This is a genomic window from Lysinibacillus sp. IITD104, from assembly GCF_036698265.2.
GTDB lineage: Bacteria > Bacillota > Bacilli > Bacillales_A > Planococcaceae > Lysinibacillus > Lysinibacillus boronitolerans.
Window position 1 is genome coordinate 2,193,203 of sequence record NZ_JBAHYH020000001.1, and the last position, 57,671, is coordinate 2,250,873.

Annotated in this window: 57 protein-coding genes, 2 pseudogenes and 1 riboswitch (2 of these 60 running past the window's edge); of the genes and pseudogenes, 39 read left to right on the forward strand and 20 right to left on the reverse strand. The window is 36.6% G+C overall.

Annotated elements, in window-relative coordinates; translation table 11 throughout:
• The 3 genes from V1L66_RS11135 to plsY all read right to left on the reverse strand — a co-directional run.
• Positions 1–361 carry the 5' end (the start) of a spore germination protein gene (locus tag V1L66_RS11135; protein ID WP_016993905.1) on the reverse strand. Its footprint begins 1,178 nt before the window's first position, so only the first 361 of its 1,539 coding nucleotides appear in the window; the start codon lies at positions 359–361; its stop codon lies off the left edge, out of view.
• A gap of 173 nt (positions 362–534) precedes the next feature.
• Complete coding sequence (locus V1L66_RS11140; protein ID WP_016993904.1) at positions 535–825, reverse strand: HesB/YadR/YfhF family protein; 291 nt, start codon at positions 823–825, stop codon at positions 535–537.
• A gap of 19 nt (positions 826–844) precedes the next feature.
• Positions 845–1,447, reverse strand: coding sequence for a glycerol-3-phosphate 1-O-acyltransferase PlsY (gene plsY / locus V1L66_RS11145; protein ID WP_016993903.1), 603 nt, complete (start codon positions 1,445–1,447; stop codon positions 845–847).
• 564 nt (positions 1,448–2,011) lie between these two features.
• Between plsY and parE the strand changes: the two genes are divergently transcribed.
• The 7 genes from parE to V1L66_RS11180 all read left to right on the forward strand — a co-directional run bounded on the left by parE (position 2,012) and on the right by V1L66_RS11180 (position 10,320).
• A complete protein-coding gene (parE, locus tag V1L66_RS11150; RefSeq protein ID WP_016993902.1) occupies positions 2,012–3,988 on the forward strand; it encodes a DNA topoisomerase IV subunit B in 1,977 nt (658 codons plus the stop codon).
• Complete coding sequence (gene parC / locus V1L66_RS11155) at positions 3,985–6,423, forward strand: DNA topoisomerase IV subunit A (RefSeq protein ID WP_036079287.1); 2,439 nt, start codon at positions 3,985–3,987, stop codon at positions 6,421–6,423. Before parE ends, parC begins: the two co-directional genes overlap by 4 nt.
• A 108-nt stretch (positions 6,424–6,531) precedes the next feature.
• Positions 6,532–6,642, forward strand: a riboswitch (TPP riboswitch).
• Between the two features lie 154 nt (positions 6,643–6,796).
• Entirely contained in the window at positions 6,797–7,792 is a 996-nt protein-coding gene (locus tag V1L66_RS11160) for an ABC transporter substrate-binding protein (protein WP_333004324.1), read from the forward strand.
• 1 nt (position 7,793) lies between these two features.
• Positions 7,794–8,084: a thiamine-binding protein gene (locus V1L66_RS11165; protein WP_036079281.1), complete on the forward strand. Its 291-nt coding sequence runs from the start codon at positions 7,794–7,796 to the stop codon at positions 8,082–8,084.
• Positions 8,084–8,857, forward strand: coding sequence for an ABC transporter permease (locus V1L66_RS11170; RefSeq protein ID WP_016993899.1), 774 nt, complete (start codon positions 8,084–8,086; stop codon positions 8,855–8,857). Before V1L66_RS11165 ends, V1L66_RS11170 begins: the two co-directional genes overlap by 1 nt.
• Positions 8,832–9,581 (forward strand): ABC transporter ATP-binding protein, encoded by a 750-nt coding sequence (locus V1L66_RS11175; RefSeq protein ID WP_333004327.1) that lies wholly within the window; start codon positions 8,832–8,834, stop codon positions 9,579–9,581. Before V1L66_RS11170 ends, V1L66_RS11175 begins: the two co-directional genes overlap by 26 nt.
• Positions 9,571–10,320: a TatD family hydrolase gene (locus V1L66_RS11180; RefSeq protein WP_333004387.1), complete on the forward strand. Its 750-nt coding sequence runs from the start codon at positions 9,571–9,573 to the stop codon at positions 10,318–10,320. The genes V1L66_RS11175 and V1L66_RS11180 overlap by 11 nt, the downstream gene beginning before the upstream one ends.
• A gap of 26 nt (positions 10,321–10,346) precedes the next feature.
• On the opposite strand, the gene V1L66_RS11185 is transcribed toward V1L66_RS11180, so the two are convergent.
• From V1L66_RS11185 to V1L66_RS11205, 5 genes are all read right to left on the reverse strand, one after another.
• Complete coding sequence (locus V1L66_RS11185) at positions 10,347–10,523, reverse strand: hypothetical protein (RefSeq protein ID WP_004227938.1); 177 nt, start codon at positions 10,521–10,523, stop codon at positions 10,347–10,349.
• A gap of 97 nt (positions 10,524–10,620) precedes the next feature.
• Complete coding sequence (locus V1L66_RS11190) at positions 10,621–12,165, reverse strand: sodium:solute symporter family transporter (protein ID WP_333004388.1); 1,545 nt, start codon at positions 12,163–12,165, stop codon at positions 10,621–10,623.
• An 8-nt stretch (positions 12,166–12,173) separates the two neighbouring features.
• Positions 12,174–12,512, reverse strand: a complete 339-nt coding sequence (locus V1L66_RS11195; RefSeq protein WP_036079262.1) for a DUF485 domain-containing protein — start codon at positions 12,510–12,512, stop codon at positions 12,174–12,176.
• 481 nt (positions 12,513–12,993) lie between these two features.
• Entirely contained in the window at positions 12,994–14,547 is a 1,554-nt protein-coding gene (locus V1L66_RS11200; protein ID WP_016993894.1) for a cation acetate symporter, read from the reverse strand.
• Entirely contained in the window at positions 14,548–14,883 is a 336-nt protein-coding gene (locus V1L66_RS11205) for a DUF485 domain-containing protein (RefSeq protein WP_004227946.1), read from the reverse strand.
• Between the two features lie 584 nt (positions 14,884–15,467).
• Here V1L66_RS11205 and V1L66_RS11210 point away from each other — a divergent pair.
• From V1L66_RS11210 to V1L66_RS11230, 5 genes are all read left to right on the forward strand, one after another.
• Positions 15,468–16,064, forward strand: coding sequence for an SCO family protein (locus V1L66_RS11210; protein WP_115673656.1), 597 nt, complete (start codon positions 15,468–15,470; stop codon positions 16,062–16,064).
• A 189-nt stretch (positions 16,065–16,253) separates the two neighbouring features.
• Positions 16,254–16,589 carry a helix-turn-helix transcriptional regulator gene (locus tag V1L66_RS11215; RefSeq protein WP_258859660.1) on the forward strand — a complete coding sequence of 112 codons (336 nt, stop codon included), beginning with the start codon at positions 16,254–16,256 and terminating at the stop codon, positions 16,587–16,589.
• Positions 16,590–16,620: 31 nt separating this feature from the next.
• Entirely contained in the window at positions 16,621–17,619 is a 999-nt protein-coding gene (locus V1L66_RS11220; protein WP_333004333.1) for an NADP-dependent oxidoreductase, read from the forward strand.
• A gap of 324 nt (positions 17,620–17,943) precedes the next feature.
• Positions 17,944–18,486, forward strand: a complete 543-nt coding sequence (locus V1L66_RS11225) for a pyridoxamine 5'-phosphate oxidase family protein (protein WP_004227952.1) — start codon at positions 17,944–17,946, stop codon at positions 18,484–18,486.
• A gap of 473 nt (positions 18,487–18,959) precedes the next feature.
• Positions 18,960–19,622 (forward strand): hypothetical protein, encoded by a 663-nt coding sequence (locus V1L66_RS11230; protein WP_333004337.1) that lies wholly within the window; start codon positions 18,960–18,962, stop codon positions 19,620–19,622.
• Positions 19,623–19,974: 352 nt separating this feature from the next.
• On the opposite strand, the gene V1L66_RS11235 is transcribed toward V1L66_RS11230, so the two are convergent.
• Positions 19,975–20,442, reverse strand: coding sequence for a GNAT family N-acetyltransferase (locus V1L66_RS11235; RefSeq protein WP_016995423.1), 468 nt, complete (start codon positions 20,440–20,442; stop codon positions 19,975–19,977).
• A 395-nt stretch (positions 20,443–20,837) separates the two neighbouring features.
• On the opposite strand from V1L66_RS11235, the gene V1L66_RS11240 reads away from it, so the two are divergent.
• Both V1L66_RS11240 and V1L66_RS11245 read left to right on the forward strand, forming a co-directional pair.
• A complete protein-coding gene (locus V1L66_RS11240) occupies positions 20,838–21,374 on the forward strand; it encodes an RNA polymerase sigma factor (protein WP_016995422.1) in 537 nt (178 codons plus the stop codon).
• 1 nt (position 21,375) lies between these two features.
• Positions 21,376–22,977 carry a DUF4179 domain-containing protein gene (locus V1L66_RS11245; RefSeq protein WP_244905032.1) on the forward strand — a complete coding sequence of 534 codons (1,602 nt, stop codon included), beginning with the start codon at positions 21,376–21,378 and terminating at the stop codon, positions 22,975–22,977.
• 1,165 nt (positions 22,978–24,142) lie between these two features.
• Here V1L66_RS11245 and V1L66_RS11250 read toward each other — a convergent pair.
• Together V1L66_RS11250 and V1L66_RS11255 are read right to left on the reverse strand one after the other, a co-directional pair.
• On the reverse strand, positions 24,143–24,799 hold the full coding sequence (locus V1L66_RS11250) for a DUF2268 domain-containing putative Zn-dependent protease (protein ID WP_333004339.1): 657 nt from the start codon (positions 24,797–24,799) through the stop codon (positions 24,143–24,145).
• Positions 24,800–24,850: 51 nt separating this feature from the next.
• Complete coding sequence (locus V1L66_RS11255; RefSeq protein ID WP_333004340.1) at positions 24,851–25,102, reverse strand: hypothetical protein; 252 nt, start codon at positions 25,100–25,102, stop codon at positions 24,851–24,853.
• Between the two features lie 1,192 nt (positions 25,103–26,294).
• On the opposite strand from V1L66_RS11255, the gene V1L66_RS11260 reads away from it, so the two are divergent.
• From V1L66_RS11260 to V1L66_RS11300, 9 genes are all read left to right on the forward strand, one after another.
• A complete protein-coding gene (locus tag V1L66_RS11260; RefSeq protein WP_026023435.1) occupies positions 26,295–27,521 on the forward strand; it encodes a benzoate/H(+) symporter BenE family transporter in 1,227 nt (408 codons plus the stop codon).
• Positions 27,522–27,547: 26 nt separating this feature from the next.
• On the forward strand, positions 27,548–28,840 hold the full coding sequence (gene hemL, locus V1L66_RS11265; protein ID WP_333004390.1) for a glutamate-1-semialdehyde 2,1-aminomutase: 1,293 nt from the start codon (positions 27,548–27,550) through the stop codon (positions 28,838–28,840).
• Between the two features lie 133 nt (positions 28,841–28,973).
• Complete coding sequence (locus V1L66_RS11270; protein WP_016993458.1) at positions 28,974–30,413, forward strand: PLP-dependent aminotransferase family protein; 1,440 nt, start codon at positions 28,974–28,976, stop codon at positions 30,411–30,413.
• A 40-nt stretch (positions 30,414–30,453) separates the two neighbouring features.
• The gene (locus tag V1L66_RS11275) at positions 30,454–30,816 is read left to right on the forward strand and encodes a hypothetical protein (RefSeq protein ID WP_016993457.1); all 363 of its coding nucleotides are present in this window, start codon (positions 30,454–30,456) and stop codon (positions 30,814–30,816) included.
• A gap of 163 nt (positions 30,817–30,979) precedes the next feature.
• Positions 30,980–31,480: a sigma-70 family RNA polymerase sigma factor gene (locus V1L66_RS11280; protein WP_016993456.1), complete on the forward strand. Its 501-nt coding sequence runs from the start codon at positions 30,980–30,982 to the stop codon at positions 31,478–31,480.
• On the forward strand, positions 31,477–32,733 hold the full coding sequence (locus V1L66_RS11285; RefSeq protein ID WP_333004343.1) for a DUF4179 domain-containing protein: 1,257 nt from the start codon (positions 31,477–31,479) through the stop codon (positions 32,731–32,733). Before V1L66_RS11280 ends, V1L66_RS11285 begins: the two co-directional genes overlap by 4 nt.
• A 267-nt stretch (positions 32,734–33,000) precedes the next feature.
• A complete protein-coding gene (locus tag V1L66_RS11290) occupies positions 33,001–33,516 on the forward strand; it encodes a hypothetical protein (protein ID WP_333004344.1) in 516 nt (171 codons plus the stop codon).
• Positions 33,517–33,574: 58 nt separating this feature from the next.
• Positions 33,575–33,871, forward strand: a complete 297-nt coding sequence (locus tag V1L66_RS11295) for a hypothetical protein (RefSeq protein WP_048393027.1) — start codon at positions 33,575–33,577, stop codon at positions 33,869–33,871.
• A 71-nt stretch (positions 33,872–33,942) separates the two neighbouring features.
• On the forward strand, positions 33,943–34,695 hold the full coding sequence (locus tag V1L66_RS11300) for an SDR family NAD(P)-dependent oxidoreductase (protein ID WP_016992941.1): 753 nt from the start codon (positions 33,943–33,945) through the stop codon (positions 34,693–34,695).
• Between the two features lie 145 nt (positions 34,696–34,840).
• On the opposite strand, the gene V1L66_RS11305 is transcribed toward V1L66_RS11300, so the two are convergent.
• On the reverse strand, positions 34,841–35,608 hold the full coding sequence (locus V1L66_RS11305) for a sulfite exporter TauE/SafE family protein (RefSeq protein ID WP_333004348.1): 768 nt from the start codon (positions 35,606–35,608) through the stop codon (positions 34,841–34,843).
• Positions 35,609–35,712: 104 nt separating this feature from the next.
• Here V1L66_RS11305 and V1L66_RS11310 point away from each other — a divergent pair, with 104 nt between their 5' ends.
• Positions 35,713–35,952: a LysR family transcriptional regulator gene (locus tag V1L66_RS11310; RefSeq protein ID WP_238542805.1), complete on the forward strand. Its 240-nt coding sequence runs from the start codon at positions 35,713–35,715 to the stop codon at positions 35,950–35,952.
• Positions 35,918–36,598, forward strand: coding sequence for a LysR substrate-binding domain-containing protein (locus V1L66_RS11315; RefSeq protein ID WP_238542806.1), 681 nt, complete (start codon positions 35,918–35,920; stop codon positions 36,596–36,598). The genes V1L66_RS11310 and V1L66_RS11315 overlap by 35 nt, the downstream gene beginning before the upstream one ends.
• 103 nt (positions 36,599–36,701) lie before the next feature.
• On the opposite strand, the gene V1L66_RS11320 is transcribed toward V1L66_RS11315, so the two are convergent.
• Positions 36,702–37,601 carry a PhzF family phenazine biosynthesis protein gene (locus V1L66_RS11320; protein ID WP_016992942.1) on the reverse strand — a complete coding sequence of 300 codons (900 nt, stop codon included), beginning with the start codon at positions 37,599–37,601 and terminating at the stop codon, positions 36,702–36,704.
• A gap of 124 nt (positions 37,602–37,725) precedes the next feature.
• Here V1L66_RS11320 and V1L66_RS11325 point away from each other — a divergent pair, with 124 nt between their 5' ends.
• Positions 37,726–38,607 (forward strand): LysR family transcriptional regulator, encoded by an 882-nt coding sequence (locus V1L66_RS11325; protein WP_016992943.1) that lies wholly within the window; start codon positions 37,726–37,728, stop codon positions 38,605–38,607.
• 93 nt (positions 38,608–38,700) lie between these two features.
• Here the strand turns inward: V1L66_RS11325 and V1L66_RS11330 are convergent, their stop codons facing one another.
• Entirely contained in the window at positions 38,701–39,612 is a 912-nt protein-coding gene (locus V1L66_RS11330) for a DNA-3-methyladenine glycosylase (RefSeq protein ID WP_333004353.1), read from the reverse strand.
• A gap of 162 nt (positions 39,613–39,774) precedes the next feature.
• On the opposite strand from V1L66_RS11330, the gene V1L66_RS11335 reads away from it, so the two are divergent.
• From V1L66_RS11335 to V1L66_RS11350, 4 genes are all read left to right on the forward strand, one after another.
• Entirely contained in the window at positions 39,775–40,488 is a 714-nt protein-coding gene (locus tag V1L66_RS11335; protein ID WP_026023410.1) for a 2OG-Fe(II) oxygenase, read from the forward strand.
• Between the two features lie 85 nt (positions 40,489–40,573).
• Entirely contained in the window at positions 40,574–41,194 is a 621-nt protein-coding gene (locus V1L66_RS11340; RefSeq protein WP_016992945.1) for a bifunctional transcriptional activator/DNA repair enzyme AdaA, read from the forward strand.
• Complete coding sequence (locus V1L66_RS11345; protein ID WP_016992946.1) at positions 41,178–41,711, forward strand: methylated-DNA--[protein]-cysteine S-methyltransferase; 534 nt, start codon at positions 41,178–41,180, stop codon at positions 41,709–41,711. The genes V1L66_RS11340 and V1L66_RS11345 overlap by 17 nt, the downstream gene beginning before the upstream one ends.
• Positions 41,712–41,741: 30 nt before the next feature.
• Positions 41,742–42,560, forward strand: a complete 819-nt coding sequence (locus tag V1L66_RS11350; protein WP_016992947.1) for a radical SAM protein — start codon at positions 41,742–41,744, stop codon at positions 42,558–42,560.
• A gap of 87 nt (positions 42,561–42,647) precedes the next feature.
• Here the strand turns inward: V1L66_RS11350 and V1L66_RS11355 are convergent, their stop codons facing one another.
• Positions 42,648–42,797, reverse strand: coding sequence for a hypothetical protein (locus V1L66_RS11355; RefSeq protein ID WP_016992948.1), 150 nt, complete (start codon positions 42,795–42,797; stop codon positions 42,648–42,650).
• A 261-nt stretch (positions 42,798–43,058) separates the two neighbouring features.
• Between V1L66_RS11355 and V1L66_RS11360 the strand changes: the two genes are divergently transcribed.
• Together V1L66_RS11360 and V1L66_RS11365 are read left to right on the forward strand one after the other, a co-directional pair.
• Positions 43,059–43,508: a GNAT family N-acetyltransferase gene (locus V1L66_RS11360; protein WP_333004359.1), complete on the forward strand. Its 450-nt coding sequence runs from the start codon at positions 43,059–43,061 to the stop codon at positions 43,506–43,508.
• 214 nt (positions 43,509–43,722) lie between these two features.
• Entirely contained in the window at positions 43,723–45,879 is a 2,157-nt protein-coding gene (locus V1L66_RS11365) for an ATP-dependent helicase (RefSeq protein WP_333004361.1), read from the forward strand.
• Positions 45,880–45,943: 64 nt separating this feature from the next.
• On the opposite strand, the gene V1L66_RS11370 is transcribed toward V1L66_RS11365, so the two are convergent.
• Positions 45,944–46,813 carry a LysR family transcriptional regulator gene (locus tag V1L66_RS11370; protein ID WP_016995447.1) on the reverse strand — a complete coding sequence of 290 codons (870 nt, stop codon included), beginning with the start codon at positions 46,811–46,813 and terminating at the stop codon, positions 45,944–45,946.
• Between the two features lie 182 nt (positions 46,814–46,995).
• Between V1L66_RS11370 and V1L66_RS11375 the strand changes: the two genes are divergently transcribed.
• Complete coding sequence (locus V1L66_RS11375) at positions 46,996–47,889, forward strand: DMT family transporter (protein WP_333004364.1); 894 nt, start codon at positions 46,996–46,998, stop codon at positions 47,887–47,889.
• Between the two features lie 160 nt (positions 47,890–48,049).
• Here the strand turns inward: V1L66_RS11375 and V1L66_RS11380 are convergent, their stop codons facing one another.
• Positions 48,050–48,493, reverse strand: coding sequence for a methyltransferase domain-containing protein (locus V1L66_RS11380; RefSeq protein WP_333004366.1), 444 nt, complete (start codon positions 48,491–48,493; stop codon positions 48,050–48,052).
• Between the two features lie 406 nt (positions 48,494–48,899).
• Positions 48,900–49,175: a YqhV family protein gene (locus V1L66_RS11385; protein WP_026023565.1), complete on the reverse strand. Its 276-nt coding sequence runs from the start codon at positions 49,173–49,175 to the stop codon at positions 48,900–48,902.
• Positions 49,176–49,528: 353 nt separating this feature from the next.
• On the opposite strand from V1L66_RS11385, the gene V1L66_RS11390 reads away from it, so the two are divergent.
• The 4 genes and pseudogenes from V1L66_RS11390 (at position 49,529) to V1L66_RS11405 (ending at position 53,525) form a co-directional block, all read left to right on the forward strand.
• The gene (locus V1L66_RS11390; protein WP_333004371.1) at positions 49,529–50,239 is read left to right on the forward strand and encodes a cytochrome c biogenesis protein CcdA; all 711 of its coding nucleotides are present in this window, start codon (positions 49,529–49,531) and stop codon (positions 50,237–50,239) included.
• A gap of 67 nt (positions 50,240–50,306) precedes the next feature.
• Positions 50,307–50,820: pseudogene (gene resA, locus V1L66_RS11395) on the forward strand (thiol-disulfide oxidoreductase ResA).
• Positions 50,821–51,324: 504 nt separating this feature from the next.
• Positions 51,325–51,864 (forward strand): VTT domain-containing protein, encoded by a 540-nt coding sequence (locus V1L66_RS11400; RefSeq protein WP_333004375.1) that lies wholly within the window; start codon positions 51,325–51,327, stop codon positions 51,862–51,864.
• Positions 51,865–51,989: 125 nt separating this feature from the next.
• Positions 51,990–53,525 (forward strand): multicopper oxidase domain-containing protein, encoded by a 1,536-nt coding sequence (locus tag V1L66_RS11405; protein ID WP_333004378.1) that lies wholly within the window; start codon positions 51,990–51,992, stop codon positions 53,523–53,525.
• A 452-nt stretch (positions 53,526–53,977) separates the two neighbouring features.
• On the opposite strand, the gene V1L66_RS11410 is transcribed toward V1L66_RS11405, so the two are convergent.
• Positions 53,978–55,405: a serine hydrolase domain-containing protein gene (locus tag V1L66_RS11410; protein WP_333004379.1), complete on the reverse strand. Its 1,428-nt coding sequence runs from the start codon at positions 55,403–55,405 to the stop codon at positions 53,978–53,980.
• Positions 55,406–55,964: 559 nt separating this feature from the next.
• Here V1L66_RS11410 and V1L66_RS11415 point away from each other — a divergent pair.
• A complete protein-coding gene (locus tag V1L66_RS11415) occupies positions 55,965–56,459 on the forward strand; it encodes an NUDIX domain-containing protein (RefSeq protein WP_333004381.1) in 495 nt (164 codons plus the stop codon).
• 464 nt (positions 56,460–56,923) lie between these two features.
• Here V1L66_RS11415 and V1L66_RS11420 read toward each other — a convergent pair whose 3' ends face one another.
• The gene (locus V1L66_RS11420; RefSeq protein WP_081011020.1) at positions 56,924–57,070 is read right to left on the reverse strand and encodes a YrzI family small protein; all 147 of its coding nucleotides are present in this window, start codon (positions 57,068–57,070) and stop codon (positions 56,924–56,926) included.
• A 599-nt stretch (positions 57,071–57,669) separates the two neighbouring features.
• On the opposite strand from V1L66_RS11420, the pseudogene V1L66_RS11425 reads away from it, so the two are divergent.
• Positions 57,670–57,671: pseudogene (locus V1L66_RS11425) on the forward strand (NUDIX pyrophosphatase) (it continues 342 nt past the right edge of the window).

The following is a 57,671-nucleotide window of genomic DNA, read 5'->3' on the forward strand; positions in this document are numbered from 1 at the left end:
CACCATTGAGAATGGCACTGTAGAGTGTTGTGAAATGCTCAATATTCGTCACATCGCCTACCGTTAAATAGGAATTCCGAACATATTGGTTAATTGTCGTTATTTCAATATCTTGTTCTTCTTCAATATTTGCCATCAGTTTATCGATAACAGAATCAGAAATAGTCGTTTTATCCGATAAGCCATCAATGGAAATAATGGCAAGACTATGTGGTTCAGCTTCTCCAATCCTAATTTCACGTATAATAATATCATTACTATGCCCTAGTGACTGTTGAATGATTTTGATATTTTTAGATAGGGAAGTATACAATAAATCGTTCTGGGATGGGGAGGTCTCGGCATTGTTATACATGGACATGTGTGTTTTCCTCCTCAAATGGTCGTTCATTACCTATAGAGTGGACAATTTATTGGAGAGATAAACGAAAAGGTAATGAAAAATCTAGCTATTTGTGGCAAAATTACATCCCTTTTGTTTTGGAATAAATAAAAAACAGTCTGTCCTTTCAATACTTGAAAGGACAGACTGCTTTATGTACGATAGTCGTATTGTAATTCATCTTTACTTGTATCAACATCAACATGTAAATTGTGATCGTTAAAGAACCAAAGATCTTTCTCATCAATGTAATAGATGACACCATCAATTTCTGTCTGCACACCAATGGCAATGGGTTCCTCACGTGTCATTCCCAGCGAAAAGCCTTCATGAAACGGACTAGAGCCTCCATAACGTGCATAAAAACGAATTGTATCACCCGGTTCAACTTCCATTTCCTGTTTGAACCATTGTAGGGCTTCATCTGTCAATGCAATATTCATTTCAAATGCTCCTCTCTTCCTACAGCCATTTTACCTTTGGTTCGGTGCCGTTTTTAATACGTGCAATATTGGCACGGTGACGATAAATAATAAAGGTAAATAAAAAGGCTACCAAGATGCCTAATGCAAAGTCACCTGTAATAAAATAATAAACGATTGCATAGATAAGCGCTACTAAAGCGGCTATCATCGATGTTAAGCTGACGATTTTTGTGATTTTTAATGTCACAATAAAGGTAATAAATAGTAGGACAAAGAGTGGCCAAGAATAGCCTAATAATACACCCGCTGATGTTGCCACAGCTTTCCCACCACGGAAGTTGGCGAAGATCGGGAACATATGACCGATTACGGCGACAAGCCCCAGTAATAAAGAATGGAGTGTAGTATCAGAGAAAACGGGAAGTGTCACGAGTAAGACAGCGGCAGTCCCTTTTAAGACATCCATCACCGTAACAACAATACCTGCCTTTTTCCCTAACGTTCGAAAAGTATTGGTCGCACCAAGATTACCGCTTCCGTGTTCACGAATATCGGTGTTATAAAAAATTTTGCCTATCCATAATCCAGAAGGTATAGAGCCGATTAGATAAGCACATAAAATAATAAGTCCATTGATCATAGCTGGACTCCTTTCATTCATAGTCCATCACTTGGTACTAATAGTTTGTATCAAGTATTTTACACTTTTTCTTGCTAATCTACAATGTTATGAAGGAGATTTCATTCGAAGTCTTGAATTCAATACAAAAGAGAATCTATTAGCGAGGACTAGGCTTTTAGACATAAATTTGTAGGAAGCGATAAAACCTTTTTAAAAATATAGGCAAAATGGCAATTTTGTCAATCGCTCATTCCTTTGGTAGAATAGAAGTCTAACTTTAACCAGTTTAATCGCAAGGCACGAGGTAGTGTGTGCTACTATTTGCAAGCAACACAAATTTATTTTGCAACTATGTAGGCTTCAAGGCGTCAAATGATGTTGGAAGCTAGAAGCAGTCTGCCTTGCTTAAATACCAATTTTAAGCAACTGTTGAAGATGTTTACTATTAATAAATATGATCAAAACTGTGAGCAAATTTTAAAATTTTATTGGACCTGTCGCTAACTATTGACAGGAAATGCTATTATTATTAGGATGAGAACATAAATAGAACATGTGTTTGTTTTTTGGAGGGGAATTTTTTTGACGAATAAACAGTCACCTAGCGTCTATAATGATGACGCTATACAAGTATTAGAAGGATTAGAAGCGGTACGCAAACGACCTGGCATGTATATCGGTTCGACGGATGGCCGTGGACTTCATCACCTTGTGTATGAAATCGTAGATAATGCGGTGGATGAAGCACTGGCTGGCTTTGGATCTCATATTATTGTCACAATTCATAAAGATCAAAGTATGAGTGTACGCGACTTTGGCCGTGGGATGCCAACCGGTATGCATAAAATGGGTAAACCGACACCAGAAATTATTTTTACTGTGCTACACGCTGGCGGTAAATTTGGTCAAGGTGGCTATAAAACAAGTGGTGGTTTACATGGTGTTGGTTCTTCCGTTGTGAATGCGCTCTCAACATTTTTAGAGGTGACAATCCATCGTGATGGCAAAAAGTATCGACAACGCTTTGAGCATGGTGGACATCCTGTCACAACACTTGAAAATATTGGGCAAACGAAGCAGACAGGAACGCTTGTTCATTTTCTACCAGATGAAACGATCTTCTCTGTCACAAAATTCAATTATGATACGTTAGCGGAACGATTACGTGAATCAGCCTTTTTATTAAAGGGCTTAAAAATTGAATTAATTGATGAGCGCGAGGAAGGCAAGAGCGATGTGTTCTTTTATGAGAATGGCATTGAGGCTTTCGTTGCGTATTTGAATGAGGAAAAAGATGTCCTTCATCCAGTAAAATATGTAGAAGGCGTACAGGATGACATCGAAGTAGAGTTTGCTTTCCAGTATAACGATGGTTATTCGGAAACGATTTTATCATTTGTTAATAATGTTCGTACACGAGATGGTGGTACACATGAAACGGGTGCAAAGGCAGCATTGACGCGTGTCTTTAATGAATATGCAAGAAAAATTGGCTTGTTAAAGGACAAGGATAAAAACCTTGAGGGGACAGATATTCGTGAAGGCTTAGCGGCCATTGTATCTGTTCGTATTCCAGAGCACTTACTACAATTTGAAGGACAAACAAAGGGCAAGCTTGGGACAAGTGAGGCTCGTTCTGCAGTAGATAGTGTAGTGTCTGAGCAAATTTTGTATGTGCTAGAGGAAAATGCAGAATTATCAGCTTCTCTTGTTCGTAAAGCGATTCGAGCGCAGCAAGTACGTGAAGCAGCTCGTAAAGCACGTGAGGATGCACGAAATGGCAAGAAAAACAAAAAGGGTAGTACGATTCTATCTGGAAAATTAACGCCAGCTCAGTCACGTAATGCGGCAAAAAATGAGCTGTATTTAGTCGAGGGTGATTCTGCTGGTGGCTCTGCTAAACAAGGTCGTGACCGTACATTCCAAGCGATTCTGCCATTGCGCGGGAAAGTAATCAACACAGAAAAGGCCAAGCTACAGGACATTATGAAAAACGAAGAAATATCAACGATTATCCATGCGATTGGTGCTGGTGTTGGCACGGATTTTGCGGTGGAGGATTCTGCCTACAATAAAGTAGTCATCATGACCGATGCGGATACAGATGGGGCACATATTCAGGTCTTGCTATTAACATTCTTCTATCGTTATATGCGTCCGCTCATTGAGTCTGGGAAAGTCTATATCGCACTACCGCCGCTTTATAAAGTCTCAAGAGGTACAGGGAAAAAAGAAGTCATTGAATATGCTTGGACAGAAAGCGATTTACAAAAGGCCATCAAAAAGGTTGGAAAGGGTTACATATTACAGCGCTATAAAGGTCTTGGTGAGATGAATGCAGACCAACTATGGGACACAACGATGAACCCTGAAACACGGACATTGATTCGTGTCACAATTGAGGATGGTGCACGTGCGGAGAGACGTGTCACGACGTTAATGGGTGATAAGGTAGAACCACGTCGTAAATGGATCGAAGCCAATGTGGACTTCGGTATGGAGGATGATTCTAACATTTTAGAGAATGAATTCATCCAACAAGAGGAGGGCCAAGCATGAGTAGTACAGAAAAGTTTCAAGATTTACCGTTAGAAGAAGTGATGGGTGACCGTTTTGGTCGCTATAGTAAATATATTATTCAAGACCGCGCGTTGCCTGATGCACGTGACGGTCTTAAACCAGTACAGCGCCGTATTTTATATGCGATGTATACGGAAGGCAACACACATGATAAGCCGTTCCGTAAATCCGCAAAAACAGTGGGTAACGTAATTGGTAACTATCATCCGCACGGTGATAGCTCTGTTTATGAAGCGATGGTACGGATGAGTCAGGACTGGAAGGCACGTCATATGCTCATTGAGATGCACGGGAACAATGGCTCGGTCGATGGCGATCCTCCAGCGGCGATGCGTTATACAGAGGCGAGACTATCTGCTATAGCTGCTGAAATGCTACGAGATATTGGCAAGAAAACGGTCGAGTTTGTGCCAAACTTTGATGACCAGGATATGGAACCAACCGTTTTACCAGCACGTTTTCCAAACCTTTTAGTCAATGGCTCTACAGGGATTTCCGCTGGGTATGCGACAGATATTCCACCACATGCCTTGGATGAAGTACTGGATGCCGTGTTAATGCGCTTAGAAAAGCCTAATGCTACTGTAGATGAATTGATGACGGTGATTAAAGGGCCAGATTTCCCAACTGGTGGAATCATTCAAGGTGTAGATGGTATCAAAAAGGCGTATGAAACAGGTCGAGGTAAAATTATTGTTCGTGCACAAGCAGTTGTCGAACCAATTAAGGGTGGTAAAGAGCAAATTGTTATCACTGAGTTACCATATGATGTAAATAAAGCGAATCTTGTGAAAAAAATTGATGAGCAACGTGTAGATAAAAGACTAGAAGGCATTGCGGAAATTCGAGATGAATCAGACCGTACAGGCTTGCGTGTCGTGATTGAGCTGAAAAAAGATGTACCTGGGCAAGGAATTTTACAGTACTTGTTTAAAACAACGGATTTACAGGTAGCTTATAATTTTAATATGATTGCTATCCATAATCGTCGTCCAACAATGATGACATTGCCATTATTGCTAGATGCGTATATCGCCCATCAAAAAGAAGTGGTAACAAACCGTTCCATTTATGATTTACAAAAGGCAAAGGATCGTTCTCATATTGTAGATGGATTAATTAAAGCTCTTTCCATTTTAGATGAAGTTATTGCGACGATCCGTTCTTCTAATGATAAGAAGGATGCGAAGCTTAATTTACAAGCGAAGTTTGATTTTACAGAGGTACAGGCAGAGGCCATTGTAAGCCTGCAATTATACCGTTTAACGAATACGGATATTACAGAGCTACGTCAGGAACAGGACGAGTTAAATAAGTTAATTGCGAAGCTAGAGGGGATTCTGCAAAGTGAGGCTAAGCTTGTGCGTGTTATTAAACAAGAGTTGCTAGATATTAAGAAACGCTTTACAGAACCTCGCCGCTCGAAGATTGAGCAAGAAATTGAAGAAATTAAAATTACATTGGATGTCCTTGTGCCAAGTGAAGAGGTTGTCGTAACAGTAACGAAGGATGGTTATATTAAACGTACATCCACACGTTCTCATGCCGCTTCAAATGGGCAAGATTTTGCCATGAAGGATTCAGATTATTTATTGTATGAAGCAAACTTAAATACACAGCACCATCTATTGCTGTTCACAAATCGAGGCAATTATATTTATCAGCCTGTTCATGAGCTGCCTGATATACGCTGGAAGGATCTCGGCCAGCATATTTCAAGTATTGTGCCAACAGGGGAAGATGAATCCATTATTGCGGTTTATGGCTTCGAAACATTTGAACAGCCAAATACGTATGTCTTCACAGCCACAAAAGATGGCCAAATTAAGCGCTCACCACTCGCAGACTATGCGGTAACACGTTATTCAAAGCCAATTAAAACGATGAACGTCAAGGCTGGTGATGCGATGATCTATGCATCGTTTGTAACAGATGACGTGGAGCTAATGCTCACAACGGATACAGCCTATGCGATTCGTTTCCCGATGGAGGAATTACCAGTTACAGGTGTGAAAACAGGCGGTGTGAAAGGGATCACACTAAAAGATGGAGAAGCCTTAGTTGGAGTCAATGTGTTACAGCCTGATGTAACCCAATATGTAGTCATTGTGACACAGCGTGGGGCCGTGAAGAAAATGAATGTCGCTGAAGTTGAAGTAGCAAGTCGTGCAAAACGTGGACTAAAAGTATTAACAGAGTTAAAAGCAAACCCTCACCGAATTGTGGCAGTTGTTCAAGCAACAGACGAGGAGCAGGTTGTGATTGAAACTGAAAAAGGTGTTCAAGAGGTGATTGACGTACAGGCATTATCTCGTGCGGATCGCCATTCCAATGGTTCATTTAAAGTGGATATTGCAACAGATGGAGCAATTTCTCATGTTTTAACAGCCAAAAAAGAACAGAAACCAAGCTAAATGCATGCCCAGTCTCTAAGGAGTGCTGGGCTTTAAGCTTATTCAAAAAATAGCACCTTGTCATTTAAGTGAAACTATGGGTATAATAATCATCGAAAAGTTCATAGCGAAAGAATGTAGGGGGGCTAGTAATTGCTAGCTGAGATTGTGTCCGATAGACGCTGACCCTTTGAACCTGATTTGGCTCGTACCAGCGTAGGGAACATCTATTCAAAAAAGCAAAGTTTTGAAGATTGATTGCAATACGTCTGGGAGGAATCCTAGGCGTTTTTTTATGTTTTCAAGCAACAGCTTGCCAACATTGTATACGCTTTCTTCTGGTGACAACATTCATTCATGAACACTTTCATATTACAAACTGGGAGGCTTTCGCATGAAAAAATGGTTATTTATTCTATTCGCAGCACTATTGACATTAGTAGGCTGCAGTGACAAGGGTGACAAGCAGGCTGCTGACAAGCTGAAAAAGGTGTCTGTGGTACTGGATTGGACGCCGAATACAAATCATACAGGACTATATGTTGCCAAAAAACTCGGTTATTTTGAGGAACAGGGCTTAGATGTTGATATTATCATGCCTGGTGAGGCGGGTGCAGATCAGCTTGTTGCTTCTGGAAAGGCGGATTTTGGCGTGAGCTATCAGGAAGGCATAACACAGGCACGAGTACAGGATGTGCCGCTGGTCTCAATCGCAGCTATTATACAGCATAATACATCTGGCTTTGCCTCTATTGCTTCAAAGGGCATTAAATCGCCAAAGGATTTTGAAGGAAAAACCTATGGTGGTTGGGGTGCGCCATTAGAGCAAGCCGTTTTACAATCACTAATGCAGACGGAAAATGCAGATATTAACAAGCTAGATATCGTCAATGCAGGCGATTTAGATTTCTTCACAATGATGGAAAAAGATATTGATTTTGCTTGGATTTATTATGCATGGACTGGTATTGAAGCTGAGCTGCGTGGGGAAAAGATCAATATGCTATATCTTACAGATTATAGTGATCAATTGGATTATTATACGCCAGTTTTAGCTACAAATGAAAAAATGATACAGGACAATCCTGATGTTGTGAAAGCCTTTGTGGCAGCTGCATCGAAGGGCTATGAATACGCAATTGAAAACCCAAGTGAAGCGGCTGATATTTTAATCGAAGCAGCTCCTGATTTAGATAAAGCGTTAGTGCATAAAAGTCAGGAGTGGCTGGCCGATAAATACCAGGACGATGCCAAGCAATGGGGAGAGCAAAAGCTTTCTGTGTGGGAAAATTATGCGAAATGGATGTCTAGCAATCAAGTACTAGAGGGCGAATTTGATGCGAAAAAAGCCTTTACTAATGATTTCTTACCTAAAAAGGAGGCCAAATAAGATGGCAAATTCATTAATCAGTGTACAAATCATTCCGAAGACAGAGAAATATGAAGATGTTATACCATATGTCGATGCAGCAATTGCGGTTATCGATGCTTCTGGGGTGAAATATGAGGTACATCCATTGGAAACAACGATGGAGGGTGAGCTGTCAACATTGCTTCAAATCATTGAAAAAATGAATGACAAGATGATTGAGCTTGGTGCCATTAATGTCATTACACAAGTCAAAATTTTATATCAGCCAACGGGTATTACGATGGATACATTAACGGAGAAATATCAGTAATGAAACGTGCATTACAGAAGGGAAGGACGATAATTTTTATCGCCTTCCTCTTATTCATATGGGAACTAATCGTGCGTATGGCTGAAGTTCCACATTGGTTATTACCCGCGCCAAGTAGTATTTTGTCGGAGGCCCTCCAGTCATATCATACCTTTCTACCACATGCATTCGCTACGGTGCAATTAGCCCTACTAGGTTTGGCCATTGGCATTGCTTGTGGGCTAACGGTGGCAGTAGTGTTGCATCGGTTTACATTTATTCGAGAGCTGTTTTATCCAATTCTTATTATGTCGCAAAATGTTCCTATTCTTGTCTTGGCACCACTGCTTATTATTTGGTTTGGCTTCGGCTTATTACCGAAGCTTATCATTATCTGTCTTGTGTGCTTTTTCCCGATTGTCATTGCGGCAATGGATGGATTCAGGCAAACAGCACCTGAGTTAAAGCATTATTTTGCCATGGTTGGTGCTACAAAGGCACAAACCTTTTGGAAGCTAGAATGGCCTCATGCCTATCCTGCTATTTTTTCAGGCGTTAAAATTGCGGCTACATATAGTGTGATGGGGGCTGTCATTGCGGAGTGGCTTGGTGCAAAAAAGGGTATTGGCGTTTACATGACCCTAGCCCAGTCCTCCTTCCGTACTGATCGCGTATTTGTGGCAATTTTTGCGATTGTTCTCTTGAGCTTACTATTATTTAGTGGTATTCGTTTGATTGAAAAATTCATGGTGAAGGGGAGAGGCTATCATGCTCAGCATTCAAAACATCGCTAAATCCTTCGAAACACTGCAAGTTCTAAATCATCTATCGTTTGACGTCAAGGATGGCGAGTTTGTGGCCATCGTTGGTCCTTCAGGCAGTGGGAAGAGCACACTTTTTCAATTAATTGGTGGTGTTTCGCCAATTGATCAAGGAGCCATTTTATTAAATGGAGAGGATATCCAGCGAAAAAAAGGAACGATTGGCTATATGCCACAGCAGCCATGTCTATTACCCTGGCGTACAATAGTAGAAAACGTCACGCTTGTAGAAGAATTACACCATAAACCGAATGTTGAACGTGCTAAGGAATGGTTGGAAAAAGTTGGTCTTGCCTCCTTTATCCATGCCTACCCGAACGAACTGTCTGGAGGCATGCAGCAGCGTGTGTCCTTTATTCGTGCAATGGTCAGTGATAAACCGATTTTATGCTTAGACGAACCATTTTCTGCGTTGGATGAGTTTACTCGACTAGAAATGCAGGCATGGCTTTTATCCATCTGGGAAGAGTACCGTAAATCCATTCTATTTGTTACACATAGCATTGAGGAAGCTCTCTTTTTAGCCGATCGCATACTTGTTTTAACCAAGCGTCCAGCAACCGTTAAAAAGGAAATCATCGTGCCATTTGAGAGACCCCGGAAAGAGGAGATTCGACATTCTGCAGCATTCACAGCGTTAAAGCAACAATTATTTATGTATTTACAGGAGGAAAAGGGTGATATGTATGTTGATTGATGCGCATATTCATTTGGATCAGTACACCGATGAGGAAATTCCCTCCTTATTAGAAGAAGTGAAAGCTGTCATCGCGGTTAGTATGCAACTTGCCTCTTGTGAAAGAACGTTGCGTTTAGCGAACAGCTATCAGCAAGTAAAGGCTGCTTTTGGCTTTCATCCTGAACAGCCTTTACTAAGTCCAAATGATGAGGCAGCTTTATTCGATTGGATTCGTTCGCATCAGGATGACATGGTTGCTATTGGTGAGGTGGGTCTACCTTATTATTTAAGACAAGAGCAAGCGATTGATGAACGTCCCTATGTGGCGCTATTAGAGCGTTTTGTTGTATTGGCGAAGGAGCTGGACAAGCCAATTGTGTTACACGCAGTATATGAGGACGCCCATATTGTGTGTGATTTGCTGGAAAAGCATCAGCTTCACGAAGCCCATTTTCATTGGTTTAAAGGGGATGAAGCTATTGTGAAGCGCATGATAGAGTGTGGTTATTTTATTTCCATTACGCCAGATTGCTTGTACGAAGAGGAAATTCAACAGCTAATTTATGATTATCCGATTGATTTGATGATGGTAGAAACGGATGGTCCTTGGCCGTTTGAGGGACCGTTTACGAAGAAGCGTACATCTCCCTGGATGATGCACTCAACGATTGAGGTGATTGCCTCCATCAAAGGGCTATCAACACAGGAAGTGGCCAAAATTATTACGCAAAACACGAAAACATTTTATCGGCTTTAATAAGAAAAAGCAGTATAGGGTACGAGTTATTCGTCCTTATACTGCTTTTTATATTTCGTATAATCATGCTCTAATTTTTCGTTTTTTGTTTTCGTTAGACGTTCATGTGTACTAAAAGAGATAGATTGTCGATTTTTTTCAACATCTTTACCAACTGTGCGTTTAATGTGCATCCGCTTCTTTTTAGCTTTAGATTGTGACATGAGCATCGCCTCCAATTCATTTTTAATTCTATAGTAGCGAATAGGGAAGAAAAAGTAAAACCTCGTAAGCAAGATACTTACGAGGCTGTCGAGTGTATTAGTGAGATACGTCCTGTACAGAAATACCTGTGTTTGCTTTAACGTCAACTTCACGATACTTCGCATCATCTGTTTCTTTAGAAAGTAATGTGCCGATGAAACCACCAAGGAAACCAAGTGGTACAGAGATTAAGGCTGGGTTCGTTAACATAATTAAAGGATCACCAACGAAAATTGCCTTACCTTCAACTGGATTCCAAACGTTTGGAGACATAGCAACTAATACTAACGCAGAGATTAAACCTGTTAACATCGCAGTAACAGCACCTGCTGTATTAAAGCGTTTCCAATAAATTGTGTAAATAATAACTGGAAGGTTAGCCGATCCTGCAATACAGAATGCTAAAGATACTAAGAATGCAACGTTTAATGTTTGTGCACCAAGTGCTAATAGGATAGAAATAACAGCGATTGTAATCGAACCGATACGAGCTGCAAGAACTTGCTCTTTTTCTGTAATTTTACCCTTTTTGATAATTTGTCCATAAATATCATGAGATAGGGCAGATGCACCAGAAAGTACAAGACCTGCTACTACCGCTAAAATTGTTGCGAATGCTACTGCACAAACGAATGAGAATAGAATGTCGCCACCAAGTGCTTCTGCAAGAAGTGGGGCAGCCATGTTACCAGCAGCGTTTGCTGCGATAATATCTTCTTTCCCAACGAATGCTGCTGCACCGAAGCCTAAGAAAATTGTTAGAATGTAGAAGATACCTACGATCCAAGTAGCCCAAATAACAGATGAACGAGCTGTTTTCGCGTCTTTTACTGTGAAGAAACGCATTAAGATATGTGGAAGACCCGCAGTACCTAATACTAACGCAATTAACATCGAGATTGTATCAAGTCCATTTGTATATTTAAGACCTGGGTTTAAATAAGCAGCGCCACTGTCAGTAACCGTTGTCATTTCTTTAAACATAGTAGAGATACTGAAGCCGAACTCTTTTAATACTAAGAACGAAATAATAACTGTTCCTAACATTAAAAGACAAGCTTTAATAATTTGTACCCAAGATGTTGCTGTCATACCACCGAATAGTACGTAAGTTGTCATCATGAAACCTACGATTAATACAGCGATCCAATAGTCGATTCCTAAAAGTAATTGAATAAGTGCTCCTGCACCAACTAGTTGTGCAATCATGTAGAATAAAACAATTGTAATAGTGCTTAAAGCAGCTGTTCCACGAACTTTGGCGTTATCAAAACGCGCTGTAATCATGTCAGCTAGAGTAAATTTCCCAAGGTTACGTAATGGCTCAGCAACGATATATAATACCACTAAGTAAGCTACTAAATAACCAATAGAGAAGAAGAATCCGTCAAATCCAAATAATGCTACAGCACCAGCGATACCTAGGAAGGATGCAGCTGATAAGTAGTCACCTGCGATAGCTAGTCCATTTTGCCAGCCTGTTAAGCCACCACCAGCAGTGTAGAAATCACTTGCTGAAGATGTACGTTTAGATGCCCACCATGTAATAACTAATGTTAAACCAACAATGGCTACGAAGAAGAATATGGCTGTAAAACTCATTCCGTTACTCATCGGCGGCCACCTCCGTTCTCGTATTCAGCGATTATCGCTTTTGCTTCTCTATCGAAGCTGTTTGCCTTTGCTACATATAAATGACATAACCCCCATGTCATGATGAAAAGACCTGCTGCATAGATCCACACCCAAGTAATTTCCCCAAATGCCTTTTGGTGTAGAATTGTCGTGTACGATGTCAGAATTGGTAACAACATGTATGCCGATAAAAATATGGCAGTCATAGACCAAAGAAAAGAGTTCTTTCTTCGTACAAGAGACTTAAATGATTCTTGGTTTGCAATTGCATCATAGTCAATCACGATACCTTTTTTTGCTTGATTGTTCGCCATTAACATTCCCCATTTTGTGTATATTTTTTCTACCTCAAGACTTGATTTTGCTAGTTTAGTGAATTCACATTTTCATTTTATGAAACAGTTCACAAAATTGCAATACATTTCAGAAAAATTATGTAAAAAAAATTTTTCGGAAAATACTCCTAGAAGAGAAAAAATGGCGCAAACTCAAGAATAGAAAGGGTTTTAGAAAATTCAGATAAATAAATGAAGTGAAGAGAAATCTAGATTCTTGACAAAAAATGAAGGGTAAATTTACAAAAAAATCTTGTTTTTTCAATCGAAAATAAACACTATTTACCTAGTGAAAATTGGATTTTTTCTGTTTTTTGGAAGTGAAATAATATTGTTCGATAAATAAATTGGTAGATATTGAATAACAAAAAAGGCGAAAAACTCGACCAAAAATCGAATTTTTTGCCTATTTTTTTGCATTTTTTGAATTAGAATTCATTATGCAGGAGGTGTATAAATATTAATGTGAAATATCAGAGACAGACACACCTGTATTTGCTTTCACACGAATTTCTTTATAAATACGTTCTGCCTCTTCCTGTGGCACTTTGTTAGATGAAAGGACAGTACCTAAGTATCCAGCAATAAAGCCTAATGGAATCGTAATAATTGCAGGAACAGCAAGTGGCACAAGTGGTTGTCCAACAAAGATAGCCGCACCTTCAACAGGGCTCCACACATTTGGTCCCATTGCTCCTAAAATTAAACATGAAACTAGCCCCGTTACCATCGCAGTTACAGCACCTGTAGAATTAAATTTCTTCCAATAGATTGTATAAAGGATCACAGGTAAGTTTGCTGATGCACCGATACAAAAGGCGAATGATACTAGGAATGAAACATTTAAACTTTGTGCAAACAGAGCAAGAATAATAGAGACAATTGCAATCGAAATAGAGCCTGTACGTGCTGCTACTACCTGTTGCTTCTCTGTTAATTTACCGCCTTTAATGATTTCTCCATAAATATCATGAGAAATGGCAGACGCCCCTGTCAGTACTAAACCAGAAACAACGGCTAAAATTGTCGCAAATGCTACTGCCCCGATAAATGCCATCAATACATCTCCACCTAAGTAATGCGCAAGAAGTGGAGCAGCTGTATTACCAGCCTTACTTTCAGCAAGAATTTGATCTAAACCTACAAAGTTTAATGCACCGAACCCTAAGAAAATTGTTAATGAGAAGAAAATAGCTGTAATCCAAGTTGTCCAAGAAATAGAGGCACGTGCTGTCTTTGCATCCTTTACTGTAAAGAAACGCATTAAAATATGTGGTAAACCAGATGTTCCTAAAACTAAAGCCATCATCATCGAAACAGAGTCGATTGTACTTGTGTACTTTATTCCAGGAACAAGGAATTTTTCGCCATGATCTACTGCAATTGTGTCGAACATCTTCATAAGAGAGAAGTCAAATTTCATTAGCACTAATACCGCTAAAAGACCCGTCCCGAATAATAATAGACTTGCTTTAATGATTTGCACCCAAGAAGTCGCTGTCATACCACCAAACAATACATAAGTTGTCATCATAACACCGACAATTAAAACGGCAATCCAATACTCAATGCCAAATAATAGCTTAATTAATGCACCAGCACCGACTAGCTGTGCAATCATATAAAGAATAACGATAATAATTGTACCAGACGCTGCCACGCCACGAATTCGTTTTTCATTGAATCGAGCCGTTAACATATCTGCCAATGTATAACGTCCTAAGTTTCGCATTGGCTCAGCAATGACATAAAGCAGTACTAAATTCGCTACTACATAGCCTACAGAGAAGAAGAAACCATCAAAGCCAGTTAGGGCAATTGCACCAGACACCCCAAGAAAGGCTGCCGCAGATAAATAGTCACCAGCAATCGCAAAGCCGTTTTGCCACCCCTTTAATCCACCACCAGCTGTGTAAAAATCAGCCGCAGAGGATGTGCGCTTTGCTGCAATATAGGTAACAACAAGTGTTAAGCCAACAATAGCTAAAAAGAAACCTATGGATACGATGTTCATTTATTTTCCACCTTTCGCCTGATACTCTGCTAGCACTGCAGCTGCAGCTTTATCGAATGAAGCAGCTTTTTTTACATATACTGTACAAAGCACAATGGTCATGATAAATAATCCTGCAGAATAGACCCATACACCCGTAATATTTCCGAAGAATTTTTGTTGTAGTACAGGCTGGAAAGCAAGAATCGGAAGCAGGATATAAAGAATTAAAAACACTGCGGTAATCGAGAAAAGAAAGGTATTTTTCTTTTTTACAAAGCTATTAAACGATTCCATTGCTTCAATTGCATGATAATCAATTGATTGGGCCTGTTTTTTGCTTGAAACATTCGCCATTATTATTCCCCCTAAAGTTATATATTTCTGTTTTAAACGACATATTTCTTTTTCGTTCGTCGTTATATTCACTTATTTTATGGGGGAGAATCCTATAATGCAATACTAAATTTTGAGTTTTTATAATTTTTAGTCACTTCTGTTTTGTGGAAATAACATAGAAATAATAAGGATTTATTAGAAAAATTCTGTTTAAAAGAGCGTGCGGTTTTCTGGTGAAATAATATTGTTAAAATAGTTTGTTGTTGATTAAAATGAATGTAGGAGAAAATACAAACATAAAAGAGAATTTTCTGTATTTTATTATTCTGCTATTAAATTCCATGGGAGCTTGTTAAGTAGAAATAATTTGTTATATAACAATTATCTGAGATTTTGGGAAATAACGAAAATGATAAAAAAAGCTATGAAAAAATTTTTAAAAAGGATGTGTCATTTGGAAGAATTAGTGAGGTGGAATTCCAGAATCAGTTAATGTTCACATGTTATACAAATAGCCATCTGGGTGTAAGTCCATTATCTTGTGTTTAGCTTCTATAATGAATAAAATAAGGTGATGAAATGAAGGGAAGTGGGCACCACTAATGACAAAGAAAAGTATATTGCTAGTTTTAGTTCTAGCATTTAGTAGCATTCTAGCTGCTTGCGGTAGTTACAAGTTTGAACCAACATTAAATCTCGAGGTTCAAGATTTCACAGTAACAAATCAAAAAAATGAACAAGTGACCCTAGATGATCTTAAAGGTAAGCCTTGGCTAGCCATGTTTATTTTTACAAACTGTACGACAATCTGTCCACCCATGACATTTAATATGACAGAAGTTCAACAAGCACTACAGGATGAAGGCCTTGAAGATTATCAAATTGTGGCATTTAGCGTCGATCCAGAAGTGGATAAGCCTGAGGTTTTAACAAATTACTTAAATACGTATAATGTTGTAGATGAAAGCAAATGGCAGCTACTAACTGGCTATCAACAAAAATTCATTGAACAATTTGCACGTAAATCATTTAATTCATTAGTTAAAAACGATCCTAACTCAGACCAAGTCATACATATGTCGAGCTATTATTTAGTAAACGCAGACGGCACAGTTGTAAAAGACTATGATGGCGCGACAAACGTACCAGTTGAAACAATCGTTGGAGATATGAAGGCTCTCATTAAGGAGAGCAAATAACACAGAAGTCCATGTGACTTCTGTGTTTTTTTATGGAAAGAGGGGAAAGTAGGGTGTACGCCTTTAAAAATCATTCGTCTCGATTTACTTTCCCAATATTGCAGCAAATACAGCAATATTATATCGTTATATGCATCAATGGTTCATTAACTTAAACTATTCAACTGATTAGTAAGAGGAGGGATTTAAATGAATAAACAGGACCAGCTTAACTTGATTAAGGACGACTTTATAAATTCTCAAAAGGTACTATTAGCAATTGGTGATGAAACCAGACAAGCCATTTTAATGGTTTTAATGAGTACAGATTGTCAAACGGGATTGCGTGTAGGAGAAATCACGGAACAAACACATCTTTCTCGACCCGCTGTGTCACATCATCTTAAAATTTTGCGAGATGCTGGAGTTATTTTAATGCGTAAAGAAGGTACAAAAAACTTTTACTATATCGATATACGGACAAAACTAGGTTTGTTAAAAAATCTTGTTTTGGATATTGAGACGTTATTAACGGAATTTTATTGACAATATAATAGATTATCTGGAGGAAAAAACAATGAGAGCAATGGTGATAGATCAATATGGCAAAGCCCCAATGCGCTTGGCAGAAGTGCCTACACCTGAAATAAATGAATATGAGGTACTTGCTGAAATCCATGCAGCAAGTATTAATCCGATTGATTTTAAAATCCGTGATGGGAAAGTGAAGCTGTTAATCCAATATAAAATGCCACTGATTCTTGGAAATGATTTTTCAGGGGTCGTCGTAAAGGTTGGTGAAAAAGTGACTCGCTTTAAAGTAGGAGATGAAATTTATGCACGTCCAAGGAAGAGTAAAATTGGTACTTTTGCGGAATACATCTCTATTCATGAAGATGACATAGCCCTAAAACCTAATAATTTGAGCTTTGAGGAGGCCGCATCAATCCCACTAGTTGGCTTAACGTCATACCAAGCCTTACATGACATCATGCAATTACAAAAAGGTCAAAAGATTTTAATCCATGCTGGCTCTGGTGGTGTAGGTACCTTTGCTATTCAACTAGCAAAGGCAATGGGTGCCACAGTGGCAACAACCGCTAGCGAAGCTGGTGCAGACTTAGTTACATCGTTGGGTGCAGATAAAGTGATTAATTATAAGAAAGAAAACTTTGAAGCTATACTGAAAAATTATGATGCAGTCTTTGATACGCTTGGAGGAAAGACCTTAGAAAAATCCTTCGAGATTATCAAGGAGGGTGGGAAAATTGTCTCCGTATCAGGCAGGCCGAATGCTCGTTTCGCCAAAGAATATGGTGCAGGATTTTTTAAAACACTGTTATTTTCAGCGGCAAGTCATAAACTGACCTCACTTGAAAAGAAATATCATGCTCAATATTCCTTCTTATTTATGAAACCAAGTGGCGATCAATTACGCATAATCGCCGATTTAATTGAATCTGGTAAAATCAAACCAGTCATTGATAGAACTTTTTCATTTGAAGATGCTCAAAAGGCGATGGAACATGCGGAGTCAGGTAGAGCAAAAGGGAAGATTATCGTAAAAATGAAATAGCCTTTATATTGTATTTTGTTTGTAATAACCGCAAACCTCAAGGCTTCTCCTTTTATAGGATAGATGTAGCCCAATATTGAGATGAGCGATGGTTCACCACTTGCGTTCTTTGAAGGCAAATATAGCAAAGTTAGTCAGCCAATAAGCTTATAATTACCTATCTCCTAAAAAATAGCACCATCGTTTGAGCATTATTTGTTCGAACGGTGGTTTTGTCTTTGTTTTTAGTGGAAAATGGATTGCTTAATTGCTGTTGTTATGGACGTTTTTATTCAATCCAAAGGTTGATAAAATCACATCATACTACAAGTAGGAGTGATAACAATGGATAAGGTACGTTATAAAGTAAGAGAAGTGTTGGACAAGAACAAAATTGATGCATTTTTGCAGCAAGCTCGCATTGGGCATTTGGGTATGGTTGATGGTCATTTGCCGTATGTTGTCCCCCTTAATTTTGTGTGGACAAATGGAGTGCTTTATTTCCATGGAGCCACTGGCGGGAGACGAAATCAAGTGATGGAAGAGAATCCAGAGGTTTGCTTTACGGTTTGTGATGAATATGGAACCATTACAAATCCAGTACCTGCAAAGACGGACACGGCTTATATGAGTGTCATGGTTTTTGGCAAGGCTCAGCCTATTTTCGATTTGGATGAAGCGACACACATGTTGCAAGAGATGATAAATAAATATGTACCTGGTTACTATAATCGCCCCTTATCCCAGCAACACGTGGACAAATATCGATCAGCCGTTTTCGGAGGGCCTGTTCAAGTTTACCGTATTGATCCTCAACATATTACCGCGAAAGAAAATCCAATTGCCTTAGGGGAGATGTTCAATATTGAGAAAATCCCACATACATAGTATTGGTTTTCAGAAATTAGTACATCAAATCACTGCAAGCACCGCTAACTCTAGTCAGATATGTAGCTTTGGAATAAAGATGGATTAACAAATAGCTCTAATCTTATTTAATAGCAACATCAAAAACTCCATTTTGAAAAATTGATCAAAATGGAGTTACTCTCTTTAGATAAGCATGAGATTTTTATAAAAAAGTTTGATCATTTTTCAGCTATGTTGTTCCACAATTGCGCCCTATTATTGAAGAATAAGCTATTGCATGATGTCCTCATATTGTTCCGTAAGCGCTACTCGGATTTGAGTAGCGTATTTTTAGCCAGAAATCATTGCCCCAAACTTTAAGCAAATCATAAATTTTACGTTTTTAAATTCGTTTTTGATTTTAATACCCAAAAATCCCCTTAATCAATTTGAATAAATACCAGTAATTTTCTCATATTATGACTATAGCTAAAAAGGAGCTGTTAAATAAAATGAGAAAAAACCACTTGATCAAAATATTCGTATTTCTAGTCTGTGTTTCTGTAGTAGTTCTGTCTGCTTCTTTTGTCAAAGAATCTCATTCATTCGCAAATGAGATTAAAAAAGTTCAAACCGAAACTCTTGGCATCAGTAAAGAAGAATTAAAACGCTCTAAGTTGGTGGATAATATTAGTAAAGAATTAAAGAAAGAAAACTTACAATTTACATTACAACACGGGGAATTAGACAGTACACCTGTTGAATTCACAGTAAAATTTCCTATTGAACAAAAAGTAGATAAAACTTTAAAAGATAAGGTACAGAGTGTAGCTTCTAGTGTAATAAAGAAAAACAAATTTAACCCAGAGCAAATTAAAATCAATGTAATCAATGTTCTTTCTGAAACGCAAGATTTTAAATCTAGAGTAGACGATTTAGGTGGTCAGATTGGGCTTAAATTAATTGAAAATAACTACAAAACATTTGCGATAGAACCTAATGCTATATCTGAAAAAGAAGCTAAAATACTTATTAAATTACCTGTTGAAAATCTCGATGAAAGTACTAAGATGAAAATCCAAAAGATAGCTACAAATGTTATACAAGAGCACAATTTTGATCTATCAGAATTTACGATTAATGTTCAAGGATATTTAGAAGGTCAAACATATTAAATTTACATTTCCAAATGGTATTCCATTACTTTTTTAAAACCGGTTTTCAAAATAAATTTCATTTGTAAAATCGATACAATAAACCGTGTTATTAACTGTTTTTATTGTTTCGCCTTCTATTTCAGTTCGAAAAATTCTTTCATAACAAACAGGGCAAGAACCCTACATATAGCTTTCTTTTTTTCCAAGTTAGCCATTCACCCTACTGCACAATATCTTTCAAGTATGCAAAACCGCTTTTAAAGATGTTAACTAAAAAGACACAAATCCTTTTATAAGAATTGCGCCCGATTGTAGAAGGTTGTGATTCAACTAAAGCCCTCGTTACTTCCATATAACAAATTACTAAATGTCAGTTGATAGTTTTGAGCATATTTATTCCCGCTATTTCAAATCCGAGTTCCTCATATAGTTTCCTAGCCCCTTCATTACTTCCAAAAACATGAAGTTTGAAGTAATAAATTTCTTCCCGTTCTAACCACTCCTCAACATTTTTCATCACTCTAGTCCCGAAACCTTTACCTCTGTATTCTTCAAAAATAAAAATCTCATAAAGAAATGCACTTTTCTTTTCCTTTTCAACCTTTAACCAAACAAATCCAATTAACGAATCATCTTCATATATATTATATAAATGATGATTAGAGGTTTCTATTCCTTGAGGAAGTAGATTATATAACTGTTTACGTGCTTTTGAAAGCGGATCTTCGCTACTTACCTCATGGACATATTCTGATTGAACTTTGCTATATCTCTCTACCTTATCTTCTAAATAAATTGTAAATTCTTTTTCTGACATTTTCTTTAAGACAATATCCATTTTAATCTCCTATTTTGAATGACTTGTAAAAAAATTGATACACTGAACTGTTCAGTAAATTTATGTGAACTTTCTACAAATATATCTATATTTTAACATTCATACTAATTTATTTGTGTAGTATTACTCCACAATCTGGCCCTTTAATGATAACGAGCACTGATTCTTATTACAGAATCGCGCCCGATTGCTGAATATCAAGTCGGTGATTTGTCTTTTGCTTGTTAAAGTAAGCACGCCGTTAGTTAAAGAAGATTTATAATTAAAATAAGTGTTTTTGAATAGATAAGGTGCTTTCTCCATCAAATTCGAAGGCAGATGATCCATTTGAAAAAATGAACTATTTATAATGCTAAATTGTTACTTGTGTAGAAAACGGAAAAGGAGGTGGGAATATGGAACAAATTAGCGATGAAAGGGTCTTGTTTCAAACATATTATAAGGACGTCTTCAGAGCTTGCTATTACATGCTTCAAAATAAATACGATGCAGAGGACCTTTGTCAGGATGTATTTGCAAAAGCTTTGAGTGAAGATTTCCAATCTATACAAAATCAAAAATCTTGGTTACTTAGTATTTCTATGAATATGTCTCGAAATTACTTAAAGAAAATGAAAAGACTGCTATTAAAAGAAAATTTTGAATTCCTATCATTGATGCGAGTTGACAAATCCCAAAATATTGAGCGTACAATACAGCTCAATGAAAATAAAAGTGAGTTAGTCGGCTTAATGAACAAATTGCCTATTCGTATACGAAAGGTAATGATATTGAAATATGTGCATGACTGTAAAGATAGAGAAATCGCTGAAATTCTAAAAATCCCTGAGGGAATGGTTAAATCGAGGCTTTTTAAAGGTAAAAAATTAACGAAAGAGTTTATCCAAATAGATGAAAATTTGTTATTTGAATGGAGGGATCATCGTGAATAATATGGACGATTTAATAAAAGAAAAAGTGAAGTACGATCAAGTAGATTATCCTAATGAGAATGAAATGTGGAGTAAAATCATCCGTAAACAACAAAATCAAAATTATAAAACTAAAAAACATAGCTATAAACCACAAGTTATATTAACCGCCATTATGTTCACAATTGTTTTATCAGCCACACCTGTATTTGCTAAATATACAACAGAAATCTTGGACTGGATGCGAAATATGAATAGAACAGGCATTATTACTTCTTTAGAAAATGGCTTTGGACAGGAAGTCAATAAAACTGTAGAAAACGAAGCTGGTGTATTAAATATCCATAATGTAATTTCAGATCAAAATGGTACTACTATTAACTTTAGCTTAGATATTGATCATGATTATCCAATCGATGCAGCAGATTTCGAACAAGCATCACTCAAAATAAATGACGAAAAAGAAATAAAGTTGGAGGCTAACGCAGTATATAATCAGGAAACGGATCAATTAGTAGGGATTCTACATACAGATGAGGGAATCCCGCACAACAGCAATGTTACACTTCAACTTGGAGGTGTAAAGGAGACACAGTTGAAAAGTGTAGAGTTAAAAGATGTGGTTCAATCGAACGCGTTCCCTGAAAAGATTACTATAAATCAAGATGGAATATCACATATAGAATTCACTTCAAATGGATATCAAAACGGGCAATATACATTGGATTATCTTATCGATCTGGAGGAGTCCAATAACATAGAAAACGCATATTTATCTTATAAAATTCAAGGTGAAAACATTGCGAGTTTTGGCGTTACTCATAAACGTCCAAAACCAAATGTCATTAAAAGTAGTGATTCACTAGAAATTCAAAAAGAAGTGGTAGAAAAATTAGGGGTATTTTTAAGTTATACTGATACAGTAAGTTATAAACCAGATACGTGGAGCCTGGATTTCCAATACAATCAGGATCTTGCTAAAAAATCTACATTTGTTATGGATATAGACGAAACAATTGAGATAGGCTCTCAGCAACTTCAATTTAACGAGCTTGTTATTACACCGAGTGAGGTAAAGCTTTATTTTGATGAAAAATATATAGATTCTAATTCTAATATAGCTCATTTCAACTATCGTCAGTTTAAATTACGAATTGGTGAGCAGGAATTATCGGGAAATAATTTTAAAGATTATATTTCTTTTGAAACAATGGGGCTGATAAAGGATATTACGAATAAAGAAATTTCTCTTACTTTAAATGATGCGAAGATTTCTTATGAAGCTGGAAAGCAAGACAAAGTAGAGCTAAGAAATATTTCTGAAGTTCCAAAGACTCTAAATGCAGAATTAAACGGGTATCCAATTGATATTACCTACTATACGAAAGGTAATGATTTAATTGTTGAATCAGAAAGTAAGAACGAGCAATTTGGAGGTATTACACAAAATGTTATTTATGAGAATGGCAAAAGAATCTTTGCTGAAACTCGTTCTAATGACGGAGTGTTAAGAACACACAAACAAGTAGAAACATTTAAAAATATAAAAGAAAAAGATATTACATTAAACTTCTTCCTTTATACTGTCAATGAGGATCGAGCGAAAACTATTGTTTTACAGTAAATCGTTTGCAGTATAACTTCTTTCAGCAAATGTTTTATGTAACGTAAGTGAAACGGCAGTGACAAATGTTTTATGTAAGTCTTTTCGTAGCGACAGTACACAACTTCTTGGTGTTTTAACTGTAAGTCATCTAAAGGTAACGCTACTTGAAGGCACATGATAATAAAAGAATAATTCATTTGAGTATAAAAAAAGCGTGTTTTGATTAATTCAAAATACGCTTTACTATTTCTTTGGTTGTTGTTTTCGAAAAGATAATTGCTTTTCAACGCTTAACGCATCTAAACGAACGATTTTTGTTTGCTCTGCTTGTGTTTATGTATCGTAAGCTTTGCCTCAAAAAGCTTTCCACGACCGCTAAATACAATACATCTACATCTAATTGAGGAATTTCCTCTTTAATTTGACTGTTCAACAAACCATCAGAATAGGTGCATTTGTTGTAATCAATATTCAGCTAGGATTAACTAAAAACGAGATAAATAAAAACACCTTTCGTTATAAAAAGGTATTGAATAATCAATGAGGATGTATCTATAGGGACAAAAGTATGTTACAAACTATATGGCCCTTTCATGAAAAAAGACGCATTCTTAATTAAAGAATTGCGCCCGATTGTTGAAGATCGGTTTTTCAATTAAATGCCCTATAATTTTCTTCGTTTGTTTTTCAAATCATTTATTTTAATAACACCATAATAAACAATCCAAAATAAGAGAATTATAAATACAGAATAATTCTTTTTACTTTCAGGCAATAAAATTAAAGTTACAATATATATAAGAACACTAGGAACAAGTAATACCCAATACAATTTTCGTCTATTCATTTAAAATCACTTCTCCTCCAAGACAATCTATTGACAGTATAGTTCTCGCACAAACAACCCTAATAAAGGAATTTTAAATATATTATACCATTAACAAAAAAGCTCCCAAAGCGTCCTTTGGTGACCTAATTGTTATTCAACAATCTGGCCCTTTTCATGAAGAAAGACGCTTTCCTAATTTCAGAAAAGTGCCCGATTGTTGAAGATCGTTTTTGAACTAAAGCACCTGGTTAGTTCAATAAGAAAAAAAGAGCTGCATACGCAACTCAATTATTTTTAACTAATTCTTAATATATATTTACCCCTATAATATATGTCAATTCATTCATAGATTTGTTATTTATAGTTTTCAAGATAGTTTCCTTTTTCAAAAATTTCTTTTGCACTTAAGGCAGTCCATTCCTCTGGAGTTTTATCAGGATTTAAGTCAAGATAGGATTTAACCATCTTGTAGCCTTCACTATAGCCGTAAGATATCGGCAACCCTTTTCCGCCATTTAAAATTTCTAAACTACGATTACTGTCATAATTTTTTAAATCAGGTTTAACTTTAGACCACAAAACCTTGTTGTAAGTCAAGTAAATCGGAGTATAGTCGTAGACAGGATATACAGATTTTTCAAACATGACCGCTTTTCCTTCAAAAACCATATTATCCAAAACAGAAAACCTGTCCCCATTGGCATGCTTTTCCGCCCAAACACTGTGATGGTATTCGTGGGCAACGATTGACTTTAAAGCATCCCCCAAACCATTTAGATTAAGTGGGATAATAATTTTGCCCGCCCCTACTGCGAATGCCCCCCTATTATTGGTAGAGGAAGGGAATACACAAACTGCTACATCACTTTGAGAGGGTAGGAGGTCAGCTGATTTCAAAAGGGATTCTTGTATAAGTTGATTGATTTCTGCTTTACGAGTCTCCATTTTTTCACTTACCACTTCTATTTCTGTTAACCCATTAGGAATCGTATTAAGAAGGTTTTCTGCCATATGAAGGTATTCTCCATTTTCAAAACAATCTTGATATATGGGTTGAATAATCTAATTATTATACAGTTCTAAGGTTTCCGAGGTTGAAAGATTCGGATTATCTTTGACCTTTTCAATATACGGATAAAACAGTTGATTGGCATAAATGATTTTGTATTTTTGTTTGGTTTGAGGGTGCTCAAATGAGAACACCATTTCTTTGTCAAGTATTTTTTGCTCTTTTTCTGTTTTTGTACAAGAAGTAAGGGTTAGACATGAAATTATTAGAATAAAAACAACAACAATTTTTAGATATTTTTTCAAAAAAATCCCCCTTATGTAAAAAAGACTATTTGTAAATAATATTACCATATTTTAGTCCCTTTTCGTCTATCAATTCTTGAACTAAACTGCCCCGTTAGTTTAAGTGAAAAGCTTCAAAATCTTTTACTCAATAATTCAACAATAATGTCCAATTTTATTGAAAAGGTTTATCAATAATCTGGCCCTTTAATTAAAAAAAGCGCTGATTCTTGTTCCAGAATCGCGCCCGATTGTGGAAGATTATAAGCATAATTCTTGCTAAACTAAAGCATCCCGTTAGTTCAACAGCAAAAGTTTATTAATTCTTTATTTTCCTTTATGTAAAAACTTCAAATAAAGCAAGAAGGAAAATAACAATACTATTGCATAAAACCAAATTGAACGATACCAAGCATTTTTAAATTCTATCCAAAAACCCCTTCCACCTAGTTCTGGAGGCAAAGCTGAATAAATTGAAACTTCAATATATAGCATTAAACTGAAAAATAAGAATAAAGGAAGAAAAAATACCCACACCAAAAGATTGGATTTCATAAAAGTCCCCTTTCTATTTCACAAAACTATTAATAACAGTAGAGAATTTATAAGTTTAACGTTTGTATTTAGATGAAAGTTCCAATATAAAAAGGAGATGGTACTTCAACTAACCTGCACCATTAGTTTAAGTAATCTTCACAATCTTCGCGTCCAATAATTATTGTATTTTATTCTATTAAATGGCCCGTTTGTTGACAAAAAAATCCTGCATTTCAACACAGGATTTTTATCAAACTTAATATGAATGATCAATGTTTGTTTTTAACGATTAGTCATTTTTATAAAACTACACTATAGGGATAGTGGTTATTTTATTATACCTAATTTTATGGACTGCTCAAATTCGCAGTTTTGGATGTTTTTTATCAATCCGTATTACGTTATGCTAAGACCGTTCATTTATTAGCAAGGAGGGAAAGTGTACTGTTTAGTTCAGGTCGATTGACATTTATCAGATAGCGGCAAGTAAAGTGTTACTGGGAATCAAGCAAATTGAAATTTTTTCTGGAAGGTCACGTTACATAAAGAGGGCTAATGACAATAGGAAAACGACATTCCATATAGGAAGGGAACAGTTCTTAAAGGACGCGAATACATGCTGAATTCCTAGTATGAAGAAGTGATTAAAATAATTTGTTGAAAGGAAGGAAAGTGTATGAACTCAACATCCGTTTCACTGAATGTGCGTGATTTCCTGTCGCCCACCATCGCTGCTTTTATATCTGTCTTAGTTAACTATGGGGGCACTTTTATCTTGGTGTTTCAGGCTGCCAAGGTTGCTGGTCTAAGCCCAGAAATGACTGCATCATGGATATGGTCGATTTCCATTGGTGTGGGGGTAACGGGTATATGGCTAAGTTACCGATACCGTGAACCCATTATTACAGCTTGGTCAACACCAGGCGTGGCGTTTCTTGTTTCGGCTTTAGCGGTTACCCCATATACTGAAGCCATTGGAGCTTATATTATTTCTGCAATAGCCTTTGTTTTGTTAGGTTTATCAGGCATGTTCGAACGTTTTGTCCAACTTATTCCTCCAGGTATTGCTTCAGGTCTACTGGCAGGTATTTTATTACAATTTGGTATTTCAGCCTTTGGTGGTGCGAAAGTGGAACCTTTACTTGTCATCGTCCTGTTTACTACGTATATCGTACTAAGAAGGTTTACATCTCGCTATGCAATTGTCGGTATTCTAGTCATTGGCTTGATTTATTTAATAAGTATGGGGCAGGTAGATTTCAGCCATATCGAGTTAGCCTTCGCGTCTCCTGTATTTGTTGCGCCAACGTTTTCTCTACATGCATTATTGGGTGTCGCTTTGCCGCTTTTTATTATTACCTTAACAGGACAGTACATGCCAGGCATGTTAGTGTTGCGAAATGATGGATTTAAAACGAGTGCCAATCCGATTTTGATTGTAACAGGATTGGGATCACTCCTGACAGCACCCTTTGGATCGCATGCTTTTAACATAGCAGCAATTACAGCAGCCATCTGTACGGGCAAGGACGCTCATGAGGATTCAAGAAAACGTTATATTGCAGGTATTGTTTGTGGCATTTTTTATATAATTGTCGGAATTTTTGGGGTAACATTGGCTGCATTGTTTTTAATTCTCCCAGCTACGTTCATTGCAACATTAGCGGGATTAGCGTTGCTAGGCACAATTGGTAGTAGCCTTGCCAATGCTTTAACAAATCCTGTTGGACGCGAAACAGCACTCATTACTTTTTTGGCAACAGCCGCAAATGTTACTTTACTTGGAGTTGGCGGGGCATTTTGGGGGCTTGTAGCTGGTTTGGGCGCACATTTATTAATGAATGTTCCATTGCTCAGAAAACAGCAAAGTATAAATGAGGGACAACAAATCAGACAAAGATAATATCACTACGAAAGGTGGTTTTTAACATCGATACGACAAAATCAATAGAAGCCTTCGAAATAGCAAAAAAACTTATGCCTGGTGGGGTAAATAGCCCAGTGAGAGCATTTCAATCAGTTGGAATGGAGCCAATGTTTATGAGTCACGGGAAAGGCTCAAACATATATGATATTGATGGCAATCGCTATATAGATTATGTTCTATCTTGGGGACCATTAATTCATGGACATGCAGATAAGGAAGTTTCAGATGCACTTCTTGAAGCCATCAAGAGGGGGACAAGTTTTGGATTGCCAACTTTACAAGAAAATAAGCTAGCAACATTAATAGCTACTCGCATACCTTCCATAGAGAAGATTCGAATGGTTAATTCGGGTACAGAAGCGACAATGAGCGCCATTAGACTAGCTAGAGGCTTTACTGGCAAAGACATGATTGTGAAATTTGATGGAAACTATCATGGACACAGTGATCATCTATTAGTAAAGGCAGGCTCAGGAATTGCTACCTTCAGCCTTCCTGATAGTCTGGGTGTACCTTTAGAGATCACTAAGCATACAATCTCCATTCCTTATAATAATATTGAAGTCCTGAAAAAGATATTTGATAAATATGGCCCACAAATTGCAGCAGTCATCGTAGAACCGTTTGCAGGCAATATGGCGGGAATACCAGCTAACCCTGAATTTCTTCAAGCAATACGTTCTTTCACTACAAAATATGGTGGACTATTTATACTTGATGAGGTCATGACTGGTTTTCGTATAGATTACCACTCTGCTCAAGGGCTTTATGACATAAAACCAGACTTAACATGTTTAGGCAAGATCATTGGTGGGGGGATGCCTGTTGGAGCATATGGTGGAAGAAAAGAAATCATGAATCACATTGCACCTGAAGGTAGTATTTATCAGGCTGGAACCTTATCGGGTAATCCAATCGCTATGGTAGCAGGGTATACCACAATCAATAAATTAAATCATAACAGTTATACGTATATCGAAGCGTTAGCAGAGCGGCTTATTCAAGGCTTATCAAAAGTAGCTCATAACAATCATATTCCACTTAAAACAACGAAAGCTGGGACAATGATTGGCTACGCATTCATCGATCATCCCTTACAAAATTTTGATGATGCTCAAAAAATAGATGCTGAGATGTTTCGCCGTTTTTATAAAGAAATGCTTAAACAGGGTATACTTCTACCTCCTTCTCAATATGAAAGCATATTTATCTCGACTGCTCATTCCATACATGATATTGATAGAACGATTCATGCTGCGGATGTAGCCTTTAAAAGGATGTTATCATGTAATTAGATGATGGAAAGTGGACTACAAACATCCTATATCTATAAAATGATCGATTTGATAGTATAATACTTATTGACTGTACAAAACTATTAATTTTCGCATATTTTAACAATCTCTATTCTAACTGGAAGTGAATTGAATGTTACAAGTTAACCGAGACGATAAAAATCCTATATGGCAACAGTTACTTGACCAAGCTATTCATCATATTACAACAGGCAAATGGCCACCAGGGGAGTTACTTCCTCCATCCCGAGAACTCGCCTTATTAGTAGGTGTTTCACGCTCAACCATACAAATTGTTTATGAGGAATTATTTAGTCGAGGGTATACTGTGACAAATTGGCGAGGAGGAACAAGAGTAAGTGAATGGGGGTTTAAAACCAACTTGGCAGAAGAGGTGATTCCTCAAGGACCATCTACGCCAACATTACCTTTATTAAACGTGGCAGTTGATGAATTAAACAGTTGGTTTAGAGGCAAAGAAAATGGAAACGTAGCAATTGATTTTTGTCCCCATGAGCCGTATTTAGACGAGCATTTCCGAAAAATTTGGCGCCAATCGTTTTTACAGGCCTCAGCAGAAACAGATCTGACCAATTGGGGCTATGGCGATGCCTACGGTTTTACACCGCTGCGTGAACAGATTCAACGTTACCTGACATTTGAAAGAGGTGTACATGTAGAGATTGACCAAATCATCTTAACCTCTGGCGCACAGCATAGCATCGATCTAATTGCCCAAGCCCTTCTTAAGGAAGGAGAAACGGTTTCGGTTGAAGATCCAGGCTTTCCTGCAGCCTGGATGACCATGAAATATCGGCGTATGAATGTTGTTGCTGTACCCGTGGATGAGTATGGCGTACAAGTAGAGCAGATTGATCCACAAACCAAGCTTATTTTTGTTACACCTTCTCACCAATGTGCGGTTGGTGTCATAATGTCTGAGCCACGCAAACAACAATTACTGCAAAAATCCGCGAAAAATCAATTCTGGATTGTAGAAGATGATTATGATGGTGAGTTCAGGTATCGAGGTGGCCCGCTTCCTACCTTGTTTAGCCAACAACCTCACAACACATTATATATGATGAGTTTTTCTAAAATGGTTGCTCCTGGCATACGAATATCGGCTGTTATCGGCCCAAAAGATGCCATTCGCCAGCTTGCGCAAGTACAACAATTAACCTATCGGCATCTTCCCATTATGGAGCAATTAACGCTTGCTCATTTTATTGAGCACGGTCATTTTATGCGTCATATGAGGAGAGCCAGAAATGTCTATCGACGTAGACATGAAGCGATGACAAAGGCAATCATGGCGACAGGACTAGCCGAACGTTTCAAACTAAGTGGCATTGAAACGGGTTTGCATATGCTTCTTGAGGCGGAAGAATCGTTTGATGAAGAAGCAATGACGAACCTCGCACTCGAAAATGGGATACGTGTTTATCCACTGAGCAAGTATTGCTTAGAAAATACTCGAAAAGGATGGGTACTAGGCTTTGCTAAAATTGATGAGCAAGCCATTGAGGAAGGCATTTTTCGTCTTGCAAAGATTCTCTTGCAAGAAACGTAATCATTAGCTGGGCAATAAGGGAATTGGGGGTTGCGATACTATGCCATACATTCATGAGTTTGGAATCATTGCTTGTATAGAAAAAGACAAGGAATATGCTGCTTATGAACCTGAAAAATACAATTGCATCGGTGTAGATGGTGACCTCTTTGATGAACTGCTTTCTAAAGATTTCGGCAAAAAAATACATCACCTCGAAACTTTTGCACACAACACAAATAGGCCATTTAAAAGTCTCGCCTATTGGGGGATAACCTTGATACCACCAAGCTCGCATAAACAATTTTTAAATATGGTGAGTGAAGCCAATGTCGAGTACCAATCTGCAGAACTTGAAGAATTAATCAAAAAAATAGCTGATGCAATAACACAAGATAAATGGATGATTCATTATGGTGTTTAATTTTTACCAATACATACAGGTAAGGGGAAGAGGCGATTGTTCAATTAGAGCAATCGCTTCTTATTATTAATGGGGAGATGAATGACAGTTCCCTGAAAAGTTTCAAAAATTTTGAACGAAATGCAACAATGTTGAGTCTAATGAGAGAAGGAGGCGAAAAAGGATGAAATTTGAATTAGAGCAGCGTGCTATACGTGGAGATCAAGAAGCGATACTTTCACTGATTGAAATGGATGAGGATATTTTATATCGCATGGCCTTTACATATATGAAAAATGAGCAAGATGCTATGGACGTGATGCAGGAGCTTGTTTACAAGGCACTCAAAAAAATGCATACCGTTCAACAGCACGAATATGCCAGAACATGGCTTGTGCGCGTCTTAATCAATTGCTGTAAAGACCATTTACGAAAACGTCCGCCGACTGTTCAGATTGAGGAACACCACTTATCTGAATGGGTCATCTACTCAGATATGGAGAGATTATTGGAACATTTATCTTTGTCAGAGCAGCAAATTGTCTATATGAAATATTTCCAGCAACTAAAAAATAAAGAAATTGCTGAGCTCAATCAAATTCCTGAGGGTACTGTGAAATCGAAGCTTCATCACATTTTAAAGAAGCTTAGAAGCTTTGCTAGAGAGAAGGAGGACTGGCTATGAGTAAACCATTAATTGACGTTCCAAAGGAGAAACTGCAACAAGTTCGCATGGACATGTTTCGAAAGGTTCAACGAGAAAAAAGAAGAAAGAAGCGCATTGTTTCGGTTGCATGCATCTCCATGCTTTGCCTAAGCCTTCTCTTTTCAATTCGCGTCTCGCCAACGATTGCTAGCCAAGTTGCCAAAATACCCGGCTTTCAAGCAATTGTAACAGCGATTGCAATAGATAAAGGAATAAAAGATATTGTAGACCATGAATACTATGAAGAAATCAATGTGACGCAATCTAGAAAAGGTCTAGCCCTTACATTGCAGGGCGTGATTGCCGATAATTCGGGATTTGTACTGTTCTATGACGCTGATGCCTCATTTGATATTTCAAAATTAAACTTAGAAGAAGTTCAATTATTTCAAGGAGATGAGGAGATTGAATGCGGCTGTACGTTTACTAGAAATGCAAGCAATCAAACATACATCTCTTCATCTGTGAAATATAGTTTTTTAAAGCCTATCGCCTATACTTCCAAGGATTTTAAAGCAGTCTTTCACTTTCAGGATGAAGAGAAAGGTAACATTGTAATATCTTTACCGTTTTCACTGAAAAACGAGATCGCAAAGGAGAAAATTTTTACTGCAAATCGTACGATCGATGTCAATGGGCAGAAATTTACGATTACACAAATTCGTCGTTCGCCATTAAAAGTGGCACTCGATATTGAGGTAGCCAAAGATAATACAATGCAACTATTAGCGCTAGATGATGTTGCCATCATGACAGAAAGCGGTGAACGTAGAGAAAGTATTAGAAATGACATTTCAACAGACGGGAATATTCGCAATGGCAAATTTACGCTCTATTTGCAAAGTAATTATTTCGATGATCCAGCGTCATTGACGGTTATGATTGGCGCCGTTCAAGCTGTGCCAAAGGGTGAGGATTTTATCGAAGTGGATTTTGGCACAAAAGAGATACTCACGAAGCCTACATATTTTAAGGGGGACATTTCAATAGTGCAACAAAGTGTAGCAGTTAAGATGAAAAAAAATAATGAAGGCAAATTATTAATGCTCTCTGACGCCATAAAAGAAGATGGCACGCCATTAGAATTCAAAAGTTTGACCATTTCACGAGACGAGCAGTATGTAGTGGAGACATCACAATTTGAAGAATATAATGGAAAAGCTAAGCTATATTTAAACTATTACCCTAATCCAATTGGGGAAAATATTGAAGTAAACATTCCATTGCAATAAAATGCAGCAGCTGTTCAAAAAGACGTACCTTTTTGAATAGCTGTTTTGCTATTTTGACTGCAAGGGTTGGGGGCTTCTTTTTTGAACAACTTGATAGATGATAGATTAAAGAGGCACTTGATTTAGTTATAACAGGGGTAACGATATGTTTAGATTCGAAGCGGTTATCTTTTCTAGAATTAGTTACATAGCTAGCTCTTTTTTCTTTTTGAACTTACAATGGTTGTAGAGCGATGATGGTATAATTACTTTAAACGGAGGTGGAAAATGGACTCTTTAGAATTAAACAAATCAAAATATATGGTCTCTAATATCAAAGACATTTTGCATAATAAGCTTATTCTTGCAAAACCGTTGACTAAAGATGACATCAATAAAATAAACCTAGTCAATCCCCCTGTATACGATAAAGTGAAGTATCTTATTCAGGAACAGTGGTTATACAGTATGAATATCGGGGAATGGGAAGATGTGGAGATAATTATCCAAGGAAATAATGAAAATCCTGAGGTGGGGATCATCGAATTAGCGGAAAGAATTTTCGATGAACTCCATTTACATATAAGCTGCGCATTGGCGTATTTACATAAGTTTTTTCCTAATCAAGAAATAAACAGTTATTATTTATCCACAATAAGCTTTGGAAATATGGCTAACTTTGATAGTTATATCTTTTCAGGCTTTAGTTTAGATTTTATTTATGAGGGTCACTTTGAGTTTCAGTATAAAGTGAAATTTAAAGAAAATGGTTGGCCTATTGGTTTTGAGGGTGGACCACTTTAATTCAAGGGGGAAGAAATAGTTATCCCATGACAAAATCGTTTTGAAAAGAGGGAGTTGAATGGAAGGTTTTTTCTTCATACTGATAGGCTTTTTAATTGTTGTTGCAAATGTGATTGGGTTTGTATTCTACAAAAAAAAGAAAAATCTATATAATGCTGCTTTTATCATTTTACTACTGGCAGGTGTATTTGGTGGACTAGGAAGTGTATTAGCACTAATTATTATTCGTGATCCCTTTGCATTATTCTATGGATTGAACATTGCCTATTATTTACTCATTAATAGTTTGATTGTATTTATTCTGGCGATTTTAGTTACGATCATTAAAAAATATACTAGTAGTAGAACCATATAATTAACTATCGTGGTGCGTGAGCATTAGTTGTTTATGAACGAATTACTATTAAAAACGTTAGGGGGGACGCTATGCATAACTTGTCAGGAAAGGTTATTCTTATCACAGGTGCAAGCTCTGGGATTGGATTTGCCACGGCTGAGCTAGTGGCAAAACACGGGGCTAAAGTAATTATCAATTATCATACAAATGTGGAAGGTGCCAACGAAGCTGTCCAACGAATTCAAGAACAAGGTGGAGACGCCTTTGCTATTCAAGCTAATATTGTGAATAAAGAAGAAGTGAACGCAATGATTGAGCAGGCTATTTCTACATTCGGCACGATTGATGTTTTAGTGAATAACGCTGGAGGCGGCATCCGTCAAAGTACTTTTATGGAGATGAGTGAAGAGCTATGGGAAGAAACATTCAAGCTAAATGTCAATAGTGTGCTCTTATGCTCTCAAGCTGTATTAAGACATATGATTCCGAAGAAATGCGGAAAAATTATTAATGTCTCTTCTGCAGCTGCACGTATTGGTGGGGCAGGGGAAAGTATTCATTATGCATCTGCTAAGGGAGCTATCAATACAATGACGATTGGTATGTCCAGAGAATTAATTGAATATGGAATTATCGTGAACGGGGTAGCGCCTGGAATGGTAGAGACACCCTTTCACGATAAATTTGCTCCTGGCGACAATCGGCTAGAACGGATGGCTTCCGCTGTACCAATTAAACGAGCTGCAGCGCCTAAAGAGATAGCAGAAGTAATTGCCTTCCTTTCTTCTGATGCCTCAAATTACATCCTTGGAGAAATTATACATGTGAGTGGCGGTAGATAAATAAAACCTATGCAAATTATTATTGCTAAAATTGTTCGTCTATTCTACTAACAGTAGCTATTTCTCACGTAAATTGCGCATTCTAAACAAGCTCTACCTTAGATATCCTTAAATTTTGGGGCAAAAAAGGTAGGACTTGTTTCGCTTATTTTATTAAATCCGACACAACTTGAACAATTAAGAACAAAAAAATGATCGGTAAAATAATTTGAATCCATTTTGTTTGGATATACGGAATGATCCTTAAACCTAAGAAAGAGCCAGCAATAGAGCCAAGTGAAACAGGGATAGCAATTCCCCAATCAACAATGCCAGTAAAGTAATAAAAGAGAAAAGCACCTGTACAGCTTGATAACGAGAGCATTCTTGTTAACTCGACTGCTTTTAAATAATGGTATTGTTTTTTCAGGAAATAGGTTATATTCATAAGAGCTGAACCTGGTCCAAAACCACCGTCATATATGGAGATTGCAAATGGAATGAGCTTGCTCAAGGGTTGTTCCTCTGTTTCTTTTACATCTTTGACAATCCACTTATTACTGCAAAGGACAATTAGAAATGCAAATATTAAGCTTATACAAGCGACCACATTCATAATTTGTTCCGATAAAAGGATTGCGAATAATGCCCCAAATACTCCTCCTATACTAGCAACAATCATGAAAGAAAAATATTTTTTTATAGATAATTGTCCTTTTATGACAAATGAAACAACATTTGATAGGGCTGATAAGCCTGTCGCAAATTTATTAACGGCAACGGTTGTATGTATCGGAATGCCGACGAGTAACAATGAAGGCATCAAAATAAAGCCTGCTGCCCCAAAAAGCACGCCTATTATGGCTGCGAGTAAACCAATTGTAAATAAAATAACTCCTTTTACTGTTAACCATTCCTGTAGTAAAATTTCCATTCAATCACCTCAATACTTAAATTACTGGTAAACTATACATAAAACAAATATATAATTATTGCTTATTCATAAATATTATTTATGGATAGAAAGGGTGGAATGGAATGAATTTACATGCATTGAGGATCTTTACGAATGTAGCCAAGCTTGGCGGAATTACTGCAGCAGCGAATAGTATGCTACTAAGTCAACCTGCTGTTACCATACAAATTCGAAAATTAGAGAATGAAATAGGGGCAAAATTGATTGAAGGTAAAGGGCGTGGAATTCAATTAACGCCAGAGGGGGAAGTTTTTATACGAGCAGGGCATGCGTTTATTTTACTTAGAAGCACAAATCGATGAGAAGCTTGGGAAGTTTTTAGCAAAGGAAGACAAAATACATATAGCGTCCTCTTATATCCCTATTAATTATATACTTCCGCCTATCATCGCTAAATACAAGCTTGCTCATCCTCAAATTGAATTTTTTGTATCGTTAGGTAATGTTCAATCTGTGGAGGAGCAAGTTCTGAATTATGAAGTAGATTTTGGTTTTGTCGTTCAAAGCAAAATTGGCCATGAAGATTTACAATTTGAAAAGGTATTAGATATCCCGTTTTGGTTTATAGTCCATCCCTCACATCCTCTAGCAAATCAAACGGTCTCCATCTATGAATTATCGAACGAGGACTTTATTTATCGGGAACGTGGTAGCTCGACACTCGATTTATTGGAGTCCATTTTTTACACATTTAATGCGCCATTACCTAAATTAGGGCTTCAAATGCAGGGCTTACACGAATCCATAAAAGTAGTGGAAGCGGGGTACGGCATGACTTTAGCTCCGTCCTATAGTGTAGATGAAAGTATAGCAAACGGGAAACTTGCTCAAGTGTATGTTGAGCAGGCAGCTATTCAGCAAAGTTTATTTATTTGCTCTCGAAAAACCGATCTCATGGAGCAACCATTTTTGCAATACTTAAAAACGCATTTAAATGCATTGAACTAACCACTTTATTTGGCATAAATAAGACTTCTCTAAATTTAAGTGAATAATTTAGAGAAGTTTATTTTATGATGATAATTAACACAGAAAATTCAGAAAAATAGTATTATAAAAGTATTTTTCCTTCTATTGAAACAACTGCTGCTCCTGCTACTTCAATAACAGCATTCTCCTCATCAGGTGTGATCGTGACATAAAGAGTCCCAGGTCTATTAATCGTATGTCCTTGCCCAATTACTAATTGATGTTTTTCTTGTGGAGCTAGTATATTTTCTAGATATAAATAACCACCTAATGCACCGTTTGCTGCCCCTGTAACTGGATCTTCATCGATCCCTATATTTGGGCAAAAATCTCTTGTATAAATATCAAATTCCCCATTTGTGTCAAAGGTAAAGAGGTGAGTGGTTGATATGTTAAAATGATTGTTCATCTTTTTAAGCTCATTTAATTTAGGTTCTGCTTGATCAATTGCTTGACGTGTTTTAACGGGAACCATAAGATGTGGGACCCCTGTGTTCGCTATTTTTATCGGGTATCGATCATCAATGTCCGTTTCCTCTAAACCCACAAGGTCCGCAACGACTTCAGGGCTAATGTCTATACTTTTTATATGGGGACGTACTTGAGTCATGGACACGCTCTTTAAGTGATTGTTTTCCGTAATCCATTTTACAGGAATTAGTCCAATGTTTGATTCAAAGATTATTTTCTCGTCCTTATCAATCCAATTGTACTTATTAGCCATTAACCATGCTGTACCTAACGTAGCGTGACCGCAAAAGTCAACTTCTTTTGTAGGAGTAAAATATTTTATTTGATAATCTGCATTTACATTTGTTGATGGTAAAAGAAAGGCCGTTTCCGAAAGGTTTAATTCATTGGCTATGTTTAGCATTTCCTCATCTGTTAAATTTTCTGCATGAGGTATAACGCCAGCTGGATTTCCTCCAAACGTTTCTGTGGTGAATGCATCAACATAAAAAAACTCTACCACTTTTTTCATTGCTATCTCCTCCTTCATTCTAAGATTATTGTAGTATGATAGAATTGATAAGTAAAATTCATGTTTTTAATCTTAAACATGAGGAAGTCGAATGGAAAGTTAAATCTTATACGGAGGTTAGCTTGTGAACCTTTTGCAAATAGAAATATTCGTCAAAGTAGTCGATATTGGAAATTTCACAAAAGCAGGTGAAATATTGGCGATGACACAATCGGGCATAAGCCATAATATCGCTTCATTAGAGTCAGAACTCGGTATTAAACTTTTGAATAGAGGAAGAAATGGCATCTCGTTAACAGATAGTGGAGAACGTATCATCAACAATATGAGAAATATCTTATCCGAAGCAGAAAGCATAAAACAAGAAGCCGCTTCTATTTTAAGAATACAAAACGGAAAAATAAATATTGGCAGCTTTTCAAGTTTCGCTTCAAAAGTGTTGCCAACGATCATATCACGGTTTAAAGGAGAGTTTAAGGGAATTGAAATAAATTTTTATGAGGGGAGCTATGACCAAATTACACGTTGGGTAGAAGAGGGGAAAGTGGATATAGGGTTTACATCTTTAAGTAACTCTATGGACCATTTGGAGGCTATTACCATAGTAAGAGATCGATTAGTAGCAATCGTACCGTTTCATCATCATCTTGCAATCAATGAACAAGTAAAGGCGGAAGAACTTCAAGGGGAGGCTTTTATTATGCCTCAGCTAGGATGTGAAGTGAGTGTTAAGAAGTTTTTACAGGAACAAGAAGTTTCCCCAAACATACAGTTTAATGTGGAGGAAAATCAAACAATCATTGCAATGGTACGTGAAGGATTAGGCATTACAATCATACCAGAACTAGCTTTACCCTATAATTTAGAAGGGACCATTGTAAAACCTCTCTTACCCGAACCTTTCCGAGAAATAAGCATGATTACTCGCTCAAAGAAGCAATCCCTTCCCGCTGTCAAAGAGTTTATAAAAACAACCATTGATTGTATCAAAGAATTACAGCTCTAATAAGCATTCTGTATCCATTGAATAAAACGTAGCTACATAAGAGCATGTTTTGATTCATTTTTTCAAGACATGCTCAAATCAAGGTGATGATATTTAGTAAAGAACACGCCATAAATAGAAGGTAGCGTAGGATTCCCAGTTTTTCCATGGTATCGAGAGCGCTAAGATTTCCTCTTTCGTAGGCTTTCGGTTCATATTCCGTAATGTTTTTATTGAATTAATCAGACCCACATCATCGATTGGAAAAGCTGTCTGAAACCTCAGGCAACGCATTAGCACGTAATTGGCTGTCCAAGGTCCGATTCCTCGTATTTTGATTAAGCTTCTTTCTGCCTTTTTAAAATTCATGTTCATTAATTGGTCCTTCGATAAATCTCCGTTTGCCATTAGTCTTGCAATGCCAATAATATATTCACTTTTTTTAACTGTCATTTTAATAGCTGCTAGGTCAGTAGGTGTTAACTGTGCAATTCGTTCGTACGGAGGGAATACCCAATACTTTTTACCCTTCCATTCGATAGAATCGCCAAAGCTTTCTACAAATTGTCTCTTTAAAGAGTAAGCAAAGGCAAGGTTGATTTGTTGCCCTAAAACGCCCCAGCATAACGCTTCAAATAAATCGGGAATGCCGATAACTCGTAATCCATAGAATTTTTGGGCAGGTATTTGAAGTAATGGATCTGCATTTGCCATTTCATAAAATGGCGTTAAATCGTTATCAAGATCAAACCATTCAAGTATATATGTTGCAATTTTTTCCCGCGCCCTCTTTTCAATAGGCCTAGAACCATTTAGGAATTGAACAACCATTTGTTGATTATCGATTACGCTTATCTTTACTAAAGATTGCATTTCTCCAATGGCTATCACTTTTGTGATGATATCGTTCTCTATTTCATACATGCATTCATTTTTTTCTCTTGTTAAATAGCCTAGATTCGCATTCATATCAAAATTTGCTGGTAAGGTAATGATTATCACATCGTCAACGTCATGCCATATCACTTTTTCATTCTCCTTTTCAACATACACAGTTTGCTAGTTTACTTTATCATAAAAGTAGCTTTACTCATTTTGTTATCTTGCTATTCCATTCTAAACGCCTTATTTTTTTCTATTGATGGGGTTATAGTGTTAGTTATTAAGAAGGCCAAGGAGGGAATAAAAATAGTCCAAGATATTCAAACACGTGTTGGCAGCTTAGAGTGGGATGCCATTCAACATGAACTAGATAAACAAGGATTTGCAAAGCTTCCAGTAATTTTAACAAAAGAGGAATGTGAATTCTTAATAGGGTTGTATAGTACGGAAGAGCCATATAGAACGACCATTAATATGACGAGGTATCGCTTTGGGGAGGGGGAATACAAATATTTTTCCTATCCATTGCCTGAAATTATCCAAAGTTTAAGAGAGTCCTTTTATCAAGAATTGGCCAAAACAGCTAATCGATGGTTAGGTTATTTAAAGAAAACAGCGCAGTTTCCTGCTCAGCTTCAAGATTTTTTGAACACTTGTGAAGAATTTGAACAAACTAGACCGACACCGTTACTCTTAAAGTATGAAACAGGTGGCTTTAATTGTTTGCATCAAGATTTATATGGCGATGTCTTCTTCCCGTTTCAGGTAGTATTTGTATTAAATCAACGCGAACAAGACTTTTCTGGTGGAGAATCAATCCTAGTGGAACAAATTCCACGTGCTCAGAGTAGGGGACATGTTATTACGTTAGATCAAGGTAGTGCGCTCATCTTTCCTACTAACCATAGACCTGTTCTAGGTAAAAGAGGATATTATAAACATACGGTTCGTCATGGAGTAAGTACGATTACTGCTGGAGATCGATACGGTCTTGGCATCATTTTTCACGATTCTAAATAAAAAAACTTCAATATCTTGCTATTCCATAGCCAGAATTGTACATTGTGAATTTTTAGGGAGTATATTGTAAGGAGAGGTGAGATAAATGCTGGATCCTATGAATGATGAAAATAAAACTTTGAATAATGTAGAAATGATGACAGATGAAAAGTGGCAAGCCATTATCACGAATGATACAGCGTACAACAATCAATTTTTTTATGCTGTCAAGTCAACAGGGATATTTTGTAAACCATCCTGCAAGTCTCGCGTTCCAAAAAAAGAGAATGTATGTATTTTTGCAACTGCAGAACAAGCACTCCGCGCAAATTTTCGCCCTTGTAAACGTTGCAAGCCAACTAATGAAAATTTGCCTGATAGCGAGTGGGTTGATATTATCACAGCATACATTGATCAAAATTTCGCTGAAAAATTAACACTAGAATCTTTAGCAATGATTTGTCATGGGAGTCCCTATCATATGCATCGAACATTTAAAAAGATTAAAGGCATGACGCCCGTTGAGTATATACAACAAGTTCGCGTACACGCGGTTAAAAAGTATTTAATTCAGACGAATAAAGCAATAGGCGATATTGCCCTATGTGTGGGTATGGCGAATGCGCCCTATTTTATTACTTTATTTAAAAAGAAAACTGGTCAGACCCCAGCGCAATTTCGTCAAATGAGAAAAATGGAGGAAATAAATGATGGAAATAAAAAATAAACCAACCCTTTTTTGGTCTTTACTCAAGTTTGAGGATTGGCATTTTTATATTGCTGCTACCTCCAAGGGCCTTGTGTTTGTAGGTTCACAGAACAAACCATTCGAGGAAATGTTTGAATGGGCGAATAAACGCTTTCCAGGAAGTCCTCTTATTGGAGATGAGGAAAAGCTTGCACCCTATGTCCATGAAATCATTCAGTATCTAGCAGGAAAGAGGCAAACCTTCTCTATCCCATTTGAGTACGAAGGTACGCCATTTCAGCTAGCAGTCTGGCAAGCACTTTGTGAAATTCCGTATGGGCAGACCAAATCCTATTCAGACATTGCCCATGCTATCAATAAACCAGCAGCTGTTCGTGCTGTTGGAGCGGCTATGGGTGCTAATCCAGTGTTGCTTACTGTACCGTGCCATCGTGTAACAGGAAAGAATGGCTCTTTAACTGGCTATCGGGGCGGATTAGAAATGAAGAAATTGCTATTGGCCCTTGAAGAGCGAGGTTCGTCTAGCAATGCGTAATACTTGCTACACCTGGAATGGAGGGTCCGTATGAAAAGCGAATTATTCTATAAGCATCCAAAAACCATTTTGAATAAAGGGACTGGCTTTCTTTCTGGCTATACGCATTCACTCAACCCTTATACAGGCTGTTCCTTTGGATGTTCCTATTGCTATGTACGTCAAATGCCTGTATCTCTTTTTCGAGAAGGGGAATGGGGAAGTTGGGTCGATGTTAAAAACGGTGCGGCGCATGTGTTAAAAAAGGAGCTTCATCGTGCTAAAGCCAAAGGGCCTGTAACCATTTTTATGTCCTCAAGTACAGACCCGTATCAGCCAATAGAGCATAAGGAAAAAGTGACGCGATCTTTACTCGAAGTGATGCTAGAGGATCCCCCTGACTTCTTATTTGTACAAACGAGAAGTCCACTTGTCAGTCGAGATATTGATTTGCTGCGACAATTTAAAGATAAAGTACGAGTAAGTTTGACAATTGAAACAGATTCGGAAACGATACGTAAACATTTTACGCCAATGGCACCTCCAATCCAAGCGCGTTTTAAGACATTGGAAAAATTAGCAGCTGCGGACATTCCGACCCAAGTTGCTATCGCTCCCATTTTACCAAGTGGAGAATATTTTCCTTTGAAATTGAAGCAACTCGTCGATCGGATATGTATAGATGACTACTTCATGGGAGATGGCAGTGGTGGAAAACGCACAAGAAAACTTGAGATTGAGAAAAAATACGACCAACTTGGTTTAGAAGAATGGTATGGACCAGATGTATTAAAAAAAGTATACAACCGATTTATTGAAATCTTTCCAGAAAATCATATTTATATAAGTCAGGCTGGGTTTGAGCCGTAAAATGCTGTAATAGATGGATTATAAAAATAGCCCCAATACCCATCTTTACTGAAGTGGGTATTAGGGTTTTTTCACATGATCGTATGATTAACGTTTGTTTTCATTTTGAATTTGACTGAAATCTACTTCTTCAGCAAACTCTTCTCTGTTTTTACGTTCATTGTTAGCATTTTGATTTTGATTCTGCTGTTTTTTGTTGTCTTGCGTTTTATTATTTTTATGTTTATTATTTCCCATTTTCATCTCACCTCCAACACCATTAGTGTGAGTGGAAGATGTTTTTTTATCCGTAGAACTTACAATTAATTCTTCAAGTAATGTGCTTTACTTTATTAAGGAGTACAGTATGACTGAAAATTTACCTAATTTATTTCTTAGACCATCAAAATAATATAAGATGAAAGTAAACAGGCTATATGTTTTAATAACCAGGTATCCGAAGTAATTGTGAAGAATGGTAATGCACCAACAACAGATAGCACTTAAGGAGGTACAGTAGTGAACCAACACAACATAATTATTACGCAATATAACCCCCAATATGCTGAACAAACAGTTGCTATGTGGCGAGATAGTAAGGAACAGGCGATTGGTCAGAAAGAAATTCACACCTTTGAAAGTCATGTATATTTCTTAAATCATCTATTAGCTGAACAGTTTCACATCGATTTAGCGTTAATGGATGAAAAAGTGGTTGGAATGATAGCCTATAACGAAGGCGAAATAAGCCAACTATATATTCATGTCGACTATCAAGGGATGGGCATAGGTCATACATTACTAGATAAAGTAAAAGCACAATCAAATGGGCGATTAACTTTATATACATTTGAGGTTAATGAAAATGCCCAACGATTTTATGAAAAACATGGATTTAAAATCATAGGGAGAGGACATGAAAATGAAGAAAATTTAGCTGATATTCAATATGAATGGATAGCCAAATAAAAGATTTCACTAACGAGCTACTAAAAAGCGTATATACGCTTTTTTTTTGATATGATCTAAAAATGATGAAGAGGCAAATAATCCCCTTAACTGCTATCATCACTCGAATGAGTAGTCGTCAAGCTGCATTTAGTTGCTTTTAATGATCTTAGGAAGTTAATCCATATCATCTGGTATAATAGAAAATAGATTTTTTTAGAACGGAGTAATTGATATGAATGCAGCGCAAAAAGCATTTTTTGAGGAAAAGGAGCGGTCACTTGGCGTTTATCTAAATGATGTGCAGAAGCAGGCGGTGTTGCAGACGAATGGACCGCTGCTACTACTGGCATCTCCTGGTTCAGGAAAAACGACGACGATTATTATGCGTATTGGCTATATGATCGAGGCGCTTGGTGTCAAACCTGCTCGCATCAAGGCTGTCACATTTAGTAAGGCATCAGCAAATGATATGAAGGCACGTTTTGCAAAGTTTTTTCCGCATTTGCCACCAGGTGAATTTTCGACGATTCATAGTTTAGCATTTCAAGTTGTGCGGGAGACACTTGAACGTCAGGGCATTTCTTATGGGATTATGGAAGAAGCGGATCAGCCTGGTGTTATGTCAAAAAAACGAGTGCTTCGTGAGATTTTTGAACAATTAAATGGCTCGAAAATTACGGAAGATCAGTTAGACGAGCTACTGACGTACATAACGTTCATCAAAAATAAAATGCTGCCAGAACAGGAATGGGCAATTGCAGAAGTAAAGGTGCCAAAAAAAGTCGAGATTTTACATCGATATGAGGAATATAAGCGCACAGCTAGTGACCGTTTGCTCATTGATTTTGATGATATGCTGTTAATGGCGAATGATATTTTTACGAAAAATCGAGAGGTATTGGCGCAATATCAACGTCGATACGATTTTTATTTAACAGATGAAAGTCAGGATACATCGCCAGTTCAACACGCGATCATCGAGAAGCTCGTCGCAGTCCATCAAAATTTATGCGTTGTTGCCGATGAGGATCAGGCTATTTATAGCTGGCGAGGTGCAGAGCCAGATTATTTGTTGAATTTCCAAAAGATTTATCCAGAGGCACATGTTTTACTAATGACACAAAACTATCGTTCATCTGCCTCGATTGTAGAGCCAGCCAATCTATTCATTCAGCGCAATAAAAAACGATATAACAAACAAATGTTTACGCAAAATCCTGCAGCAGAGCCAATCTCATTTAAAATCCTTGAGAATTATAGCTTACAGGCGAAATATGTAGTGAACCAGTTAAAAAGCTTGTCTAAGCCTGGCTCAACGGCTGTTTTATATCGAAATAATACGTCAGCCATTCCACTTATGGACGCGTTAGACAGAGCGGGCTTGCCTTTCTATATGAAAGATTCGACCATTCGCTTTTTTACGCATTGGGTTGTGGAGGATATTATGAACTTCATGCGTCTAGCGTACAATACAAAAAATATCTCAATATTTGAAAAAGTTTACAGAAAAATGAATGCTTATCTTACACCAACGCAATTAAAGGCACTGCAGAAAGTGCAGGAGGATGGCTGTGTATTCACACGATTGTTAGAGCATGTGGAATTAAAGGAATATCAGCCAGAATATATTAAGCGAATTCGCAAAACGTATGATAGCATTCAATTTGATCAAACAACACCAACAGCCATGCTAGAGCATATCCGTTATGACTTTGGTTATGAGCGTGCCTTAAAGAAAATGAGCGAGGACCTCGGTTTTAATTATGAAAATTTACTAGATATTGTGGATGTACTTGGGCTAATTGCTCGCCATACGTCGACGATGACTGAATTTGCGGGTCGTTTGAAGTACCTTGAAAATTTAGCACGTACATCTCATCTGAAAAATGAAAAGAATGCCATTACACTAACAACCTTACACAGTTCAAAGGGCTTGGAATTTGACCGTGTGTATTTGATTGACTTAATTGATGGGATTTTACCTAGTGAGACGGAAGAAGCGATAGAGGAAGAAACAAGGCTCTTTTATGTCGGTATCACACGTGCAATTCGCCATTTGGAATTAATTTCGTACAACAAGCGCTTTAAAGCAAGTGTGGTGCCATCGATGTTTATGAACGCGTTAAAACAAATCGTCTCACCTCAGGAGTTGCCAAAGAAAGCGTCGAAAAGTCCAAGGAAAGCACCGAAGCAATACCGTAATGATCGGACAATTACAACGGAGTCAGCGCTAATCGTCGGCTCCAAGGTAAAGCATGTGATGTTTGGAGAAGGCGAAATTTTGGCCATCACAAGTAGCACGATCAAATTGTCATTTGATGCAGGGATAAAGCAGTTTATGACGGATACATGTTTACAGCAAGGCTATTTAGAAGCGGTGGAGGATTAATGCAGCGTATTCGAGATTTTTTCGAATACGCTTTTTTCGTAGTGCAAAATAATAGCTAAACTTCTTATTTTCTCTTTCGATAGGATAAATATTCTATAAATCTCTTTGCTGCAAGTGAAAGCGATTTTTGCTCTCTCATCGCAATTCCAATAGTTCGAAAAGCAGGGATCTCAAGCTCTTTCGCGATAATTTGGTAGGGAATGCGTTCTAAAATCAGTTCAGGTAATATACTGATTCCTAATCCATTTTCCACCATGGACATAATGGCGTAGTCGTCCCATGTTGTAAAAGAAATTTGCGGCGAGATACTGTGCCTGTCGAAAATTTCGGAGATTTCCGCTTTTGCGCCTTTTTCTAAAAGCATGAATGGACTGTTCAATAGTTCACTTATAGGAAATTTATCGCAATCAGCGAGAGGATGATCTTCAGGAATGACTACCAACAAACGGTCTTGCTCCACAAAGATTGTTTCCATTTCCGCTTTTGTTGGCAGTCGTAAAAATCCAAAGTCGACCCTACCTTGGATAATCCAGCTTTCGATTTCGGTGTAATCTCCTAATAGTAACTCGAAATCAATCCCTGGATAATCCTGCTTAAAGAATTTGATCATATATGGTAGCCAATGTGTTGCTACACTAGAAAATGTACCAATTCGGATGATTCCTGATTGGATATCATGTAAGTCTTCGATCTGCATCATTAACATTTCATGCTCATTACATATACGCTGTAATTGGGGCAGTAACTTTAAGCCATCAGATGTTAAACTGATTCCGGCACGACCTCGTTCAAAAAGGGAAATTCCCCATTCTAATTCTAAATCGTTAATCATACGGCTGATGCCGGACTGTGTATAGTTTAATGCATCAGCAGCTCTTGTAAAGCTCCCATATTCTACTGCTTTGACAAAGGCCATATATTTTTGGATATTCATAACGCTATCTCCCTTGCATGCTATTTTGTTATGTATCCCATGACAAACATTCAATTTTGTAATACATATAAGTATGCTATGCTATTCCCATTACAAAAGCAAGTGGAGAGGGAGTGGAAGAAGAGAGAGGAAAAAGCACCTAAGAGTACCTATTAAATTGCGGTAGGTTAGGGGAGTAAATCATGAAATCTAAATTTCAATTTATCGTATCGATGATTATTTTTGGCACAATCGGTTTAGTTGTGCGTTACATTGATTTAGCGGCGAGTGAAAGAGCTTTACTAAGTAGTTTACTAGGATGCTTATTTTTACTCCTAATCTTCTCCATAATGAAGAAAAAAATATCCTGGAATTTAGTAAAATCGAATGCTTTATTTTTGATTCTCTCAGGCGTTGCATTGGGAGGAAACTGGATTTTTCTCTATCAATCCTACGACCACACGTCACTTGCCAATGCCACACTAGGATATTACTTTGCGCCAGTATTTGTAATGATTCTTTCACCTGTTGTACTTAGGGAACAATTATCCATTAAAAAAATAATATGCATTGTCATAGCAATTATCGGGATGATAATGATTGTAGGAGAAGGGGTGGGTGCAACGGAATCAGATGATGTTCTTGGACTTACCTTTGGATTGATGGCAGCTGCTTTTTATGCGGCATTGTTACTGTTAAACAAATTTATTAAAGAGATGGACAAGCTAGAGCTGACCATTATTCAACTTGGAACGACTGCATTATTACTGCTGCCGTATGTTTTTTTGACAGAAGGCTTTGGGGTCTTTGGATTATCAAGCGCATCTATTCCTTTTATTTTAATTTTAGGTATCGTTAATACAGGGATTGGATTTTGGTTGTTTTTCTCGGGAATGGAAAAATTGAAAGGGCAGAGTATTGCGATGCTCAGTTATGTCGATCCTTTTGTAGCAATATTGATTTCTGCAATGATATTGCAAGAGCAAATGACCCTAGTACAAATTATCGGCGGGGTATTCTTATTAGGTTCCACATTTGTTAGCGAAATTCGATCCTTTAACTTTTCAAAACAACTCATGAAAAAACAAATAGAGTAACAATTTATCACGGGAGACTTAAATCGATAGTACATGGTATTCAACGTTTATAAGGTTATTCAATTACTAAGACAACAATCAGCCAATTCATGGTGGCTGACTGTTGTTTTTAAACTCTTGATAAGATGCTTGAGCTTCTTGGATGAGTTTCTCCAAAACGTTAAATATGCCCTTCAGAAAGTTTAAGAACTTCAATATATCTATACATACCCTTTAACATAACAGATTCATCTCTTATAATTCTGAGCCTTTGATCATTTTGTTTAAACAACTCCTCAAAACTTCGACCAATATCTGTTCCTAACATACTTATAAATGGCCCTACCAATTTTTTTGTTAGCGTTAGTTTTTGATTTTTAGGAGCAAATTTATCAAAGATAAGAATTCTACCATCCTTCTTTAAAACTCTTATCATCTCTTCAAAGCATTTATTTTCATTAGGAACCACAGAAAGAATTAAACTAGCTACAATATAGTCAAATGATTCATCTGCAAAAGACATTTTTTGAGCATTCATTTCTAAAAAATTGAATATATAGGGAAGGATGCAGGAGATTTGAGTTATGTAAGGAAATAGGTGTTCCTTAACTACAGAGAAAATCAAAGAGAGAGGAACATCTTTACTAATACCTTGTAGTGCAATGTTAAATCTGAATAGAATTTAAAAATGGGTTACTGAGGTAATGTAACCCATATTGAGGGAGGTTGTGACGGTCAACCAACGCCACAACCGGATAAGTGCGTGCGAAACACTTAATATAAATTTGTGTAAGTAAAGGCTAATTATACATAAAAAAAAGCAGCGTCGTCACACGCTACAGAATAATTATTTTTTTAATGGACTGATGATTCATAAAAGAGTTTAACAAATGAATGGAATCATGCTATAAAATAAATGTTCGATACAGAAGAAAACTTGGGTCCAAAAGGTTGTTAAGATCAATCTACTTACTAATATTTTCGCCAAAATCATATTCTGACACTTGTATGATTTTGGTGAATTTTAGTATTTACTTTATATGTGAGCTAAGAATAATTAGTGTTATACCCGTAAATAAGCAAATGATTCTCGTCACAGGAATTTTATCAGCTAGTCCAAATAATGCAATTGCCGTCGTGACGATTAAAACTGTTGGACCAACCAAAGCAAGCATTGTATTAATATAAAATGCTTTTTCTAAATTATTCAGCTTTAGCATCAACAATCCAGCACTTACTTCAATACTCCCAGACAATACACGTAAAATAACCATAGCAAGAACCGACTTTTCAATAATTGTCATCATCCTATCTTTATAGAAAATTTCGTTTATAATAAAATTCCATCATGAATAGAATAATAGATTTTTGTTTGTATGAAATACTAAAATCAATATATGTCTGACTCCTATCTAATATTCTTGTTAGATTATGCTTTAAACCCAGGAATATAATGAAAAATTTATTCTATGCTAAATGAGCTGTGTTTCTATAGTTGAAACACGGCTCATTTTTATTTTTAATCCTAATTTAAATTAATGATCAAATAGAAAGGTATCAACAATACATTTCCATATAACTCAGCATATGCATATATTCTCCATATTTATAGTCTATACTTTATTTTCAAACTGACTATAGAAAGGTTGAGTGAGCGTATTTGTTAGAACAATTAAATTTACTTCTTGCATTTGGTGCTGGATTATTATCATTTGTATCACCTTGTTCATTACCATTGTATCCAGCTTTTCTATCTTATGTGACAGGAATATCCTTTAATGAACTAAAAGAAGAAAAAGGGATTTTGAGGCGAAAATCTCTGATACATACCCTGCTTTTTTTACTTGGTTTTTCTATTATTTTTATGGCACTAGGTTTTTCAACTTCTTTTATCGGACAGATTTTTATTCAGTATAAAGAGTTCCTAAGACAAATTGGAGCAATTATCATGGTCTTTTTTGGATTAGTTATTCTAGGTTTTTTTAAAATCGATATTTTACAATCTGAAAAAAAGATTCATTTTAAAAAAAGGCCCAAAGGATATTTTGGTTCGGTACTGATTGGAATGGGTTTCGCAGCAGGATGGACACCTTGCACTGGACCAATTCTTGCAGGAGTAATAGCTTTAGGAGTGTCTGATCCTGAGAAGGGGATGTTGTACATGCTATTTTATGTGCTAGGTTTCTCTATACCTTTCCTTATAATGTCTTTATTTATCGGAAAAATGAAGTTTCTTCAAAGAAAAAATGGACGGTTTATGAAAATAGGTGGTGCAATAATGATTGTTATGGGAATTTTATTGTATTTTGATATGATGACTAAAATTATTGCGTTTTTAACACCGATTTTTGGAGGGTTTACTGGTTTCTAGTTTTACATCATTTAAGAGAGGAAGGAACTCAACTTAATTATGGATAAAAAAAAAGAGAAGATTTCTTATGCGTTCAATTCTATTAATTGTATTATTTGGGGCAATATTCTTCACAGTCTATACAACTTTAACTCAAGATAAAAATGAAGTATTAAAAATAGGGACAATGCTCCAAATTTTACTCTAGTTGATATGCATGGGTGATAAACATAATTTGGAAGAATACAAAGGACAAGGCGTCTTTTTAAACTTTTGGGGGACTTGGTGCAAACCTTGCGAAAGAGAATTTCCAATTATAGATAGATATTATAATGAATATAAAGAAAAAGGTATACAGGTATTAGCTATAAATATAGCAGAATCCGACTTCGTGGTTCAAAATTATATCGACCGAAAAGGGCTAACTTTTCCGGTTTTAATAGATAAAAATAAAAGTGTAATGGAAGCATATAATATCAATCCATTACCAACGACTATTCTTATTAATTCTGAGGGGACAATGGACAATAGAAAAAATAATCACTGGAGAAATGAAAGAACAAGATATAAAGAATTACATGGAACTAATTCTACCAGACTAAATAATTATAGTTGCTACATTTACAAAATGAAAGGGATGAAAGGGGGAAACTGCGAGAATTGATTCCGCAGAAGAAACTTATCTTCTCCGTAAGATGTTTGACGAGTCGATTTTGACAAATTGAACATCTTTTTTATGTAGACACTAGCAATTGTCAAAGCCGCTAATAATTTTATCACAGAGAGAACGTTAGATTTACAAGCAAAAAATTTTAGTGGAAGTACAATAAAAGAAATAACAAATTATTTAACAGGGAATACCAGTCATCACCAAAGATTGAAGGGGGATGGATACAGGTGAGTCCCATCAAACTTAAATTTACATACAATGGTACTATTATCTGTGGGAAATGATAGGAAATAATGCATCTACGTAAGGGAATTAAAATATTGGATAAGGGAGCATTTTTTAATAGCTATGACGCATTAGGCGAACAGGCAGTTGTTGTTTATTAACAATAGTTCCTTATATGCAAGTAATAGGTTAAAAAAGATAGCGTTGAATCATGGAAGAAAAATTACTTCAATTACTAGAACAATCGGGATTATTTGCAATTTTGGTTAGTTTAATGATAAATACTTTGGTAAGTATTATAGGTGTACTACCAAGTGTTTTTGTTACAGCTGCTAACCTTGTGTTTTTTGGCGTATTCAACGGTTTGCTGATTTCTATTATCGGTGAATCAATTGGTGCAGTTATTAGCTTTATTTTATTTAGAAAAGGAATCAATAAATGGAAAAGACCGTTTGTATTGCACCCTAAACTTTTAAAATTAAAGGAGTTGGAAGGATCTGATGCATTTTGGATAATTGTTAGTTTAAGGATTTTACCTTTTATGTCATCAGGTCTTGTGACTTTTACTAGTGCATTTTCTAAGGTGTCTTTAGGCACATTTGCGCTTGCTAGTACTATTGGAAAAATACCAGCCTTAATCTTTGAAGCAGGAGCCGTATATGGTTTTATGCAAGTAAATTTAATAGGGAAAATTGTAATAAGTATCTTATTAATGTCAATTATCATTTTGATTTGGAAAGTTAAGAAGTAAAAAAAGTCATATCAATGTTTTCTTAGATAGAGTGGTTAATACTTGTCTCATTTAATTACAAATCCATAATTTCTCCATACTTCTTTGTTATAGTGCCTATGTAAAGAATAAAAGGAGGAAACATAATGAAATCTAAACTTTTGATTGCTTCATTATTGGTAGGCGCTATTATAATTGGGGGATGTAGTGCGGGTAATTCGGAATCTAATAATAATTCAAATATGGACCATTCTACTATGTCTGGTATGGACCATTCCAATATGAGTAATGAAGAAATGAAAAACATGGAGGGTATGGATAATAAAGATAGTAGCATGGAAAATGGTCATGCGAGTCATAACAATCCATTAGCATTAAATAATTCAACTGGGGAAAATGAGCTTGCGCTCCCACCTATAATTGAACCTAAAAATGGAATTGTTGATATTACTGCTCAACAAGGTACGACAGAAATTTTTAAGGGAACTAAAACAGAGACATATGGATATAATGGTTCTTTTTTAGGGCCAATCATTCGTATTCATAAAGATCAAACGGTAACGTTTAGAACTAAAAATGATTTATCTGAACCAACAACATTTCACTGGCATGGATTAGAAATCCCTGGTAATGGTGATGGCGGTCCACATCAAGTCTTAGAGCCAGGTGTAACAGAAGATGTGAATTTTACAGTTAATCAAGGAGCATCTACGCTGTGGTTCCATCCACATCCAGAAGGTGCTACAGCAGAGCAAGTATATAAAGGTTTAGCGGGCTTAATTTATATTGATGATGAAAATTCGCAAAAAATCAATTTACCAAATGAGTATGGTGTGAATGATTTTCCGTTAGTATTCCAAGATAGACAATTTACTGAAGAAAAGCAATTAAATTATCAAGCAGTGCTGAATGAAGATGGTACAATAGGGGATACTTTGTTAATTAATGGTACCTTAAATCCTAAACTTACTGTTGGTAAAGAAAAAGTAAGACTACGATTATTAAACGGTTCTAATGCTCGTAATTATACGTTTAAATTGAATAATGGAGCTACATTCCAACAAATTGCTACTGATGGAGGTTTCTTAAATCAACCAACTGATATGAAAGAAATTACCTTAACACCAGGTGAGCGAGCAGAGGTAATAGTGGATTTTTCAAAGATGGATGACAAAACTGATATAGCATTAATAAATGAAGAAGGAATTACCCTTTTACCATTTAAAATTGAACAAAAAGCTGCAAGTACAAGTAACATTGCACAAAAGTTAAATGATTTTGGTGTTACGGAAGAGGAAAAAACCTTACCAGTTACAAAGAAACTTGAACTTTTTGGTATGGGCACAATGGTTTCAATCAATGGTTCACAGTTTGATATGAATCGCATTGATTTCACTCAAAAACAGGGAGATACTGAAATTTGGGAAATTTATAATAAACCTGATATGATGGGTGGCATGACACATCCTTTCCACATACATGGCACTCAATTTAAAATCGTGTCGATTGATGGGAAAGAACCGCCTTTAAATTTAAAAGGGTGGAAGGATACGGTTTCAGTTGAAGCTGGTCAAACAGTTAAATTAGCAGTGAAGTTCAATAATAAGGGCATTTACATGTTCCATTGCCATGTCCTTGAACATGAAGAAAATGGGATGATGGGTCAAGTTGAAGTAAAATAAAAATAGTTTAAAAACCTCCATATATTTGGAGGTTTTTTAGATGTCATTCAAGAGTGGATTTTAAACGACTTAAAACACCAGATAAAGCCATTTCGAGCCATTTAAATGCTTTCTGTTGCTTTAAAGACTTCTAGGATACGACCTTTTTGTAACTTAACAATTAAATAAGCTACCATTAGTCTGAAAACTAATTTTTGTTCAACAAACGGGCAAGCTTGTTGAATAACAGTCTTTTAAGAAATGTTACCTAACGACGCTTTTGTAAAAATAATATTGTTGTTTTTATTCCACGAACAGAGCAGGTTAGTGGAAGCAATAGTAATTAGGTTTGATTGGGAAAATTGTCGATGGTATTAAAAAAACACCGAAGTGCCTTATGTTTTTCAAATTAAGCATACCAATAAATTGAAATTTAATTACTTAACATTATGTTAACTTGGGAGCGAGGCATTTTATCGGTGCGTGTATACAAACCATGTAATGCTGGCTGTTAATAATGCTGACGAAATCAACGCTGTAAGAATACTATATGTTTGCCAAATAAGTATCGTTGACCAATCGATAGCATAGCACAGTATACCAAGGACAATCGTAGCCATCAGGAAAATAACTGTTATGATTATTCTCTTTTTTGTCATTGGCTGTCTCTTATTCATTTTCTTTTTTCGTAATCCTAAGAGAAATAGCAGAACAGCCAATAGGCAAAGAATAATAGTGATAGACGACAAAATGATATCCAAAAGCTGTGTGCCACTTATTTCATATGACTGAGTTAGATTGCCGTCTAATATATCTTTAACTTTTAGTACCAAGTTTATATTGGTATTTGCGCCGTTGCTCAGCAAGCAGACGGCTGTTCTGTCATTTAGCAGTATGGCTACTTCGGTTCGGAAATTTGGATTGCCCCCAGTGTGTTCGATAATTGTTTGGTCGGCGTTTACCGACCAGCCTGCCGCATAATACATATCGTTGACAGCCGAGACAGACATATCACCCCTATGTGATTTTTCGATAACCGTGTGAAATATTTCGGGTATGTCCTGCACAATACCCATCTGTATGCCCATCCAACGTGCCATATCTTTTGTATTAGAAATGATGTAGCCTGCGAGTTTGTTCCCAGCATAATCCGGAGCTTTAAATGGAGTTGTCATAAAAAAGGAAGAACGGTAGCCTTGTGCCAACTGTCCAGTGGCTTGGGCATCTTCTTTATAAACATACGTCTGGTAAAGACCTAACGGCTGAAATACTTGTTCCTTCATAAAGTCTTCATAGCTTTGTTGCGACACAATCTCAATAACCAAACCCAATACGTCATAATTAACGGTTCCATAGTTATACTGTTCACCAGGAGGGAACGCCAATTCAGCATCTACGAGCATTTCCACAGTCTTTTGCAACATATCCGGTGTATTGCCTTGTGGAATATTTTGAGTATGCCTAATATTTGTTAGACCACTGGTATGGTGAAGAAAGTTATTTAGTGTAAGGCTTTGCGTATCAACAGGTTTTCCTTGATACTTTAACGTAAACCAAGGTAAATATTTTTGCACAGGGTCCGTCATTGAGAGCAGCCCTTGCTCTTCCAACAGCATAATACCCATACCAGTAAAAGCTTTACTGACTGAGGCTAACTCATAGAGTGTATTTTCACTTGCAGTCAACCCCTTTTCACGGTCAGCATACCCTGAAGAAAAGTAGAACACTTCATCATCGACAATTATTGAGATTGAAATTCCTGGCACACCTGATATACGAGAGGCATCATCTAGCAACGCTTGTATTGCCGCAGATTTCGAATCTGACAGTGCATAACTTTGTGTTGTGGATCCTAAGAATAATATAATTATCATTAATACAACAACAATAATCTTTTTCATAAACACTCCTTTTTGAAAAATTATAAGAGAATAATATAAATAACATACTTTTACAACTACTAAACTAAATTATAACTTATCTTTCTATTCACCTTTATAATATTAAGTAAAATGTGAAGAGTTACATTTAACGAACAAATACGTTAGTTCAATAAGAAAAACGATCTTCAACAATAGGGTGAGATTCTGTAATAAGGATTAGCGCTCGTTTCATTAAAGGGCCAGATTGTGGAATACAAGTTGTAAAACAATCAAGAAATCTATTACCATGAGAGAGGCTTTGCTGATAAGACTTTTCAATCTACTAGATGACGAGAACTCGAATAAGAGTCAGAAGCCTCATTCTTTTAAACGGACCAATATGCAAATTCCAAATATATTCTATTGGCATAAGAATGGTTACTCGTAATATATTCTACAATTGATGCAACATAAAGAACTTATATTTACCACGTTTTAAAATCTATTTCCGGTTTGTTGTATAAGAGGGATTTTTGAAACAGTGTAGAAAGTTAATATTAGGTGATAAATTGCATTTAACAGGAGATGGGATAGATATATGCAGACGATTTTTGTAGACTGGGGTGGAAATAATGTGAAGCTAACTTGGATGCCTCGAATGAAATTAACAGAATCTTTCATAGTGACGAGTGTTCATGCAGTGTGCTTTAGAGATGGGAAAGTGTTATTATCACAAATAAAAAATCGAGGGTTTAATTATCCAGGTGGACACGTAGAGATTGGGGAGAACGTAGAAGAAGCTATACTACGCGAAACATATGAAGAGGGGTATGTAAAGGGAACAATTAAATACATAGGTTCAATTGAAGTAAGCCATAAAGAAAATCTGTCCTTTGATTCAAGTGGAAAATATCCATTGATTGCTTATCAGGCATTTTTTAGAATGGATGTTACCGAATGCTTACCTTTTCTCCGAGAACATGAATCATCTGCTCGAATTTGGGTAGAACCCTCTGAAATACCATTTGTAATTAATGACCATAAACTTTCAAAATTAATCTTAGACGATGCGTTAACCTTTTGTTCTTCTTAAACTAACGTGTGCTTTAATTTAATAACAACGATCTTCAACAATCGGACTCTTTCCTGGAAAAAGGAAAGCTCATTGTTCAGTTTAAGGGCTATTTAATTGAATAACGTTTTTAAAGGAATTATGTTGAAAATTAGGTTAGTTGGAAAAGTAATGTACTTAACTAACTGGGAAGGTTAAAGTAATAAGGATTTAATGAATTTCTAAGCAAGAAGGGTTATCGCTGTGTAGTCTGGAATAGTTAGTTTATAAGTTTCTTTTTAACTTAATTAACATTGCGATTGGAGTAAGCAACCCGTCCTAGATTAGAACGGGTTAGCTCATCTGAGATTATAAAATTAGCTATATTATCACTTTATATTACTTCATCTGGTGGTTGTGTCTTTCTCCAGCCATAAAACTGCATAACGTCTTTTGATCATATAAAACATTCAATTCCCACCTTTCATGTTTTTTAATTAACAAGATTAATATTGACGAATACGAATATAATCGTCAATTTTTTTTCGGTTCTCTTCAAAGATTTTTTTCACGTATTCATCATGAAGTGCTTTCTCAAGAGAGACCTTACGTTTTGTAATAGTTATCGTGAGCGCAAAAAAGTTTAATATCATTTATTATCACCTCCTTAAAGTGCCATGAAAAATAAAAAAACCGCAGAGAGACTCCTCTACGGTGAAAAAAGGCACAAAAATACCGCAGGGGCACACTTCTCCCTGCGGTATGGGTATGCTTATTTACAAAAAAAACCTTAAGCGATCCATTCCGATGCGGTCGAATGTGTGATTTTCATTTTTAATGAAGTTGTAGCTACCAATGACATCAATTTAACGATAACGATCATTTTATTCGACCTCCTTAAGAATTTTTTGTTTACTTTGTAAGTATATCTAAATTTAAGTTGTTTGTAAACATCTTTTACAAAGCTTTCCTAATTATTGAAGTGTGAGCTGTTATGGATGCTACGATACATGGGGGGAATCCAAATCCAGTAATTTCTACAGGGATATAATTACAAAATGAATAAGTATTAGCAGATCATAAAGTATGGTATCCCAACTATAAATACGAAAGAAAATTACAGTTTTGGGTGGTGGCCATTCTGTTATTGCTAGCACTTGCGGAATTACAAGTAGAGAATTCTGCAACAAAGCTAGTGTGGAATGCGTAAAAAGTCTGTAGAAAAAGCCTATAGGTCGAAGAAAAAGATGCTTT

Excerpts from the sequence above, each read along its gene's own strand:
- V1L66_RS11350 (WP_016992947.1), top strand. The coding sequence starts at position 41,742 with ATGAAAAGCGAATTATTCTATAAGCATCCAAAAACCATTTTGAATAAA.
- parC (WP_036079287.1), top strand. The coding sequence starts at position 3,985 with ATGAGTAGTACAGAAAAGTTTCAAGATTTACCGTTAGAAGAAGTGATG.
- V1L66_RS11275 (WP_016993457.1), top strand. The coding sequence starts at position 30,454 with ATGCCATACATTCATGAGTTTGGAATCATTGCTTGTATAGAAAAAGAC.
- V1L66_RS11410 (WP_333004379.1), bottom strand. The coding sequence starts at position 55,405 with ATGAAAAAGATTATTGTTGTTGTATTAATGATAATTATATTATTCTTA.
- V1L66_RS11310 (WP_238542805.1), top strand. The coding sequence starts at position 35,713 with ATGAATTTACATGCATTGAGGATCTTTACGAATGTAGCCAAGCTTGGC.
- V1L66_RS11225 (WP_004227952.1), top strand. The coding sequence starts at position 17,944 with ATGGATAAGGTACGTTATAAAGTAAGAGAAGTGTTGGACAAGAACAAA.
- V1L66_RS11230 (WP_333004337.1), top strand. The coding sequence starts at position 18,960 with ATGAGAAAAAACCACTTGATCAAAATATTCGTATTTCTAGTCTGTGTT.
- V1L66_RS11160 (WP_333004324.1), top strand. The coding sequence starts at position 6,797 with ATGAAAAAATGGTTATTTATTCTATTCGCAGCACTATTGACATTAGTA.
- V1L66_RS11405 (WP_333004378.1), top strand. The coding sequence starts at position 51,990 with ATGAAATCTAAACTTTTGATTGCTTCATTATTGGTAGGCGCTATTATA.
- V1L66_RS11315 (WP_238542806.1), top strand. The coding sequence starts at position 35,918 with ATGCGTTTATTTTACTTAGAAGCACAAATCGATGAGAAGCTTGGGAAG.
- V1L66_RS11320 (WP_016992942.1), bottom strand. The coding sequence starts at position 37,601 with ATGAAAAAAGTGGTAGAGTTTTTTTATGTTGATGCATTCACCACAGAA.
- V1L66_RS11195 (WP_036079262.1), bottom strand. The coding sequence starts at position 12,512 with ATGGCGAACAATCAAGCAAAAAAAGGTATCGTGATTGACTATGATGCA.
- V1L66_RS11400 (WP_333004375.1), top strand. The coding sequence starts at position 51,325 with ATGGAAGAAAAATTACTTCAATTACTAGAACAATCGGGATTATTTGCA.
- V1L66_RS11260 (WP_026023435.1), top strand. The coding sequence starts at position 26,295 with ATGAACTCAACATCCGTTTCACTGAATGTGCGTGATTTCCTGTCGCCC.
- V1L66_RS11385 (WP_026023565.1), bottom strand. The coding sequence starts at position 49,175 with ATGATGACAATTATTGAAAAGTCGGTTCTTGCTATGGTTATTTTACGT.
- V1L66_RS11185 (WP_004227938.1), bottom strand. The coding sequence starts at position 10,523 with ATGTCACAATCTAAAGCTAAAAAGAAGCGGATGCACATTAAACGCACA.
- V1L66_RS11220 (WP_333004333.1), top strand. The coding sequence starts at position 16,621 with ATGAGAGCAATGGTGATAGATCAATATGGCAAAGCCCCAATGCGCTTG.
- V1L66_RS11415 (WP_333004381.1), top strand. The coding sequence starts at position 55,965 with ATGCAGACGATTTTTGTAGACTGGGGTGGAAATAATGTGAAGCTAACT.
- V1L66_RS11210 (WP_115673656.1), top strand. The coding sequence starts at position 15,468 with ATGACAAAGAAAAGTATATTGCTAGTTTTAGTTCTAGCATTTAGTAGC.
- V1L66_RS11365 (WP_333004361.1), top strand. The coding sequence starts at position 43,723 with ATGAATGCAGCGCAAAAAGCATTTTTTGAGGAAAAGGAGCGGTCACTT.
- V1L66_RS11290 (WP_333004344.1), top strand. The coding sequence starts at position 33,001 with ATGGACTCTTTAGAATTAAACAAATCAAAATATATGGTCTCTAATATC.
- V1L66_RS11370 (WP_016995447.1), bottom strand. The coding sequence starts at position 46,813 with ATGAATATCCAAAAATATATGGCCTTTGTCAAAGCAGTAGAATATGGG.
- V1L66_RS11340 (WP_016992945.1), top strand. The coding sequence starts at position 40,574 with ATGCTGGATCCTATGAATGATGAAAATAAAACTTTGAATAATGTAGAA.
- V1L66_RS11375 (WP_333004364.1), top strand. The coding sequence starts at position 46,996 with ATGAAATCTAAATTTCAATTTATCGTATCGATGATTATTTTTGGCACA.
- V1L66_RS11250 (WP_333004339.1), bottom strand. The coding sequence starts at position 24,799 with ATGGCAGAAAACCTTCTTAATACGATTCCTAATGGGTTAACAGAAATA.
- V1L66_RS11305 (WP_333004348.1), bottom strand. The coding sequence starts at position 35,608 with ATGGAAATTTTACTACAGGAATGGTTAACAGTAAAAGGAGTTATTTTA.
- V1L66_RS11180 (WP_333004387.1), top strand. The coding sequence starts at position 9,571 with ATGTTGATTGATGCGCATATTCATTTGGATCAGTACACCGATGAGGAA.
- V1L66_RS11140 (WP_016993904.1), bottom strand. The coding sequence starts at position 825 with ATGAATATTGCATTGACAGATGAAGCCCTACAATGGTTCAAACAGGAA.
- V1L66_RS11205 (WP_004227946.1), bottom strand. The coding sequence starts at position 14,883 with ATGGCGAATGTTTCAAGCAAAAAACAGGCCCAATCAATTGATTATCAT.
- V1L66_RS11175 (WP_333004327.1), top strand. The coding sequence starts at position 8,832 with ATGCTCAGCATTCAAAACATCGCTAAATCCTTCGAAACACTGCAAGTT.
- V1L66_RS11270 (WP_016993458.1), top strand. The coding sequence starts at position 28,974 with ATGTTACAAGTTAACCGAGACGATAAAAATCCTATATGGCAACAGTTA.
- V1L66_RS11280 (WP_016993456.1), top strand. The coding sequence starts at position 30,980 with ATGAAATTTGAATTAGAGCAGCGTGCTATACGTGGAGATCAAGAAGCG.
- V1L66_RS11245 (WP_244905032.1), top strand. The coding sequence starts at position 21,376 with ATGGACGATTTAATAAAAGAAAAAGTGAAGTACGATCAAGTAGATTAT.
- V1L66_RS11165 (WP_036079281.1), top strand. The coding sequence starts at position 7,794 with ATGGCAAATTCATTAATCAGTGTACAAATCATTCCGAAGACAGAGAAA.
- V1L66_RS11345 (WP_016992946.1), top strand. The coding sequence starts at position 41,178 with ATGGAAATAAAAAATAAACCAACCCTTTTTTGGTCTTTACTCAAGTTT.
- V1L66_RS11420 (WP_081011020.1), bottom strand. The coding sequence starts at position 57,070 with ATGATATTAAACTTTTTTGCGCTCACGATAACTATTACAAAACGTAAG.
- V1L66_RS11235 (WP_016995423.1), bottom strand. The coding sequence starts at position 20,442 with ATGGATATTGTCTTAAAGAAAATGTCAGAAAAAGAATTTACAATTTAT.
- V1L66_RS11295 (WP_048393027.1), top strand. The coding sequence starts at position 33,575 with ATGGAAGGTTTTTTCTTCATACTGATAGGCTTTTTAATTGTTGTTGCA.
- V1L66_RS11200 (WP_016993894.1), bottom strand. The coding sequence starts at position 14,547 with ATGAACATCGTATCCATAGGTTTCTTTTTAGCTATTGTTGGCTTAACA.
- V1L66_RS11170 (WP_016993899.1), top strand. The coding sequence starts at position 8,084 with ATGAAACGTGCATTACAGAAGGGAAGGACGATAATTTTTATCGCCTTC.
- V1L66_RS11285 (WP_333004343.1), top strand. The coding sequence starts at position 31,477 with ATGAGTAAACCATTAATTGACGTTCCAAAGGAGAAACTGCAACAAGTT.
- V1L66_RS11300 (WP_016992941.1), top strand. The coding sequence starts at position 33,943 with ATGCATAACTTGTCAGGAAAGGTTATTCTTATCACAGGTGCAAGCTCT.
- plsY (WP_016993903.1), bottom strand. The coding sequence starts at position 1,447 with ATGATCAATGGACTTATTATTTTATGTGCTTATCTAATCGGCTCTATA.
- V1L66_RS11355 (WP_016992948.1), bottom strand. The coding sequence starts at position 42,797 with ATGGGAAATAATAAACATAAAAATAATAAAACGCAAGACAACAAAAAA.
- V1L66_RS11190 (WP_333004388.1), bottom strand. The coding sequence starts at position 12,165 with ATGAGTTTTACAGCCATATTCTTCTTCGTAGCCATTGTTGGTTTAACA.
- V1L66_RS11240 (WP_016995422.1), top strand. The coding sequence starts at position 20,838 with ATGGAACAAATTAGCGATGAAAGGGTCTTGTTTCAAACATATTATAAG.
- V1L66_RS11215 (WP_258859660.1), top strand. The coding sequence starts at position 16,254 with ATGAATAAACAGGACCAGCTTAACTTGATTAAGGACGACTTTATAAAT.